This window comes from Polaromonas sp. JS666 (assembly GCF_900103405.1).
GTDB lineage: Bacteria > Pseudomonadota > Gammaproteobacteria > Burkholderiales > Burkholderiaceae_C > Polaromonas.
On the sequence record NZ_FNHX01000005.1, the window covers coordinates 59244 to 114930 of the forward strand.

Here is a 55687-nt window from a genome sequence, read left to right on the forward strand (position 1 = left end):
CCAAGTGTCGCGAAATAGAGGTTGTTGAATTCCGTCGAAATCTGACCCGGTTAAAGCAGTGATTTCCATCCAATCTTCACCCGCTTAGGCCCTAACTTGCTAGTTTTGAAAGCGGAGAAATCTAGGGGGCACCTACATCGTGACCAATGAGTCTGGGGGTCAAGGGTTGATAGAAAGATTGAATCAAACCTCAACGCAATTCAACATTGCGGGCGTATTCACATTGAGATGCTGGACAACCGGTTTATCAGCTACTCGCCGGATAACAAGATCTATAACAAAGTCCTGGATGCAATCCCTAATCCAGGGCCATTCAACGGCGATTGAATGTGCAATGCGGTACCTGCGGACCGAGGGCGCGCGGGAATTTGTGACATTAGGTTAGCGCGCCACTTCCAGGCGATGCGCCGATTGAAATTCTTCAATGTGGCTGTGCCCTAAGCATAGACCCTGTTCAGGCCGGCATACGTCGCACAAGGGCCGCTTCATGATGGCCCTTACTCCTCTATTTGTAGGAGACACCCCAGCCCCTCGCCCACCTGACAAACGTCACAAACTGTTTAGTCAGGGCCGCGACCCCCAAAGACAGTATCAATCACCTTGTCAAAGCCATTAGCGAGGCGTATCTTGCAAAGCAAACAAGCACCGCAGGGGGACATCGGTGATCAAGATACCGAGCTTTCACGCCAGGTCGATTCGCGCCCACCTGTTCTGGACCTATGCCGCGCTGGTGACGGTGCTGGTCGTCGCGCTGATGGCGCTGGCGGAGCTGGCGGCCAGCCGCATCGTGTTTGACGGCGCGCAGCGCGAGCTCGAGCAGCTGGGCCGGCGCACGCAGGAGCAGCTGCTGCGTTTCCAGGAGCCGGCGCGCGCCTGGCTGGAGGCGACTGCCAACGACCCGCATGCGGGGCTGGAAGGCGACAACGACATTTCGGTGCTGCGCATGCAGATGTCCATGCAGCAGCGCTATCCGCAGATAGGCTCGCTGGTGTTCGGCTACCCGGACGGCAGCTTCCAGCAGAACATGGTGCTGCGCAGCGCGCGCGACCGGGCCTGGGCCAAGTCGCTGCCGGAGGCGCGTTACGCGCAGCAGATCATCCGGGTGGACGAGCGGCAAAAGCGCACCGAGGAATGGGTGTTTTACGACCAGCAGATGACGGCGATCGCGAGCCAGCGGCGGCCCTGGGGCGAGCGCTATGACCCGCGCGACCGCCCCTGGTACCAGGGCGCGAGCGACCTGAACCTGGGCACCTTCCAGGCGACCGATCCTTTTGTGCTGAAGGTGCCGGAGGAGTTCGGCATGGCGCTGTCGCGTCCGCTGAGCGGCGCCCGGGGCGGGGTCGCGGCGGCGATGTTCACGGTAGGCGGCCTGTCGGATTTTCTGCATGCGCGCGGCGAGGAAAGCCGGGCCGAGCTGATCCTGTTCGACGCGCAGGGCCGGGTCTGGGGATGGTCGCAGGCGGACAGGCTGCGCCGCCTGCTGGGTTCGGGCACGCCGCTGAGCCTTTCTTCCTTGAGCGATCCGCTGTACGGCTCGCTGCACAAGCTGGTGGAGCAGGGGGCGGCGCAGGACACGCCCATCCATTCGCTCGAAGGCGCGGGAGGCCAGCGCTTCGCGGCGGTGGTGATGCCCATGGAGGGGGTGTTCAGCCACAAGGCTTATGTGGCGCTGGTGTCGGACCAGAACCTGTTGCTGGCGCAGGTGCGGCGCATGCGCTGGATGCTGCTGGGGGTGGGCGTGGCCGGGCTGCTGATGCTGCTGCCCATGCTGTTCTGGATGGCCAACCGGTTGGCGACGCCTTTGAAGAACCTGGTGCGTTCGGCCAAGCACATCCGCGAGTTCGAGTTCGACAGCGACATTCCGCAGGACAGCGATATTTCGGAAGTGCGGCGCCTGCAGGAGTCGTTGGCGCTGGCGCGTATCGCGCTGCAGGGTTTTTCGCGTTATGTGCCGCGGCCGCTGGTGAAACATTTCATCGCCAACCGGTTGACGCCGCAGGCCGGCGTGGAGCAGCGCGAGCTGGCGGTGCTGTGCGCCGCGCTGGACGAGCAGCACGCCACGGCAGTGACCTGGTCGCCGCATGCCGAACATTATTTGCAGATCCTGGCGGTGGAGGTGGCGCAGGGCAAGGGCATGATGGACCGCTATGAGAGCTGTACGGCGGTGGCGCTGTGGAACACGCCGCTGAATGTCTCCAACCCCGCGGGCTATGCCTGCGAGGCGGCGCTGCGCGCGGTGGATGCGATGCGGGCGCTGGCCGAAGGGCTGAACACGACGGTGAAGCCGCCGTGTTTCGGGCTGGATTTCGGCGGCGCCACGGTGGGCAACTTCGGCACCTGGGACCACCTGACTTTCACCGCGGTGGGCGCTCCGCTGGACACTGCACGCGCGCTGGCGCGGCAGGCCAACGCGCTGGGGCTGAACGTCGCAGCCAGCCGCGCGGTGGCACTGGCGGCGGCGCGCTACTTCCGCTTCCGGCTGGCGGCCACGGTGCCGCTGGGCCCGCGCGGCGAGCTGCATGAGGTGTATGAACTGGTGGAGCGGATCGTGCATGAAGCCGATGCGAAACACGTCCGGGTGAGCGAGCCGGCGGCGGTGGCCTAGGCTTCACGGCGGGTCTCCACCAGGCTGAAAGAGAGGTTGCCATGAACAGCGTACCGATGTTGACACGCAGGCGCTGGCTGCGCCGGGGCGCGGGCCTGGCCGCCTCGCTCGGGGTCGCCGGGTTGGCGCGCGCCCAGGCCGGCAGGCCCTTCACCATGTCCTACGGCTGGGTTCCGTGGGCGGCGGGCAATTCGCCGGTCACGCAACACATGATCAGCAAGCGGCTGATTGAAAAGCACGCGGCGGAGTTCGGCTACGACCTGACCATGGATTACCGGACCTACCCCGCGGCCGCGCCGCAGGTGGAGGCCCTGGCCGCGGGCCAGCTCGACATGGCGATGTGGGGCAACACGCCGACGATACGCGCCATCGTGGCGCAGCATCCTTTCAGCCTGGTGTCGGTGGCGGAGGGGCGGCTGAGGTTTTTGCTGTGCACGCGCAAGGATTCGACTATCCGCAATGTGCAGGACCTCAAGGGCAAGACCGTGGGCACGCTGATGGGCGCGGACCCGTACAACGCGTTCACGCAAATCCTGCGCTATGAGTTGGGCAACCCGGACCCGGCCGCCCACGGCATACGCATGGTGCACCTGCCGACCCTGCCCGAGGCGGCGCAGGTGCCGGCCGGCATGGATGCGACGCTGGCCGTCTACCCGGCCTTCCTGAAGGCGCAGGCGACGGGCACGGTGGCCATCATGAATTCCTACGGTTATACGGAGGGCCATTACGACGGGCCGGAAGGCAAGGGCGCGGGCATCCTGCTGCCCTCGGTGAAGAACTCGCCTTTTTATCCGGACGGCTACTACCTGCACCGGTCCTTTCGCATCGTGCACAACAGCCTGGTGGAAAAGCATCCCAACCTGGTGCTGGCCTTTCTGCTGGCGCAGCAGGAAGCCGTGGCCGTGCTCAGCGAGTCGGACCCCGGCGTGGTGTCGCAGCTGGTCAAGTCCTATTGGGGCCTGTCACCGGCGGAGGGCGCCAAGGTGGTTCGCGATGAGGTGGTTTTTCGCCGCGGCTGGGCCTGGTCGACCGAAGGCGACGCGCTGTCCCTGCTCGCGACCTCCAAAATGATTGCCGGCGCAAAGATCATCCCCGAGCCGCTTAACTGGGCCCAGGTTAAAAGTGTGTTTGTCAAGACCGCCCCCGTGGTCAAGCTGGCCTATGACCGGCTGGGCGCGAAACCGGCGCTCGCGGAATTCCAGAGCGCCCGGGTCGGCGACCTGCGCGGCCTGCCCTCCTGGGAAATGCAGCGCTGGAAGGACCGGGCCTAGCCGGGACGCGGTTCGGCCGTCTGTTCGTTCAATTGGCCCAAAAAAAAAGCCCCTGCAGTAGAGGTCACTGCAGGGGGCTTGAACTGCTTGACAGCAGCCTTGTCTGGGATGAGAACAAGGAACGCCGGAGCGTCTCGGTCATTGTAAAAATCGTGTCGGCGCGGGCAAGCCGACAATGTTTTTCTGCGGACATTTGCTGTTGATCAGCGGAAATTCTTGCGGACGCCCGGCGCCCGAAAGCTGGCAGGGTATACATAAATAGTTGTGTTTTCCGGCAAGCATTGCCCGCGCGTAGACAAAGTCCCCTGTACATCCCGGCGTTCTCGCAGACACTGCGGCGACGCCGACCGGGTGCTGCCGCTCATACCCTCTTAGTAAATCCGCACCAGGCCTCGGCGAAGCAGGGGATAACTATGAGTGCCAGAGACTCTTTTGAATTCAATACCTTGCACAAAGGAATTGGTGTTCGCGTGCTGCTCGTGGAGTTTCACGAACTCGCCGTCGAGGATTTTCACAGCCGGCTGCAGATGCTATCCGCCTCGAGGCTGATCACGCGCATAGACGCCACGCCGCTGACGGGTGCGCCATGGATGTTCGAGACCTTCCGGCATTGTGTGGTTTTTGTGCGCCTGCGCGAGCAGCACATGAGCGGCAACCGAAGCACGGCGATGGAAGCCTTTCTGGCGCAGCTGGCGGCGTCCCGCGCCGTCACCGTCATACCCATCACCTGCCAGCGCGCGGTCATCGGCCATTTCCACAGCCAGCTCTCCCGCGTCAGCCCGATGTACCTGGGCACTTCTTTTATGCAGGAGGACCTCCTGCATATTCTGGGCGCCTGTGCTTTTTCCAGGCCCCTGCGGCGCAAGACCTCCAGGACGGACGCTCCCCGGGAATTGAGTCTCGCCACGCTCTGAGGCCAGGGGCAGCCGCACCGCCGTTCCACCCGCTCACCCGCCGGACGTTCCGGCGGTTTTCCCCAATTCACCCTCCCAAGCGCAAAAAAGGCGGCTTGGCAAGCTGCTTGATACCCTGTAAAGTCAATTTTAATATCTCATTAATATATTAAATATGATTAAATTTAATTCCTTTGTTTTAGGATTTTCTGCTGATTCATTCTTGCGCCCGGGGTTTTGCCGAGCCGTCGTCCACCCGGCTCCAGGCCTGCTGCAAGGTTTCCAGTGCCGGGGCTTTGCACGGCTGAAGAAGTAAGCTCATCACCGAACCAACCCGCGGACTTGCAACATGAAACGAATCAAGGTTATTGACTCCCATACCGGCGGCGAACCGACGCGCCTTGTGATTGATGGTTTTCCCGATCTGGGCCATGGCAGCATGGCCGAGCGCCGCGCGCTGCTGGCGCAGCGGCACGACGATTGGCGGGCCGCTGCCGTGCTGGAGCCGCGCGGCAGCGATGTGGTGGTGGGCGCCTTGCTGTGCAAGCCGGTGGATCCGGCCAGCGCCGCGGGCGTGATTTTTTTCAACAACACCGGCTATCTGGGCATGTGCGGCCACGGCACCATAGGGCTGGTGGCCTCGCTGGCTTATATGGGTTTGATCAGGCCCGGCGAGCACCGCATCGAAACACCGGTGGGCACCGTGACCGCCACGCTTCATGGCGACGGTTCGGTGAGCGTGCGTAATGTGCCCGCCTGGCGGCACCTACACCAGGTCGCCGTCGAGGTGCCGGGCCACGGCACGGTGCGTGGCGACGTGGCCTGGGGCGGCAACTGGTTTTTCCTGGCGAGCGAACACGGCCAGCGCGTGGCCAGCGACAAGCTGGAGGCCCTCACCGCGTACAGCGTGGCGCTGCGTGAAGCACTGGCGGCCCAGGGCATCACGGGCGCTGGCGGCGCGGAGATAGACCATATCGAGCTCTTCGCGGACGACGACGGTGGCGCCGACAGCCGCAACTTCGTCCTGTGCCCCGGCAAGGCCTACGACCGCTCGCCTTGCGGCACCGGCACCAGTGCCAAGATCGCCTGCCTGGCCGCCGACGGCAAGCTTGCGCCCGGCCAGATTTGGCACCAGGCGAGCATCATCGGCAGCCGCTTCGAGGCCAGTTACGCCGTGGAGGAAGGCCAGGTCATCCCGACCCTGCGCGGGCGCGCCCACATGAGCGCCGAGGCCACTTTGCTGATCGAAGAGGGTGATCCCTTCGCCTGGGGCATACGCCTGTGAATGCCGATGTGATCGTGATAGGCGCCGGCATCGTGGGCGCGGCCTGCGCGCATGAACTCGCGCGCGCGGGACTCGGCGTGCTGGTGCTGGACGCCGGCCTTGGCGGCGCCACGCAGGCCGGCATGGGCCACCTGGTGGTGATGGACGACAACCCGGCGGAGCTGACGCTCAGTCATGAGTCGCTGAAGCTCTGGCATGACTGGGCGCCGCGCATGAATGCCGACTGCGCTTTCGCCGCCTGCGGCACATTGTGGCTGGCCGCCAACGACGCCGAAATGGCTGTCGCCGAAGACAAGCGGCGCCGCCTGCAGGCCCATGGCGTTGCCTGCGAACTGCTGGGCTCTGCCGCGCTGGCCGCAGCGGAGCCTGTCCTGCGCCCAGGCCTGGCGGGGGCGCTCAAGGTTGGCGGCGACAGTGTGGTGTATGCGCCCAATGCCGCGCGATGGCTGCTTGCGCAAGCAACGCGCGCCATCACTTTTGAACAGGCGCAGGTTACCGCCGTCGAAGGATCCCGCGTGCGCCTGGCGGACGGCAGCTGGCGCAGCGCCGGCGCCGTGCTGCTGGCCGCGGGCATAGAGGCAAGCCGTCTTTGTCCCGACTTGCCGATACGTCCCAAGAAAGGCCACCTCGCGATCACCGACCGCTATCCGGGCACGGTGCACCACCAGCTGGTCGAGCTTGGCTACATCAGCAGCGCGCACCACAGCGACGGCGCATCGGTGGCCTTCAATGTGCAGCCGCGTCCGACCGGCCAGCTGCTGATAGGCTCCTCGCGCCAGTTCGACACCACCGACGCGGCAGTGGAGGCGCCCATGCTTGCACGCATGCTGGGCCGCGCGCTGGACTACCTGCCGGCGCTGGCCGGCCTCAACACCGTGCGCACCTGGACGGGATTTCGCGCCGCCACGCCGGATGGCCTGCCCATCATCGGCCGCCATCCTCGCCGGCCAGGCCTGTGGCTGGCCGTGGGCCATGAAGGCCTGGGCGTTACCACGGCCCCTGCCACGGCGCGCCTGCTGGCAGCACAGCTCACCGGCGCGGCGCTTCCCTTTGAAGCTACGCCTTACGACATGCAGCGCTTTTTGGCGGCCGCGTGAGTGATGCTGCGGTCGCCGGGTTCTGTTCAAAGGCATCGGCAATGCCTTTGGCGGCACATCAATTTTCAAAAAAGTACCGAGATTGCCTTCGTGCGGACAATGTTGCGCCCAATTGTTCTTGAGCGGCCTATGCTTGGTTCATCGCTTCCCGGCGACTGCCATCGATGCCCATCGATGGCGGGACATGAACCTGCTCAGCCATTCAAGGGGACAACCATCATGATGTACTTTATCGAACTCAGTCAGTTCCTGGCGGAGGACGAAGCGGTGCTCCAGGCACTCAGGGCGCAGATGGGGCGCGACAAAGGCAAGGCCGTGCATTGGGCCGAATGGCGGGCCGATGGCTCCAATGGCCGGTCCTGCCCCGATGTCACGCTCATCAACGCGGCGCGCCTGGACTGGAGGCAGCTGAAGTCCCTGGTCGATGGATGCGGCGCCGAAACCGTTGTGCTCACGGGGCGGCGCGACTCGGTGCTTTGCTTGCCGGTGCTGCGTGATGCGGCCGCATTGAATGATCTGCTCCGCTTCATGCCCAGCCGGCCGCCGGGATCGCCGCTGAAAGACCGCAACTCCCAATACCGGCCAGGCGTGTGGATCGACACGACACCCATGCCCTTCATGCCGGTCAAGGCGCTGTCCTGATTCGTGTTCCGTGTGAAATCAAAAAAAACGGAAGTGCTTGCCAGTGCTTTCCGGCGTTAAGGGGATAGGGATGTCTGGCGCATATATATATCAACTGTTAACGGGCTTGGGAATCGGCGAGCGCTCCGCGTTGCAAATGCTGTCCCGGGTGAAGATGACGGCCTTCGATGCCGGCGACGTCATCTGGCCCAAGGGCGGCCAGGTAGCCGCCTGGACCTATATCGTCTCCGGGCTGGTGGGCGCCAGCGTTCCGTTGCAGGAGGGCGGCTGCATCCAGGTCAACATTTACGGCCCCCGCACCTGGTTCGGCGAAGAGCCCTTGCTCAATCGTTATCCCTCGTGCCTGGACTATGTATGCCTGGCCCCGGTGCGCGCGGTGTGCGTGCCGGCAACCGACACGCTGGCAGCATTCCAGGACGAGCCGGAATTTTCCCGCTACATCGCCCTGCTGATGGCCTGGCGCAGCCGGCAGCATTCGGAAATGATTGTGCTCATGAAGCAAGGCAGCCCGCCACTGCGGGTGGTCATGGGCCTGGCGCTGTTCGCCGAAGCGCTGTACTACAACTCGTCGCGCCCGCCCACGCACGGGTTGGAAGGTACGTCCGTGGAGATTCCTGTCAAGCAGACCGTCATCGCATCTGTCTGCGGGGTGTCACGCAGCGTTTTTTCCGAAGCCGTGCATCACCTTGTTGCGGCCGGATGGTTGCGCGTGAACTACGGCATGCTGGAGTTGCGCTCGCTGGAAACCTGGCTGCGCTTTTCCCGCAAACATCGGCAAGCCCGCATGAACATCACCAAGCCCACGCTGGAAGAACTCATTGTGCTGATGCAAGAGGCTGCGGTGCCTTGACACCGGCCCCGGGGCGGTGTCCCGATAAATCGCCCACATATTGTCTGCACAAAGACAATGTTCTCCGCCGCACCCCGTTCGGAAACCTATGCTCGATCCCCATGTCGTGTACTGCCAAAGTGGTAACGCATAAAAAGCGCCTTATCGGTTTTCCGTAGACAACACACGGCACGCTCGTAAGGCAGGAGCGCTGCATGCAGGCATGCCGGCGCGTTCGCCGCCGCGGACCTGCATGAAGCAGGCGGCGCAAGGGGAGGGGGTAACGGATGGTCATGAACACAGTGGTGCCGGTTTTGCCGCAGGACAATTCGCGCGCGCAATCGTCGGCTACACAGCCGGCGCCCGCCGCGGCGGCAGACAGCGGGCTTGCCTGTCTTGTAATGCTCTCCCAGTTTCACGCGGTTGCCGCGGATCCTGAAAAGCTGCGGCACGAATTCAGCCGCGACGGCCAGGCCATGGATGTCGTCGACATCCTCAACGCCGCCAAAAGCCTGGGACTTGTCGCCGCGCGCAGGCGCCCATCGCGTGTGCGGCTGGCGCTGGCGGCGCTGCCGGCTATCGCCCTTGCCAATGACGGCGGGTTTTTTATCCTTGCGCGGGTCGACCAGGACAAGGCTCTGATCCAGGAGCCGGGCGCATCGGGCCCGCAGGTGCTGGAGCTGTCGGCGCTTCACGAGCGCTGGTCGGGTGAGCTGATCCAGATCACCTCGCGCGCATCGCTGGCGGGGGAAATGGCCAAGTTTGACTTCAGCTGGTTTATCCCCGCGGTCGTCAAGTACCGCCGGCCTCTGGTCGAGGTATTGCTGGTGTCCTTCGTGCTCCAGTTCTTCATGCTGGTCACGCCGCTGTTCCTCCAGGTGGTGATGGACAAGGTGCTGGTGCACAACGGCCTCACCACACTGCACGTCGTCTGCATAGGCCTGCTGGTCATCTCGGTGTTCGACGTGGTGCTCACCGGCCTGCGCAGCTACGTCTTTGCCCACACTTCCAGCCGCATCGACGTGGAGCTGGGCGCGCGGCTTTTTCGCCATCTGCTCAGCCTTCCCATGGGCAAAGTGGACAGCGAGGACAGCTGGCTTCTTTTTGTGGTCATGGTGGCGCTGGCTGCCTTTGTCGCCTGGAAATTTTCGACCTATCTTGGCCTGGACATGGCCACGGGTGGGCAGGTGCTGGCGCGCCTGGCCGTGCTGGTGGTGCTCACCGGGCTTTCATGGAAGCTGAGGGATGACTTTCCCCGGCTGGGCCCGCGGGCGGTCTGGCCCCTGCTGTTGTCGCTGCTGTGGCTGTGCTGGTGGCCGGCGCTGGATTTCTGGGCCGCCAAAAACCTGCCGGCTTCCCTGCTTCACGAGGAGACGCTGCCCTGGTGGGCCGCCTGGTATACCAAATGGGGTGTCTTGCTGGGCATTGCCGCTCTCGGCCACCTAGGCAAGAAGGTGTTTCGCCGCAGCTGAGGCCCCCGGGGTGACGGCCGGTATGGGCTTGAGCCCGGGCTACCGTTTGAGAAACATCTCGTCAAACCTTTTTTTATGCAGGGCCCGTTGCTCCCGCTGCCAGCGCAGGCGGAATTTCTCGGCCTGAATCTCGAACTCGACAGCCCGCAGGCGGTGGGACCTGGCGAGGCTGTCCAGCTTGATGTAGCAGGCTTGCCAGTAAACGGCTCTCTGGGTCCTGCACTTGCGCTGCCATTTCATCAGCCGCCAGCCGATGACGGCAATAACGACATACAGCGCCAGAGGCAGATAGATTGACATTGCATGGCTTGCATTGACGGCTTCCATGTCATTCATCCTGTTGTGGTTTCCCCCGGCGCCATCACTGCCGGCGGCGGGAATTGACTTTCGCTTGGCTTGTGTCTCGAAGCGGGTCGCGGCGATACACATAGGGTCCGCATGGTTTGGGACGCCGCAAGAGGCCCATGCGCCACGGGTTTTGCCCTCGATTTCGCGCGCATGGCCTTGGCTTGCTGTAACTTGAATGATCTCGCAATGTCGCCAGAAAGACATTGTTTTAGCCATGCTTTTTTTGCATCGCTTGTTTTATTGCTTGCATTGCCCCGCAGAGGGGGGCCCGGACATAGCCGCGTCACAAAGCCCGGCGAAGCTGGTTTTCTCCTCCTATTGGAGGATTGATCAGGCCAATCCGGCTGCGCACAATGCCTGCTGGCCTGAGCCTCACCACACGGAGGAATTCCATGGATATCCTGAGCAGCCAGAACAGCTACACCAGCCTTTCCGTGCGCGACTTGCTGGACGCGCGCAACCAGTTCCACGTGCACATGCTCAACAAGCGCAATGTGGTGGGCACAGCGGTGGGCTTGTACCTGATACGGCGCAGCGACCCCTGGCCCGACGCAAAAAACCCGGTCAAAAAATCCGCGGGCAAAAAAAAGGTGGAACGCACCTTCGCCAACTCCGAGGTGCGGCCCTATTCCTGGCCCTGCATGCTGGTGATGGTCGATGAATGGGTGGAGGAAAAAGCTTTTTCCAGCAGCAAACTGCACCCGCAGGACATGGTGCCCAAGATGCTTTATCTGCCCGACGGCCGTGTCGTGCCGGTTTGTGTCGTCAAGGTCGAGCCGCAGGCCCCGGCCCGCAAGCCGCTGCCCTCCTGGATCTGGCCCGAGGCGGCCATAGGCGGCGGCTTTCCGCTGCTGATCCGCAACCAGGGCCTGCTGCGCAGCGCCAGCGCCGGCTGCCTGGTCAGCGACGGCCACACGATTTACGCGCTGACCAACCGCCATGTCTGCGGCGAGCCCGGTGAGCCTGTCCATGCGCGGCTGCGCGGCGAGGAGGTCGAGGTCGGCCATGCTTCCGAGCGCCAGCTCACGCGCTTGCCTTTTACCGAGGTCTATCCCTCTTTCGCGGGCAAGCAGACCTATTTGAACCTGGACGTCGGCCTGGTCGAGGTCGACGACGCCCGGGACTGGACCAGCAGCGTCTACGGCATAGGCGAGGTGGGCGCGCTGGCCGACCTTAACGAGCAAAACCTGGGGCTGCAACTGATAGACCATCCGGTGTCCGCCTTCGGCGCAGCATCGGGCCACCTGGAGGGGCGCATCAAGGCGCTGTTTTACCGCTACAAATCCGTGGGTGGCTATGACTACGTGGCCGATTTGCTGATCGCGCCGCAGGACCCGGCCCACCAGACCCAGCCCGGCGACTCCGGCACGGTCTGGCACCTCAAGGTCGAAGAGGGCAAAGAAAGCAAGGACGCCAAGGAGAAAAACGGTAAGCCCAGCTACCGCCCGCTCGCGGTGGAATGGGGCGCTCAGACTTTCAGTGTTGACGGCGGTGCCTACAACTTCGCGCTGGCGACCAACCTCAGCAATGTTTGCAAGCTGCTGGACGTGGAGCTGGTGTCGGCCCACAACACGGCAGCCCAGCCCTATTGGGGCGCGACCGGCCACTACAGCATAGGCAATGTCGCGGTCGGCCAGGTCAAGGACAAAAAACTCGCCAAGCTGCTGGCTGCCAATGCGCTGCGCATCAGTTTTGACCGCGCCGACATCGCGCCCGGCAAGATCAACGAGGCGCTCAAGGACACGACGGGTTTTATCGCCCTGGCCGACGTGCCAGACGTCATCTGGAAAAAGCAGCCCGGCAAGGTCAAGGGCGGGCGCGACACCGGCTTCAACAGCGGGCCCGAACACCCCACGCACTACGCCGACATCGATGTGCCCGGCCCCGGCGACGGGCCCAGCCTGCGTGAGCTGTGCATGGAGGACACGGACAGGGTGGCGGTGGAATATTGGCAGGGCTTTTACGACAGCGTGGGTTCCACCGCCTCCAAGTCGCGCGGCTGCCTGCCGTTTCGCGTCTGGCAGTTCTACGACGCCATGGTCGCTTATGTCGAGAAGAAGGACTATGCGAGTTATGTGGCCGCGGCGGGGCTGCTGGCGCACTATGTGGGCGACGCCTGCCAGCCGCTGCACGGCTCCTTCCTGGCCGACGGCTACCAGGACCAGGTCACGGAGGGCGTCACCAGCACCGGCAAGCCGAAGAAAGACTGGCCGGCCAAGGGCGTGCATTCCATCTACGAAACCAAGATGATCGACGCCAAGGCCGAAGAGCTGTTCGAGGCCATCGACAAGCTGCTGGCCAAGCCGGCCGCCGCGCTGGCCAGGATTGACGAAGGCCGCAAGGCCGCGGTCGCCACCGTCAAGCTCATGGACGACGTGGCCCGGCTGATCCCGCCCGCGGAAATCTGCGACGCCTACATCGAGCTCGGCGAGGGCGCCTCACGCGCGGTGATAGACGGCCTGTGGGAGCAGTTCGGCAACAACACCGCCAAGGTCATGGCCCTGGGCATACGCAACCTGGCCCACATCTGGGAAAGCGCCTGGATCGCCGGCGGCGGCGGCAGCGCCAAAAGCGCGGACATGGTGGAGTTCTCCGAAGCCGAAATCCGCAAGCGCTATGTCAACCCCAAGTTTGTTCCCTCGCTGGACCTGGACCAGCTGGCCGCGGTGCTTTAGCTGTCAAGCAGCCGAAAGGCGCGGCTCCTGCGTCAGGCTGTAGCAGGTGAACACGCGGTTCAGCGCCGGCAGCGGCGCGACTTCCATCTCGCCGGCGGCGGGCTCCATGATGACCATGGCCACCGAGGCCGAGAGGTTGTCATGGCTGCCCAGGCGCGGCGGGCGGCAGACGGAATAAGGCAGGCCGAAGTCGTCAAAAAAAGCGTTTTTCAAATCCTGGCGGCTGAGTTTGTCCTTGGCATTGAGCAGCTTGCGCACGCGCCAGTCGCGGTAGTGGCTGTCCGGCGACTGGGAAATGCCCATATCCACGAGTTTGCTGAGCGCCACCGGGCTCATCCAGTGGTTGGCGTGCACGATCAGGTTGTCGGCGCCGGGGTAAATCGGGAAGGACTCATTGGTCGTGCATTCGAAGTCGATGCCGAAACCCTGTGCCATGCCCAGCATGATGTTGTTGGAGCAGGACTTGGGCGTGGCCGCGACGGCCTTCATCGCCAGCGAAAAAATCTCCTGCTCCAGCACCTTGCGGCGTATCAGCGAGAGCGGCACGCCCAGCTGCTTGAAGTCGCGGTCCGATTCCAGGTAGTTGGCGGTAATCGATACACCTGCGCTGTTGAAGCCGCTGCGGGCCAGCCCGCCGGCCTCGACAAAAGTCAGGAAGTCGGGGCCGTTGTCGTTGCGCACGCGCAGCACGACGGCGGTTTCGACGCATTCAGCGCGCCAGTCCCAGTTCTGGCCGTGCAGGAGGTTGCCGCTGGCCGAACGCTCGGGCAGTATCAGCGCGCCGGTGCAGCCGTCGCCGGGCTCTTTGTCGGCCTGCTGGACTTTTTCGGCGCGCGCCTTGGCCAGCACCTCGGTGCGGGCATTGATCATCACGATGTCCTGGAAGTCCACGCCCGCGCCCTCGGCAATGCCGCGCATTTCGTCGATGTAGTGCGGCGCGAAGTCGCCGATCTCCTTGGCGAAGAAGTCGATCAGGCGCGCGCGCGCCTGATCGCTGTAGCCCAGGTTGACCAGGGTCTGGCCGTAGAGGCGCGCGCTGCCGCGCACCCGGCTGGCGGCCTGGCGGCCGTACTGCAGGCCGCGCTCGCGTGGGCTGCCGGAAACCGAGATAAAGGGAAATTGTTCGATGTTTGCCATGCTGTGCTGCCGTAAAAATTGCTGGAGAAAGTAGCGTGAAGAGGCGCAAGGGGCCGCCGCAAGGCGTGCCTGTCCCTGCCTTGCGCGCGCTGCGCATCAAGGCGAGTGAAAGAGGATGCTGAAAATTACTTGCCGGCCAGCTTGGTGTTCCAGAGCAGCGGTTTGCCTTCCCACACCGTGAAGCCGGAGACGCGCTTGCGCACGGCCCAGGAGTCGGTCACGTTGTAGAGGATGACCAGCGGCGTCTTGGCGAGCATCATGGTGTGCAGCTGGTCGAACAAGGCCTGGCGCTTTTTCGGGTCGGCTTCGGCAAAGCTCTGGTCGATCAGCTTTTGCGCGGCCGGGTCGTCCCAGACCTTGCGCGGCTGCTTGGCCTTGTTGCCAGAGAACTGCTCATAGCTCAGGGCCGGGTCCAGGCGCGAGGAGTAGGTGAAGGAGCTCAGCTGGTAGTTGCCGCTGTTGTAACGATCCAGCTGCGTTGCCCATTCGAGCACCTCGATCTGCGCATTGATGCCCACGGCCTGCATCATGGCCTGGCTCATCACCGCCACCGAGAAACTGGGCACGTGGGCGCGTTTGTTGGCCTGGATCACGATGGGCTGGCCTTTGTAGCCGGCTTCCTTCAGCAGTTGTTTGGCCTTGGCCGGGTCGTAGCGGTAGCCTTTTTTCTGGGCCGCGCTGTAGAAGGCCGAGGTCTGCTGGATGGCGGAGTTGTTGACTTTGGCCAGGCCTTCGGACGAAGCCGCGACCAGCTGGTTCATATCCAGCGACAGCGCGATGGCCTGGCGGATTCTTTCGTCCTTGAGCAGCGGGTCGTTGGTCTGCATCAGCAGCGTGTTCTTGCCGGCATCGACGGCGCCAACCACCGTGAGGTTTTTGTTCGCCTTGAGTTCCTGCACGTCGGAAGAGGTGATCTGGCCCGCGTCTATGGCGCCGGACTGCAGGCCGGCCTTGGAGGTCGACATGTCGGGAACGGTCAGGAACTTGACCTGCTCGACCAGCGGCTTTTTGAGGCCCAGGTAGCCGTCAGGTTTGCTGCCGGGGGGCGACTGGTAGTCGGCAAAGGCACTCAGGGTCACGTACTCGCCGCGCTTCCATTCCTCGAACTTGAAGGGGCCGGTGCCTATGGGCTTGTCCCAGCTGCCGTCTTCCTTGACGGATTTTTTGTTCAGCACGGCCGTCATGCCGCAGTCGGTGCGCGCCAGGTTGTCGAGGAAAACCGCCGAGGGGCGGTCCAGCTGCATGACCACGGTCTGCGCGTCGGGCGCGGTGACCGAGGTCACCTTGACACCGGAGCGGCCGTCGAACTCGCTGAGGCAGCGCCAGTCGGTTTTGGGGTCCATGTAGCGCTTCCAGCTCCACAGCACGTCGGCCGAGCTCATGGGCTCGCCGTTGTGGAACTTCACGTTGGTGCGCAGCTTGAAGATATAGGTCAGGCCGTCGGGACTGGTGACGATGGAGCGCGCCAGCAGCGGGCCTATGGTGCCGTTCTCGTGGTGGGCGACCAGGCCCTCGACGATGTTGAGCACCACGCCGTCGGTGGTGTTGTCGCGGTTCACGCCGGGGTTGGTCGAGCGTATGTCGGCCGGCTGCGCGACCACGATTTGCGCGGGCGCCTGGGCCTGGGCCTGGGTCGCGGCGCAGGCCGCCAGCACGGCGGCACCCAGAAAATTCAATCGCAGGGAAAGCATAAAAAGCTCCTTAAAAATCAGGCTGGAAAGGGGGGCATGGCGGTGGGCACGTCGGCGTCGTCAAAACGCCACCTGAGCTGCATGCCGCCCTGGCCGGTGGGCGTCAGCGCGGGAATCGCGGAAAGCAGCTTGCGGGTGTAGGCATGCTGCGGATGGTCGAAGACCTCGTCGCGGCTGCCTTGTTCAATGATGCGGCCGGCCTGCATCACGACCACGCGGTCGGCCACCTGTTCGACCACACCCAGGTCATGGCTGATAAACAGGCAGGCAAAGCCGTGGCGCTCCTGCAGCTCGGCCAGCAGCGCCAGCACCTGGGCACGCACCGTGACGTCCAGGGCCGACACCGGCTCATCGGCAATCACAAAAGCCGGCTCGCGTATCAGCGCGCGGGCAATCGCCACACGCTGGCGCTGGCCGCCCGAGAGCTCATGCGCATAGCGCGCCGCATGCTGCGGCTGCAAGCCGACTTCATCGAGCATCTTTGCGACGCGTGCCTGCTTCTCGGCTGTAGACAGGCCGGGCACCAGGCGCAGGCCTTCGCCGATCAGCTGGCCTATGTTCATGCGCGGGTTGAGGGACGAATACGGGTCCTGGAACACCATCTGGCAATTGAGCCGGTAGTCCAGCCAGCCCGCGTCGCTGCGCGCAATCGAGCGGCCGCGAAAACGGATGTCGCCTTCGGTGGGTTTGATCAGGCCGGCAATCGCGCGGCCCAGCGTGGTCTTGCCCGAGCCCGAGCCGCCCACTACCGCGACGATCTCGCGCGGGCGCACGACCAGGTCTATGCCGTGCAGCACGCGCTTGGCGGTGGACTTGGAAAACAGCTTGCGCTTGCCTGGGTAATCGATGACCAGGTTGCGCACTTCGATCACGGGCTGTTCGTCGGCAATTGTGCGGGCGGCCTGCCGGCGCGGGATGGCTTCGAGCAGCTTGCGCGTGTAGTCCTGCTGCGGGCCGGCCAGCATGGCCGCGGTGTCGCCGGCTTCGACGACTTCGCCCTGCTGCATGACGATCATGCGCTGGGTGTAGCGCGCGACCATGGGCAGGTCGTGGCTGATCAGCAGCACGGCGGTATTGTGTTCGCGCGTGAGCCCGACCATGAGTTCCAGCACGTCGCGTTGCACCAGCGCGTCCAGGGCCGTGGTCGGCTCGTCGGCGATCAGCAGCGCGGGCTCCAGCAGCATGACCGAGGCCAGCATCATGCGCTGGCGCATGCCGCCCGAAAACTCATGCGGCCAGGCGCTGAGTGCGGCCCGCGGGTCGCTGATGCCGACGCGCGCGAGCATGGCCAGGGCTTTTTCGCGGCGCGCGGCCGGCGACAACTCGGGCCGGTGCAGGGCCAGGCCTTCGTCGAGCTGCCGGCCTATGGTCATCGAAGGGTTCAGCGAAGTCATGGGCTCCTGGAACACCATGCCTATGCGCGCGCCGCGCAGCTTGCGCAAACGCGCGTCGCCCACCGTCGCCATGTCTTCGCCTTCAAACAGGATGCGGCCTGCGCTGCGCACCAGCGGCGGCGGCGTCAGGCCCATGATGGCGCGCGCCGCCTGGGTCTTGCCGCTGCCCGATTCGCCGACGATGCCGACGATTTCGCCAGGCGCGACGGTGAATGACACATTGCGCACGATTTCGCGGCCGCCCTTGCCCACGGACAAGCTCAGGCCGGAGACATCCACCAGCTGCGTCATTCGATGCCCCTCATGCGCGGGTCCAGCAGGTCGCGCACCGCGTCACCCAGGAAGTTGATGCCCAGCAGCGTGAGCGCGATGCACAGGCCCGGGAAGATGGAAAGGTAAGCCGCCTGCGCCATGAAGGGTCGGGCCGCGGCCAGCATATTGCCCCAGGTCGGCGCCGGCGGCGGCACGCCCAGGCCCAGGAAGGACAGCGCGCTTTCCGCGAGGATGACCCAGCCGAACATCGAGGTGGCCAGCACCGTGAGCGGTGCCACGCAGTTGGGCAGCACGTGGCGGAACATGGTGTAGAGCTCCGAATTGCCGAGTACGCGCGAGGATTCGATGAACTCCTTTTCGCGCAGCGACATCACCGTGCCGCGCACGATGCGCGTAACGGAGGGTGTGTAGGCCAGGCCCAGCGCCAGGATGATGCCGTACTTGTTGGCGCCGAAGACCGCCAGCAGCGCCAGTGCCAGCAGCAGGCCGGGGAAGGCCAACAGGGCGTTGATGAAGGCCATGATGATGCGGTCGGTCCAGCCGCGCACAAAGCCGGTCAAAACGCCTATGGCCGTTCCCGTGGTGATGGAAAACAGCACCGTGAGGAAGCTGATCCACATGCTGTTGGAGGCGCCCGCCATCAGGCGCGAGAGCTCGTCGCGGCCGAATTCGTCGGTACCCAGCCAGTAAGTGGCGCTAGGCGGCTTCAGGCGCGCCATGAAGTTGATCTTGAGCGGCTCGTGCGGCGTCCAGAAAAAGGCCAGGACGGCCGCTGCGAGGATGATGCCCACGATGGCCAGGCCTATCAGGGCTTGCGGGCTTAAAAACTTTTTCATTCCGCGAGCACCCTGGGGTCGAAAATCGGATAGCAGAGGTCAATCACCAGGTTGGTGACCACATAGATCACGGCGACCAGCAACAGGCAGCCCTGGATCACCGGGTAGTCGCGCGCGAAGATGGCATCGACCAGCAGGCGGCCCAGGCCGGGAATCGTGAACACGGTTTCGACCACGGCCACGCCACCCAGCAGGTTGCCGAGCACCAGGCCAATCAAGGTCCAGGTCGGGCCGAAGGAGTTGCGAAAGGCGTGGTGCACCAGCACGGCGCGCTCGGACAGGCCCTTGGCGCGCGCATGGGTGATGTAGTCCAGCCGCAGCACCTCCAGCGTGCTGGCCCTGGCCATGCGTATCAGTACGCCGATTTCATGCAGGAACAGGGTCAGTATCGGCATCAAGAGGTAAAGCAGGCCGGACTTCCAGTCGTTCATGACCGAGACATAACCGACCACCGGCAGCCATTCGAGCTTGAGGCCGAAAAACAGCAGCAACAACAGGCCCAGCCAGAAGGTGGGAATGGACACCAGCAAGGTGGCCGCACCGACCAGCATCAGGTCGGGCAGGCGGTTTTGTTTCCAGGCGGCGATCATGCCGGCGGGCACCGCGACCAGGGTGGCGAAAAACACCGCCACCAGCACGATTTGCGCGCTGACCACAAAGCGGCTCATCACGAGTTGCAGCACCGGCTCGCCGGTGGTGATGGACACGCCCAGGTCGCCGCCCAGCACATGGCGGCCCCAGATGCCGAACTGCACCGGCCAGCTTTTATCGAGGCCGAGCTGGGCGCGCAGGTCGGCCAGGCGCACCGGGTCGGCCAGGTCGCCCAGCAGCAGCTGGGCCGGGTCGCCGGGAATCAGCCGTATCAGCACAAACACCGCGACCGCCACGATCAGCAGGGTCGGTATCGCCATCACCAGGCGGGCCAGCGCGAAACGTAGCATGGTCAGGCTTTCAGCTCGGGGAGGTGGATGGCGCGCGGGGCATCCATGGCATTACTGGGCTTTACCCGTTGCGTTATCCGGCGCTTGCTTGCGCATGCTGCCCAGCACGGTGGCAAAGAAGTCCTGCACCGTGTCCACGCAGGCCAGGCCGTCGTGGGGAACGTTGTCGACCAGGTCCAGGGTGACCTGGACGCCGGCCTTGGCAAAGGACTTTCGCAGGGTTTCCAGCCGCTCGGGCCGGGTGTGCCCCGCGTCGTTGGCGCCGGGCATGAAGAACTTGCCGCCTTCGCGGTGGGTGATCTCCCAGGTCTCCATGTCGGCCTTGCCGACCACCATGTGCACCGGCAATGCCTTGAGCGCGGCCAGGTTCAGGGCTTTGCCGAAGCGTTTTTCAAAGTCGCGCACGCCCACCCACCAGTCCTGGTCAGGGTCAATCAGCGTGACCGAGCCCGGCGCGCCTATGGACAGGGCCCAGAGGCGTTCGGGATGCAGCAGGCCGAAGCGGTTGACGAACTGGCCGCCCCCGGAATAACCGAAGAGCGCGAATTTGGAGAAATCGCAGCCGAACTTGATGGCCACCTCGTCAACCATGCTCAGCAGGATCTGGTCGTAGCGGATGTCGGCCTCGCGCAGGTGCTTGAAGCCGTCGCGGTTGCCGTCGCCCTGCGGGCCGGCCGGGAACAGCGGGCACAGCACGATGCAGTCGTTCCACTTGGCGAATGCGGCAAAGGCGTCGCGGTACTCGGTGAAAGCGCGGCCCGTGCCGTGCACCACGACCACCAGCTGCATGGGCTGTCTGGCCTGGTGCAAATGTGGCGGCGCGTAGGTGCAATAGGAAAAGCGTGGGTCGGTGCGCGACGCAAAAATCGTGCTGTGGCCCAGGTCGTAAATCGCCGTCGCCCGTTTTTCGCCGAAAGACAGGGTTGAAGCCGTTGCGGCATTCGCTGGGAGCACTTCAGGCATACACATCATCACCCACAAATAAGACTCGAAAGCGGCCGGTTCCGGGCCGCGCTGCAAGCATGGGTGGGTAAGACATCTGTACGTCACACAAGCCTGTTAAGGCGGATTGTTCTCCATCCAGTTTAAAAAATATATCTATATTATGTTTTGAGATGATAAAGTTATTCTTTTGTATTGAGGCCTGTTCTTCTTGAGCACCATACGTTTCCTGAGGACCTTTCTGGTCGTTGCGCACGGCGGCTCTTTCGCCGCGGCGGCCGACCGGGTCGCGCTGACGCAGGCGGCGGTCGGGGTGCAGATGCGCGCGCTGGAGACCGAGCTCAAGACCGTGCTGTTCGAGCGTTCCGGGCGTGGCGTGGTGCTTTCGGACGCCGGCCGCGCGCTGGTCGCGCATGCCGAAAAAATCATCGGCTACTACGACCAGATGCGCGAGGGCCTGGAAGGCGAGGGCGAGATCGCCGGCACCGTGACGGTGGGCTCCATCGTCACGGCCATGGGGTTGCTCTCCAACACCGTGGTGCGCATGAAGCCGCTCTACCCGCGCCTCAATGTGCGCCTGGTCATGCAGGAATCCAGCGGTCTGGCGCGCAGCGTGCAAAGCGGCGAGCTTGACGCCGCCATCTTTGTCGACGACTCGCCGCTGGAGCGCAAGGGCATGCGCTGGACGCCGCTGTACACCGAGCCGCTGACGGTGGTCGCGAGTTCTCAGGTGGCGCCGCCGGGCAGCGACTTCAAGAAGCTGCTGCGCGAACAGCCCTTTTTGCGCTTTGACAGGCGCACGCCCAGCGGCATACGCATAGAGCAGACCTTGCGCAAGCTGGGCCTGGCCCCGCAGGACTTCCTGGAGCTCAGTTCGCTGTCGGCCATCATCGAGCTGGTGCGCCAGAACGTGGGCGTCACCATCGTGCCGCATGTCAAGAACGCCGACTGGGCCAATGACGCGCTGCTGCGCGTGCTGCCGCTGCCGGGCCGGCCCCCGACGCGGCTGATCGGCATGCTGGAGCAGGGCAAGCGCGAGCACATCACCTCGGTGATACGCCAGCACCTGGTGCAGCTGCTGGCCGAAAAAAGCGTGGCGCCGGCTGCACGCTGAGGCGGCCGAAGGCAACTTGTTGCCCGCGTCCACTGAACTTTTTCACCGCGCCCCCGTCACACATCCTTTTAACGGAGGATTCCCATGGCGTTTGCCAACAACAACCCACAACTCACGTCGCGCGCGCTGTCGGTGCTTCGCATTGTTTCGGCTTATTTGCTTATTCAACATGGCACGGCCAAGCTGCTGGGCTTTCCCCACGTGGCCTATTTCGACGGGCTACAGGTACTGTCGCTGATCGGCTTTGCCGGCATCCTGGAACTCTTTGGCGGCGCTTTGCTGCTGGTCGGCCTGTTCACGCGGCCCGTGTCCTTTGTGTTGTCGGGCCTCCTGGCGTTTGCTTATTTCATCGGCCACGCGTCCAAAGGTTTTGTGCTGTCACCCATGCTCAACGGCGGCGAGTCGGCCGTGCTGTTCTGCTTTGTCTTCCTGTTCATGGCTGCCGCGGGCGGCGGCGCCTGGGGCATTGACGCGCTGCGCGCTTCGCGCCAGTAAGTCTAGGCCAGCGCTTCAGGCCCGAAAGCCAGGCCGTCGAGCTTGTCGGGGTTGCGCATGATGTAGATGTTGGTGGCCTTGCCTTCTTCGTTGTAGGCGAAGGTGATGGCCGCGGCGATTTCACCGTTGTTCGCGCGCAGCTGGATGGCATGGCCGCCGTTGATCTCGCAGGGCAGCCATTCGTAGGCGGCCCAGTAGCGCGCCAGCTGGGTGCTGATGAGGGTGAGCACGCTGCCCTTGCCCTGAAAAACGCCTTCGATGGAGCTGACCTTGCCGCCGCTGTCGGCGCAGACGGCGATGTCGTCCGAGAGCAGGCTGGCGAGCGCCTCGGTGCTGCCCGCGGTGATGGCTTCGCGAAAAGCGTTGAGCAGGCCGTCCTGCACCTGGGGCGGCGTCACGTGCCGCACCTTGCCCTGGGCGATGTTGACGCTGGCGCGCGAGACCAGCTTGCGGCAGGCGGCCTCTTCCATGTCCAGCATCTCGGCGATCTGCGGGTAGGGGGTGTCAAAAATCTCGTAGAGCAGGTAGGCGGCGCGCTCCTTGGGCGTGAGCCGCTCCAGCAGCAGCAAAAAAGCCATGCTCAGGGAGGAAGCCAGCAGCGCATGCGTTTCCGGCGTTTCGTCGGTGCTGGTTTGGATCGGTTCGGGTAGCCAGGTGCCGACATAGTCGACCCGGCTGCGCTGGGCGTCGCGCAGCATGTCTATGCAATGCCGCGTGCAGAGGGTGGTGAGCCAGGCGGCCGGTGTCTCTATGCTGGCATGGTCGGCCGCCAGCCACTTGATGAAGACGTCCTGCACGGCGTCTTCGGCATCGGCCCGCGAACCGAGGATGCGGTAGGCCAGGCCGAACAAATGCCTGCGCCTTTCTTCAAACACGGCGGTCGGGTCGATGTTTGCCATGATGGACCTTAGTGAGCCGAAACCTGGATGCGGTTCCAGAGGTTGATCATGCCAATGGTAGCGGTCAGCGCGCCGATTTCCTTGTCGCTGAAGGAGGCGCGCAGGCGGCCGCGCAGGCTGGCGTAGTCGGTCTTGTGGTCGAGCTCGGTCAGCGCTTCGGTCCAGGCCAGCGCGGCTTTTTCGGCTTCGCTGAAGTCGTTCACATGGGCCCAGACGATGAGGCGGTCCAGCCTGTCCTGGGTTTCACCGTCTTCACGGGCTTCGCGCAGGTGCATCTTCACGCAGAAAGCGCAGCCGTTGATCTGCGAGGCGCGCAGGTGGATCAGGTGGTGCAGCTTTTTGTCCAGGCCCAGGCTGCCTATGGTTTCACTGGCCTTGAGCAGGGCGGGGAAAACCTCGGGAATGGCGAGGTCGATACGGACGGGGGCGGTGTTGGCGGAGGTAGCGGTAGCAGTCATGGTGTGTTCCTTTCAAGACGGTTAAAAATTGGGTGTCACACCGTATTGACGATCCTGCCTTGCTGTTTGTGACGCCTGCCTCCAAAAAAAGAGAAATAAATGAAAAATCGCCTGAACCCAGGCGGATTCAGGCGATGGCGGGAATGCGGTCGCTGGAATCAGCGGTCAGTCGCCAGCAGGGCGTTCATCGCCGAATAGTCAAGCTTGGGGCCCAGCAGCGGCGACAGGTCTTGTTGGAGCAAGGCCTCGACGCTGGTTTTGGCATGTTCATACGCCACCTGGAAGGGGCCCGGCCCTACGCTGAGGCGCCGCACGCCGGCCGCCTGCAGCGCGGCAATCGCCGGCAGGCCGGGCATGGCCATCACATTCAGCGGCATGCTGACGGCCGCGCTGATTTCCTGCACCTCGGGCAGGGCGGTGAGGCCGGGCACAAAAGCGCCGTCGGCGCCGGCCGCCTGGTAAAGCTTGAGGCGCTCCACACTGGCCTGGGCCGGGCTGCCCTCGACCTTGAGCCGGCGCAGGTAGACGTCGGTGCGCGCATTGATGAACAGCGGCTTGCCTTTGAGCGCGGCGCGTATGGCGCCTATCTTGCCCGCCAGCAGCGCGGGTGCATCGCTGCCGTCTTCGATGTTGATGCCCACGGCGCCTTTGCCCGCAAGTTCGGCGGCCAGCCGGCCCACTTCAGCCGGGTCGGCGCTGTAGCCGTCTTCCATGTCCACCGTGAGCGGCACTTTCAGCACGCGCGTGATGTTGCCGACGGCATGCAGCAATTCTTCAGTCGGCAGCGCGCCGCCGTCGGCATAACCGCAAGCCCAGGCCAGCGAGGCGCTGCTGGTCGCGACGGCGCTGGCGCCGGAGGCCTCAAAAATCTTCGCGCTGGCGGCATCCCAGGCATTGGGCAATAGCAGCAGGCTGCCGGCCTGGTGGAGTTGGAGGAATTGCTGGTGGTGCAGGGCTTGCATAGGGCGTTCTCCGCTGGAAAAGAGTAAATCGCCAGCTTAGCAAGGCGCGGCGTCTAGGCCGGCCATTTCCGGCCCTATATATCCAGCACCTTGGGGAAAGTGCTTAGCCCCTGCGGAATTCCAGCTCAAAACGGGCCAGGCCCGCGTAGTCAAATTTCAGGGGCTGGCCGGCCGGTACCGTGAGCACGCCGGCATAGGAACCGGTGATGACGGCCTGGCCGGCCTTCAGGCCCAGGCCGCGCTCGCGCAGAAAATTCGCCAGCCAGTAGAGCGGCGCGCGCGGGTCGCCGTTGGGGTGCCGGGCCTGGGTTATTTGCCGGGGCTCATCGCCGGCCTGCCAGTGCAGCTCAAAGGCCGCGGCCTCGGGCGCGGCCAGTTCAGGTCCCAGCCACAGGCCGTTGTTGACCAGGCCGTCGGCCAGCATTTCAGGAAAGGGCAAGCCCGTGGGGTCGGCATAGCGGCTGGCGCAGATTTCCAGGGCCGCATGCACGCTGCCTAAAGCCGCGGCAATCTCGGCCTCGGTGTAGGGCCGCTCGCGCGCGGGCAAATCCTTCGCCAGCACAAAGGCCAGTTCAGGTTCGACCTTCACGCTGTCCAGTTCCCTGTTCGCCGGAAACGCCACGCTGCATACTGCGGCGCGGCTGATGGCGGGCTGGTAAATCGGCGCGACCACCAGCTTGCCGGGGCTGGGCGGCGAGGCCTTCCAGCCGCCCACGGCCTGGCCCAGGCTGCGCGTGAGGGCAAGCTGCACCTGCCAGGCGTCTTCGAGCTCCAGCGGGCGGCAGCTCTCGGGCAGGCGGACGCCGGGTTTTCCGCTGTTGCGCCGGTCGGCCAGTTCCGTGGCGGCTTGTGTGATCTGTTCAGGGGTGAGGGGCATGGCGGTCGGGTAGAGGAGAGGGGTGGGCGGCCTGCGGCGCGCGGGCATTTCAGTGTAGCGGCGGCGCCACCCGGCCTTTCCCCTGCAGTCCCTGTAGTATTGGCGGCTTCAGCCCGGTTTTTGGGCGCATTCCTTCTTTTGACCACCATGAAAAACTCCCTGAGCCTTGCTTCCGCCCTGCCTGTTGATGCCGCTGACGCCCTGCTGGTCGGGCGCGTGTGGGTGGAGGGCACGGGGCCGGTGCTGGCACTGGTCACGCCCGAGTCCGTGTTCGACCTGTCCAGCGTGGCGCCGACGGCCAGCCAGTTGCTGGAGCTGCCCGGCGTGGCCAAGGCTGTGCGCGCGGCCGTGCCCTCGCTGCCGCGCCTGGCGGGTACGGCCGAGGTGCTGGCCAATTCCGCGGCCGATGCGCGCAAGCCCGCGCTGCCCTGGTTGCTGGCGCCCTGCGACCTGCAGGCGCTCAAGGCGGCCGGCGTGACCTTCGTGGCCTCCATGCTGGAGCGCGTGATCGAGGAGCAGGCGCGCGGCGACGCCAGCAAGGCCGAAGCGGTGCGCAAGGCGGTGGTCGGCGTGATCGGCGACAATCTCAGCAGCATCAAGCCCGGCTCGCCCGAGGCCGACAAGCTCAAGGAAGTGCTGATCGCCCAGGGCGTGTGGTCGCAGTACCTGGAAGTGGGCATAGGCCCCGATGCCGAGATCTTCACCAAGAGCCAGCCGCTGAGCGCGGTGGGCACGGGCGCGGAAGTGGGCATACACCCGCACAGCCACTGGAACAACCCCGAACCCGAGATCGTGCTGGCCGTCAATTCGCGCGGCGAGACGGTGGGCGCGGCGCTGGGCAACGACGTCAACCTGCGCGACTTCGAAGGCCGCAGCGCGCTGCTGCTGGGCAAGGCCAAGGACAACAATGCCTCCTGCGCCATAGGCCCCTTCATCCGCCTGTTCGACGACAAATTCAACATCGAGCACGTGCGCCGCAGCGACCTGAACATGACGGTCACCGGTACCGAGGGTTTTGAAATGAAAGGCGGCAGCTCGCTGAGCAAGATCAGCCGCGACCCGCTGGACCTGGTGGCCCAAGCCATAGGCGCCAACCACCAGTACCCCGACGGCTTCATGCTCTTTTTGGGCACCATGTTCGCGCCCACGCAGGACCGCCACGGCCCCGGCCAGGGTTTTACCCATGTGGTGGGCGACGTGGTGACGGTGGCCACGCCGCAGCTGGGCTGCCTGGTCAACCGCGTGACCACCTCCGACAAGGCCGCACCCTGGACCTTCGGCATCTCGGCGCTGATGCAAAGCCTGGCGAAGCGAAAACTGATCTAAGCGCGGCAAGGAGGCGATCGGCATGCATACATCGGCACTCGTTTTATTCTCGGGCGGGCAGGATTCCACCACCTGCCTGGCCCTGGCGCTGTCCAAATACGAACGCGTCGAAACCGTGGCCTTTGACTACGGCCAGCGCCACAAGGTGGAGCTGGAGGCGCGCCTGAACGTGCTGCGTGAGATCAAGCAACAGTTTCCGCAGTGGGCCCACAAGCTTGGCGAAGACCATTTGCTAGACCTGGCGGTGCTGGGCCAGGTCAGCGACACCTCGCTGACCCGCGACGTGGCCTTCAAGATGGAAAGCTCGGGCCTGCCCAACACCTTTGTGCCGGGGCGCAACCTGCTGTTCCTGACGCTGGCGGCGGCGCTGGCCTACCGGCGCGACCTGCAGGTGCTTGTCACCGGCGTCTGCGAAACCGATTTTTCGGGCTACCCCGATTGCCGCGACGACACCATCAAGGCCATGCAGCTGGCACTGTCGCTGGGCATGGACAAGCGCTTCCTGATCGAAACCCCGCTGATGTGGATAGACAAGGCCGACACCTGGCGGCTCGCGCACGAGATCGGCGAAAAATCGGGCCAGCCGCAAGGCGGCGAAGCGCTGGTGAAGCTGATCGTGGAGCACACCCACACCTGCTACCTGGGCGACCGGGTGCACCGGCATGCCTGGGGTTATGGTTGCGGGACTTGCCCGGCCTGCGAGTTGCGCGCCCGAGGCTTCGAACGCTACGCAGCGGCTGGCTGAACTGTTTGTTCCTTCCCCCAGCGGGGAAGGAGCCAGATCTTCACAGGCTGTCTATCACGCAGCGCGTTACGAGGGGCGGCTCCTCGCCGATATGAAAAGCCAGTTTGCGCTCCCGCAGCACCACGTCGCTCGCGGTGACACGGTCGAAGCGGCGCAGGTGCTCGGTCCAAGATTCGTCGACGATCTGCTCGACAAAACGCCCGGGCTTGTTCACATCGCGCAGCAATTCCCATTCGAGCGCACCCTGGCGCAAACGGCTGCGCCGGCTTTCCTGCATCAGCGCACGGAAGTCGTCGGCGCGCGCCGGGTCTATCAGGTATTCAATCGTCACCACCACATTGCCCACACCGGGCGGCTCTTCGGCCACGGGCGCCTTGAACTGGCGCGAAGGCGTCATGTCCTCCTCGATGCTGAGGTCGGACACCAGGCGCTGGGCCACCAGCATCACCACCGTGCCGCTGGCGGCGGCCACCAGCAGGCCGGTGGAGACGCTGCTCAGGGTGGACACATGGCCCCACAGCGCGGCGCCGGCGGCGCTGGCGCCCATGATGGCCATCTGGTACATGGACATGCCGCGGGCGCGCACCCAGTCGGGCAGGGCCAGCTGGGCCGACACGCTGAGCGAGTTGGCGCAGGTGATCCAGGCCATGCCGTTGAGCACCATGGCCGGCACCGCCACCCAGGCATTGGGCGCAAACGCCATGGCGGCCATGGAGACCGACTGCAGCAGCGTGGCGCGCATCACCAGCACGTCGCGCGGCATCATCTGGCGCAGCCGCGGCAGGTTGAGCGCGGCCACGATGGCGCCCGCGCCCATGGAGGCCAGCAGCAAGGTGAAGGTGCCGGCATCGCCGCCGTGCAGGCCGCGCGCCACCAGCGGCAGCAGCGCCAAGAGGGCGGTGGAATGGAAAAAGAAGATGGCGATGCGCAGCAGCACCGAGCGCAGGCGCGCCGACTGGCCGACGAACTGCAGGCCCACGCGCATGGCGCTGACCAGGCGTTCGCGCCCCAGCGGGCTGGGCGCGTGGTCGCGCCGCCAGCGCATGATGACAAAACCCGAGATCACGGACAGCACGGCGTTGAGCACAAAGACGTATTCGGTGCCGGCGCCGGCGATCAGCGCGCCAGCCACCAGCGGGCCGACGATGCGCGAGGCGTTCATGGACACGCCGTTGAGCGCCAGCGCGGCGGGCAGCTGCACGCGCGGCACGAGTTCGGGCACGATGGCGGCGAACACCGGCCAGCGCATCGCCAGGCCCACGCCGTTGGCAAAAGTCAGCGCCAACAGCAGCGGCGGCGTCATCACGCCCGAGATCACGGTGATGGACAGCAGCGTGGCCACCACCGCCACCCAGAACTGCGTCATGATGAAGTAGCGCCGCCTGTCCAGGATGTCGGCCAGCGCGCCGCTGGGCAGGCCCAGCAGGAACACCGGCAAGGTGGAGGCCGACTGCACCAGTGCCACCCAGATCGGCGAGGTGGTCATGGAGGTCATCATCCAGGCGGCCGCCACGTCGTTCATCCACATGCAGATGTTGGCGACCAGCCAGGTGCTCCACAGCATGCGGAACACCGGGCGCCTGATGGGCGCCCAGGCGGAGAGGTCGGCGGGCTCCGGCGCGGGCGGCCTGGACATTTCTTCAGGCATGCGCGGCGCCTCCCTGGGGGAGCTGGCTGGCCGTCAGGCTGTACAGGGCATTTGAGCCCGCTGGTTGTTTCTCCAGCGTCCACTGCCTGTCGTGGAAGGCCGCCACGTTGGGCCGGTGGGCAATGGAGATGATGGCGCCGCCCGACGCTTTCACGAGCGCGAGCAAGCGTTCATACAGCGTCTTTTCGGCGGTTTCGTCGAGTGCGCTGGTGGCTTCATCGGCGAAGATCCACATGGGCTTCTTCAGCAGCACACGCGCGATCGCCAGGCGCTGCTGCTCGCCGCCCGAAAGCTTCTGGCTCCAGGCGTCTTCCTGGTCAAGCCGTGCCGCCAGGTCGGGCAGCAGGGCCTCCTCAAGCGCCTGCCTGAGGGCGTCGTCGCTGTAGGCCGAGGCGGGTTCCGGATAAGCCAGTGCATCGCGCAGCGAGCCATTGGGGAAATAGGGGCGCTGCGGAATGAACATCGCATTGCCGGGTTTGGCGATGCTGCCGCTGGCAAAAGGCCAGATGCCGGCGAAGGCGCGGAACAAGGTGGACTTGCCGCTGCCCGAGGGGCCCTTCAGAAGGATGTGGTCGCCGGTGTGCGCCTTCAGCGAGGTATCGGCCAGCAGCACGGCACCCGTGGGCAGTGCCAGCTTGAGGCCCGTGGATTCCAGCGCGTTGGACGGCGTGGTGACAAGGCTTTCATTGTCCTGGGTCTGCGCGACCATGCTGTCTTCAAAGCTGGTCAGGCGGTCCGTCGTCGCGCGCCAGCTGGCGAGCGTGTCGTAGTTGTCCACAAACCAGCTCAGTGAGTCCTGCACCTTGCCGAAGGCCTGCGATATCTGGATCAGTTCGCCGAGCTGGATGGCGCCGCTGAAGAACCGCGGGGCCGCCACAAGGAAAGGGAAGATCACGGCGGCCTGGCCGAAGAAACTCTGGAACCAGATAAGTTTTTTGTTGGCGCGTATCAGATTCAGGTAGTTGGCGAGCACCGTCGTGAAGCGTCCGTCGAGCTGGCCGCGTTCCACTGTTTCGCCGTTGTCCAATGCGATGGATTCGCTGTATTCGCGCACCCGTACCATATGGTGGCGAAAATTGGCCTCGTAGCGCTGCTGCAAGAAATTGAGCTTGATCAGCGGCCTGCCGATGTAGTGCGCCAGCATGCTGCCGACCACGCAATAGGCCAGCGCGGCCCAGACCATAAAACCTGGAATGGCATAGCTGCTGCCGCCCAGGGTGAATCCGAAGGAGCCTGAAAGCGCCCAGAGAATGCCGACAAAGCTGACCAGCGTCACGGCGGCGTTGAGCAACCCCATGCTCAGTGAAATCGTGGCCGTGGTGAAGGAATGCACGTCTTCCTGGATGCGCTGGTCGGGGTTGTCCGGACTTTCGTTGGCATTGGCCGCGGCGGTATAGCGGCCAAGCTCCATTTTGTAGAAGGCGCGATGCGACAGCCAGCGGCGCAGGTAGTCGCGTGTCATCCAGGCGCGCCAGCGCATTTGCAGCAGCTGGGTCAGGTAGAACTTGTAGACGGCGATGATGATCGCCCCAAAGGCGAGGTAGCTGAACCGGCCCATCTGCTGCCAGAACACCGTTTGGTCCTTGTTCTGAAGCGCGTCGTAAAACACGCGGTACCAGTCGTTGAACTGCACCGCCATATAAACCGTGCCCAGGTTGAGCAGCACGATGGCTATTAGCAGCAGGCGCGCCTTCCATTTTTCTTCCGACCGGAAGTAGGGCGCTGAAAGCGCCCAGACCCTTGCGCAGAATTGACTGAAAGCGCTGAACTTGGCGAGCGGGCCGGAAGGGGGCGTCTGGTTCATGGCGGGCGTTCTTTGTTGTTCGAAGTTCAGGAAAGCTGGTTGGACACACCGCTGGCCACATGGCCCGAGGGCACGTGCTGGGCGGCGGAATTCACGTGGCCGGTCTGGTCGTCAAAAAAGAAGTCGGGTTCGAATTCGCGCAGGAATTCGCCCTTGGCAAGGCCGCCCAGGAACATGGCCTCATCGACCTCGATGTTCCATTCCATCAGCGTGCGTATGGCGCGCTCGTGCGCCGGGGCGCTGCGCGCGGTGACCAGCGCGGTGCGTATACGCATGTGCGAGGTGCCGACCTGCTGCAGCCGGTGCAGCGCTTCAAGCAGGGGCTTGAAGGGGCCGGCCAGCAAGGGCTGCGAGGCCTTGTCGCGCTCGTGCTGCTGGAAGGCGGACAGGCCCTGGGCCTGGAACACGCGCTCGGCCTCGTCCGAGAACAGCACCGCGTCGCCGTCGAAGGCGATGCGCACCTCGTTGGGATGGGCATCGCTGGCGCGCACCGAATGCGGGTAGACCTGCGCGGCCGGCACGCCCGCGGCCAGCGCGTCGCGCACGTCGCTCAGGTGGGCCGACAAAAACAGGTTGGCGTGCAGCGGCTTGAGGTAGCGCCAGGGCGCCTCGCCGCGGTTGAAGGTGCCGCGCTCAATCTTGAGGCCGTAGTGCTGGGCCGAACGGAACACGCGCATGCCGGATACCGGGTCGTTGCGCGAGAGGATCACGACTTCCACGCGCTGCGCGGGCGCCGCCGGGCTGGCGGCCTCGCCGGCGCTTTCGGGCGCGTCGTTAAAGGCCAGCAGCTTTTTGACCAGCGAGAAGGCCACGCCGGGCTTGGCCGGGACATCCAGGCGTTCGAGCTGCAGCTTCATATAGGCCGCGTCTTTTTTGACGCCGGGCGGCGGCGCGGCCGTCATGCCGCTTTCAAAGACCTGGTTTTCTTCCTCAAAATCAAACAGCGCGCGTGACGAAATCGCCACCACGAGCTGACCATCCAGGGTTGCTGCCATTTTTTGTGCCTTGTCGGTTTCGTCAGGAGGGTGTTTTCAGTTCGAGTGTGCACCATTGGCCGTAGGCTGGTGCGTTTCTGGGCCAGTCGCCGGCCTGGCTGATCTGACGCACACCACGCGCAATCAGTTCCGCGGCGCGTATGACACCGGCATGGGTGATCCACAGCGTGTCGGGCCGGCCTTGCAATTCGTCAAAGGCCGCAGCCACGCGCGCCATGACCTGGCTGGTGCTTTCGCCGCTGCCGCCCGCGGCGTATCCGGCGAAGCCGTCTGTCCAGGCCTGCAGTTCGGCGGGGGCGATGTCTTGCCAGGCACGGCCTTCCCAGGCGCCGAAGTCCATCTCCTGCAGCCGTGGGTCGCTGGTGAAAGCCAGGTCGGGCCGCAGTTCGGACAAGGCTTGCGCCAGTTGCGCGCATCGGCTGAGCGGGGAATGGCTGACGCGGATGCCGGCGGGGAGCCACTGTGCCAGCGCCTGTGCGCATTCGGCGGTCGCCGCGGCGTCGGCCGCCACGTCCCGCCTGCCGTAGCAGATGCCGGCGTCAACCAGCGGCGTTGCGTGGCGGGCCAGCCAGAGTTTCATGGCTGGCTAGCTGCCTTGATCGTGGAGGGAAGGGATGCGGTGGTCATGGAAAGGGGCTGCTGCTATGGCTGGGGCGTGAGGCAGTGCGTGCCTTGCGGCAGGGGCCCGCCATGCCCCATGGCCTATTCTAGAGTGGCGCTGGCACGGCAAGCCCCGCGCCGCTGCGGGGCCAGCTCTGGAACTGCTGGCGGGAGCCCGCCATCCGGCATCCCTTGCCGAACCTGCCGTGCTGTTTAAGCGCTAGGCCGCGTGCTGCAGCATCAGGTCAAGGTTTTGCACGGCCGCACCCGAGGCGCCTTTGCCCAGGTTGTCGAACACGGCGGCCAGCAGCACCTGGCCATGCTGCGGGTTGGCGAACACGGCCAGCCGCAGCTGGTTGGTGCCGTTGAGTGCCTGCGGGTCCAGGTGCTGCGTGGCCTGAACGTCTTTTTGCGCCATCACCTCCACGTGCGCGGCGCCTTCGTAGTACTGCTGCAGGCAGGCTTGCAGCTGGTCGGCGGTGACGCCCACTGGCAACTGCCGCAGCAGCAAGGGGATGGTGAGCACGATGCCCTGGCGGAAGGAGCCGTAAGCCGGCAGGAAGAAAGGCCGCTGCGCCAGGCCTGCATGTTGCTGGATCTCGGGGACGTGCTTATGGGCCAGCTCCAGGCCGTAGACCTGGAACATAGCTGCATGCGCTGCACCCGCGCCTTCATGCGCATCCACCCGCGCGCGGCCGCCGCCGGAATAGCCCGACACCGCGTGGATGGCCAGCGGATGGTCGGCGGGCACGAGGCCGGCCTTCACCAGCGGCAGCAGCAGGGCGATGGCGCCCGTGGGGTAGCAGCCGGGGTTGCTGACGCGCCGCGCGCTGGCGATGCGCTGGGACTGCTCCGCGCTCATCTCCGGGAATCCGTAGACCCACTGCGGGTCGGTGCGGTGCGCGGAACTGGCATCGATCACGCGCACGGCCGGGTTCACGATGGAGGCCGCCGCATCGCGCGCAGGCCCGTCCGGCAGGCACAGCAGCGCGATGTCGCAGGCATTGATGGCCTCCGAACGGCGCGCCGGGTCCTTGCGCTCCTGCTCGGGCAGCGTGAGCAGGCGCAGGTCGTTTCGGCCCTGCAGGCGTTCGTGGATCTGCAGGCCGGTGGTGCCCTGGTCGCCATCGATGAAAACAAGGGGTGCGCTCATGCGGTGCTCCTGGTGGGGTGGATGGCTCAAGCCAAAGAAAGAAGGCGAATCTTCCGTGACGCCGTAGAATTTGAAAAGTTGAATTTCATAAACACCAACATCAGATTTACTGAACGTCATGCGCGAACTCAACCTGGACCGGCTGCGCACGCTGGTCACCATCGCAGAACTGGGCTCGTTCGCCGAAGCCGCGCGCGTGCTGCACCTGGCGGCGCCCACGGTGAGCCTGCACATCGCCGACCTGGAGGCGCTGTGCGGCGCCCCCCTGCTGGTGCGCAAGCGCGGCGAAGTGCGGCCCTCGGGCGTGGGCGAGGCGCTGGTCGAGCGGGCGCGGCGCCTGCTGGCCGATGCGGACGAGGCCATGGAGGTCGTGCAGCGGCAGGTACAGGGGCTGGCGGGCCGGGTGCGGCTGGGCGCCTCCACGGGCGCGATTGCCCACTTGCTGCCGCAGGCCCTGGAGGTGTTGGGCCGAAACCATCCCGGCATCGACGTGCAGGTGGCCGTGCTCACTTCGCAGGACACCATGGCGCGCCTGGCCAACGGGTCGCTCGACCTGGGCCTTGTGGCGCTGCCGCAGGCGGCGGTGCAAGGGGTGAAGGTAGAGCCCTGGCGGCGGGACCCGGTGATGGCCTTCGTTCCATCGTCCTGGGCGGCACCCCAGCGTGTGACGCCGAAGTGGCTGGCGGCCCAGCCCCTGATCCTCAATGATGTGGGCACCAGCCTGTCGCGGCTGAGCGCTGAGTGGTTCGCGCTGGCGGGGGAACACCCCAAGGCGCGCATCCAGCTCAACTACAACGACGCGATCAAGAGCCTGGTGGCCGCCGGCTACGGCGCCACGCTGCTGCCGCACGAGGCCTCGTCCACCACGCCGCTGGACCCGCGCATCCGCATGCTGCCCTTGCGCCCCGCGCTGTGGCGGTCGCTGGGCATTGCGCACCGGGCGGGCCCGGTGGAACGCGCGACGCAGCATGTGCTGGACGTGCTGTGGCAGCAGCGCCAGTCAGAGTTATAGGCTGATGGCCAGGCCGAAGTAAAAAGCGATTTCGCAGACCTGCTGGGTAGCGCCCAGGCAGTCGCCGGTAAAACCCTGCAGCCTGCGCTTGAACATCCGCCCCATCCACAGCAGGGCCAGGAGAGCAAAGCTGCAGGCGACGATGAGGTTCAGGGCGTCCAGCGCCAGGGCGGCCAGGGCCAGCGCCACAAAACACCAGGCAAAGCCGATCAGCAGGGCGCCCGGCGCAATCTGGTCGGCCAGCGGCTTGGATTTGGAGGCGGCCGTGTCGCCCACATGCGGCAGCAGGTAAATCAGCAGCAGCGGCAGGCCGCGCGAGACGACGTGGCCCGTCCACAGCGCGGCGCAGATGTACCAGCCGGCAAAGGGCGCTTCCTCCCAACCGGTGGGCGCGCCTTCGACCGAGCCGAGTATGGCCAGCAGGGACACCTTGGCGAGCACGGTCAGCACCAGCGCCATGGCGCCGAAAGCGCCCACGCGCGAGTCTTTCATGATCTGCAGCGCATGCTCCCTGTCGTGGCCGCCGCCCAGGCCGTCGGCCGTGTCGGCCAGGCCGTCCTCATGAAAACCCCCGGTCAGCAGTACGGTGGCGGCGGTGGACAGCACCGCGGCCACCAGCGGCGTGAAGGTGGTGTCGGGCAACAGGGCCTGCACCAGGGCGTACATGGCGGCGGCGAAGGCGCCGGCCAGGATGCCTATGCCCGGGAAATGCCCCGCGCTGGCGCGCAGCATCTCGGGGCTGTAGCCCACCCATTCGGCCAGCCGCCCGGTGATGGGGATGCGGGTGAAGAACTGCACGGCGAGCAAATACTCGCGCACGAACTGGGCGATGGCGGTCATACGGCGCCCATGGCGGTTTACGCGCCTTCCTTGCCGCTCACGCCGGCCGACTCAAAGCTGGCCATCTCGCCCAGGAAATTGGCCGCCGACTGCAGAAGCGGCCAGGCCAACAACGCGCCCGTGCCTTCGCCCAGGCGCAGGCCCAGGTCTAGCAGCGGGCTGGCTTTCAGGTGGGACAGCAGCAGGTGGTGGCCGTGTTCATCGCCGCGATGGCCGAACACCATGTAGTCCTGTGCGGCGGGGGCCAGGGCCCGGGCCACCAGCGCGGCGGCGCTGGCGATAAAACCGTCGACCAGCACCACGCGGCGCTCGCTCGCGGCCTTCAGCATGGCACCGGCCATCATGGCGATTTCAAAGCCGCCCAGGGCGGCCAGCGCGGCAAGAGGATCGGTGGCGCCGGCATGGCAAGCCAGGGCATCCGTCAGCACCTGGCGTTTGTGCGCGAGCTGGGCATCGTCAAGCCCGGTGCCGCGGCCCGTGGCGTCATTAATGCCGACGCCCGCCAGGCGCGCGAACAGCAGGGCGGCGGCCGAAGTGTTGGCAATGCCCATTTCACCGAAGGCGACGACATTGCCGGGCAGCTGGCCCACGATGTCCATGCCGGCCTGCAAGGCGGCGCGCGCCTGCGCGGCCGTCATGGCGGCTTCGTGGCGGCTGTTGCGGGTGCCGTGCGCGATTTTGCGCGGCAGCAGCTGCGGGTGCGGCGCAAGCTCGGCCGCGACGCCGGCGTCCACCACCCGCAGGGCAAAACCGTGTTGGCGCGCGAAGACATTGACAGCGGCGCCGCCGGCCAGCATATTGCCGACCATCTGCACGGTGACGGCCTGCGGGTAGGCCGAAACGCCTTCGGCGGCGATGCCGTGGTCGGCCGCGAATACCACCATTTGCGGCTCGCGCAGCGTGATGGTGTCGCTTTGCTGGACCAGGCCCAGCTGCAGCGCCAGGCCTTCAAGCCGGCCGAGCGCGCCCAGCGGCTTGGTCTTGTGGGCGATCTTGTGCCGCAGCCTGGCCTCGAGCGAGGCATCGGCGGTGGGTTCAATCGCGGGCAGGAGCAGAGGTGGAAAGTCGGGTGCGTTCATCGGTGATCAGCTTGAGGCAGGCGGGGCAATAGCAGGACGGCGCGCTGGCTTCCGTGCGCGCGGGACGTTCACCAGGGACAGGCATGACGTGCGGCAGTTGCACGCACCAGCATTCGGCATCGCCCGCCACCATGCCGCAGCGCAGGCCGGCGCCGCAGCGCGGGCACACCGAGGTGTTGGCCGATGCGGGCCTTGCCGATGGTGCGCCTTGCGGGTTCATGGCGGCGTGCCCTAGCTTTGCAGGAAGAGCCGGTAAACCGGGTTGGCGGTTTCTTCGACATGGGGGTAGCCCAGCGTGTCGAGGAACTCCTTGAAGGCCTTGTTGTCGGCCTTGGGCACCTGCAGGCCCACCAGGATGCGGCCGTAGTCGGCGCCCTGGTTGCGGTAGTGGAACAGGCTGATGTTCCAGCCCGGCCGCATGCTGGAGAGAAACTTCATCAGCGCGCCGGGGCGCTCGGGAAAGATGAAGCGCAACAGACGCTCGTCCTTGGAGAGGGCGCTGTGCCCGCCCACCATGTGGCGTATGTGTTCCTTGGCGAGGTCGTCGTGCGTGAGGTCCAGGGTCTTGAAGCCGTGGCGCGAGAAATTGGCGGCGATCTTGCCGCTCTCGCCCTTGGCCGAGGTGGTCAGGCCCACGAAGACATGGGCCTTGGCGTCGTCGCTGATGCGGTAGTTGAACTCGGTCACGCTGCGCGGCCCGCCGGGCAGCTCGCCTATGACTTCACAAAAGCGCCGGAAGCTGCCGCGCTCTTCGGGAATGGTCACGGCGAACAGGGCTTCGCGTTCTTCGCCGACCTCGGCGCGCTCGGCGACAAAGCGCAGGCGGTCGAAGTTCATGTTGGCGCCGCTCAAAATCGCGGCGTAGGTCTCGCCCTTGGTCTTGTGGGTGGCCACGTACTGCTTGACGGCGGCCACGGCCATCGCGCCCGAGGGCTCGACGATGCTGCGCGTGTCGACAAACACGTCCTTGATGGCGGCGCAGACCGCGTCGGTGTCGACGGTGATGAATTCATCGACGAGTTCGCGGCTGATGCGGAAGGTTTCCTCGCCCACCAGCTTGACGGCCGTGCCGTCGGCGAACAGGCCCACGTCGCTCAGGGTGACGCGTTTTTGGGCATCGACGGACTGCAGCATGGCATCGGAGTCGTTCATCTGCACGCCTATGACCTTGATCTCGGGCCGCACGGCCTTGATGTAGTTGGCCACGCCGGAGATCAGCCCGCCGCCGCCTATGGCCACGAACACGGCGTCCAGCCGGCTGGAGCCCAGGCTTTGCAACTGCATGAGGATTTCCATCGCGATCGTGCCTTGCCCGGCGATGATGTCCGGGTCGTCGAATGGGTGCACAAAGGTCAGGCCATGTTTTTTCTCGAGCACTACGGCGTGAGCATAGGCATCGAAGTAGCTTTCCCCGTGCAGCACGACATTTCCGCCCCAGGCCCTGACGGCGTCGACCTTGAGCTGCGGCGTGGTGATGGGCATCACTATCACGGCACTGGTGCCGAGCTTTTGCGCACTGAGTGCAACGCCCTGCGCGTGGTTGCCGGCCGAGGCGCAGATCACGCCTTTCTTGAGTTGCGCCGGACTCAAATGGGCCATCTTGTTGTAAGCGCCGCGCAGCTTGAAGCTGAACACCGGCTGCTGGTCCTCGCGCTTGAGCAGCACGGTGTTTTTCAGGCGCAGGCCCAGGTTCCTGGCGGGCTCAAGATTCGATTCCACGGCCACGTCGTAGACACGCGCCGTGAGAATTTTTTTCAGGTAGTCGGCGGGGCTGAGCGGCTTGCCGGGCTTGGCAGACGGGGCGGTTTTGGGGCGGGATGAGGCGGGTTTGGTCGGGGTGGGCATGTTTTTCTCGCAGCCTGACATCATAGTGGGGCGAGAAACAAGCGAAGAAGCGCCGCAAGAAGTCGTGCCGGCAAGAAAAAAGGCCCAGACCTTGCGGTCTGGGCCTGTAAATCCACCCTTAGAGGAGGTGGAGGAGACAACCAGTGCACAAAATACCTTGGGATGCCGGGGGCATCGGTATTGGTGCGATGATTTCAGTATAGCGGAGCAATGTTGCGCTGCACAATCTCTTGTGGCACAAACTCCACATTTTTCACGGTTTCAGTTATAAATCTTATGCATAAGGAGCGGAGTTTATGGAATGCACGGTGAGCTGGACGGGCAACAGCACTATCACAGGGTCTCGCTCCAACATGAGCTTTCTCGCCGAAACCGGCAGCGGCCATACCCTGGTGATGGATGGCGCACCCGACGCGGACAAGCCCGAAAACGGCGGCGCCAACCTGGCGCCCCGGCCCATGGAGACCGTGCTGGCGGGCACTGGCGGCTGCACGGCCTATGACGTGGTGCTGATCCTCAAGCGCGGCCGCCAGGACGTGCGTGGCTGCTCGGTCAAGCTGAGCGCCGAAAGGGCGCCGGTGGACCCCAAGGTGTTCACCAAGATCCACATGCACTTCGTGGTGACGGGCAAGGGACTTGCCGCCAGCGCCGTGGAGCGCGCCGTGGCCATGAGCCACGACAAATACTGCTCGGCCACCATCATGCTGGCGAAAACCGCGGAGATCACCACCAGCTTCGAGGTGCTGGAGGTTTAAGCCATCCGGACGGGGCGCCGCCGCTTCAGAGGTAGTGCGCCGTCGTCGTCATGACGCGCGCCGCCGAGCGCATCAGCGCCTTGACCGGCTCGGGCAGCTGCAGGGCGCCGGCCTGCTCGGCCTCGCGCGCATGCAGGGCTTCGTCATCTTTCATCTGCGCCACGATGGCGCGTGACTCGTGGTCGCCCTGCGGCAGGCGCTCCAGGTGGCCGGCCAGATGGGCTTCGACCTGGCGTTCGGTCTCGACGACAAAGCCCAGGCTCAGGCGGTCACCCAACCGGCTGGCGACCAGCCCGAGGCCGAAGGCGCCGGCATACCAGAGCGGGTTGAGCAGCGAAGGGCGGGCGCCCAGTTCGTCCAAGCGAGCCTTGGTCCAGGCCAGGTGGTCGCCTTCTTCGCGGCTGGCCTGCAGAAAATGCTCGCGCAGCGCCGGGTCGCGCGTGCCCAGCGCCTGCGCCGCGTACAGGGCCTGCGCGCAGACCTCTCCCACATGGTTGACCCGCATCAGCGCGCCGGACAAGGCCTTGTCCTGCAGCGCCAGCTCGGTTTTTTCACCGGGCACGGTGGGACAGGCGCGGCTGGCGCGGGGGGCGGCGAAGAGGGTGCGCAATGCGCCGTCGGCGGCATTCAGCGCGGTGTCGAGTGCGGTGGTCATGGTGCCATGTTAGCGCCAGGCTTGGGCCATGAGAACACCCATGAAAAAAGCCCCCGTGAGGAGGCTTTTTTGCGTAACCGGCCCGGTTTGAGTCCGGGCAGCGGGGTTCCGGTTTAGAACGTGTGGCGGATGCCCAGGGCGATGTTGGTGGAGCCAACGCCGGCCGACGCGGTCACGCCGCCGAGGAAACCGTTGCCGCCTGGGGCAACCTGGCCTTGGCCCTTGTTGTTGAAGCGGGTCAGGACGGCATTCAGGTTGGTGCGCTTGGACAGCGCGTAGGTGTAAGTGAAACCGTAGGAATCGGTATCGGCGTTCACCGTGCGTTTGTCGTCCAGGCGGTTAAAGGCCACCACCCAGGTGTGTGGGCCGGTGGTGAGGCGGTAGCCGATGTGCATCAGGCGGGCGTCCTGGCGGAAGGCTGCGTTGTAGGCGTTTTGGAACGCCGCGCCGACGGCCGCGCTGCCCGTGGAGGTGGTGACCGAAGTGCCGATCGAGGAGATGCCGCTTGGATTGTCGTCCTTGATGGTGGCGTACTGGCCGTACAGGGTGCCGGGGCCGACGTCGACCGTGGCGCCGATGAGGTCGTTGGTCAGGGATTTCTGGCCCAGCTCGTTGTTCTTGCCGTTGTGGCCATAACCCACCGAGAAGCCGTCGCCCTTGTAGGTGGCCATGCCGCCCCAGAACCTGCTTGCGGAGCTGCTGCCCGCAACTTCACCCGCGCCGTACATCAGCAATGCCGTGACGCCGCCGGTCTGGATCGCGTACTGCAGGGTGTTGCTCAGGCGGATGTCGAAGGCGGCGGGCAGGCTAGCGACCTGGCCGGCGGCCAGGCTGGACTGGGTCTGCGAAGCGTCAAACTGCGCGGCCACCAGGTAGCCGGGCGTGTACTGGCGGCCCAGCGTGAAGGCGCCGATGGGGGTCACCATGCCGACATAGGCCTGGCGGTCAAACAGGTTGCCGGCCAGGTTCACGCCGAATGCGCCGGTCGCGAGCGTGGTGTTCACGCTGGTGATGATCGCGTCGCGGGTTGCGACAGGAATCGGAAGGCCCGCGACACCGGCGGCCACCGAGGTGGCGACGCGGTCAGGCATCTGGGTGCCGGAGTTCGGGCGGTTCGTCACGGAACCGGTGTCCAGTTCCAGGCGGTTTTCGAGGGTGAAGATGGCCTTGTAGCCGCCACCGATGTCTTCCGAGCCGCGAAGGCCGAAGCGCGAACCTTCCATGATGCCGCTGGCAATCGTGCTGACGGAGCCTTGGCGCAGGCCGCTGACGTGGTTATAGCCTGCGTCAAGAATGCCGTAGACGGTCACGGTGCTTTGCGCCATGGCGGCCGAGGTGGACAAAAGTCCCATGATCGCAGTTGCAACGAGGGTCAGTTTTTTCATGGAGTCTCCAGGAGTTTTATTGATAAAAAATCGGTGAATGGCGGGAAAATCTTGACGCCCGTCCTTACCCTGCAGGCCGTCTTTGTGAAGGAAAGATTAATGGCGATGGGGTGAACCGTAAAGAGTGCCACTACGGGGGGTATCACTTTCGCGACAGGGGAAAACCCGAGGTTTTTGCCGCCCCGGCAAGGCCCGGAAAAACGCCGGGCAAGTCCATCATTTCCCGCGCATTCCCTCTGTGGCGGCGGATCCCGGGTCCGGCCGGGGGCTGGTCTGGCGCCTCTTCGGTGGATGCCTCAACGTGGCTTAGGGCGGGGGCTCTATTTTGGACGGCCCGTGGTAAGTGAGCCACATTCTGGCGAATCATCACGGCAATGCGGCGAGAAACCGGGTGTCGCTTTGTCTCGGGATTTGCCCTGGGAGACCGGGCTGCCGGCGCGATTTCACCAAAACGATGCATCGCGCGAAAAAAGCGCCATTTTGGTGTGTTCGTGCGATATCGAGAGGCATGTCTGGCCAAAGTGATGCCCTGCTGCAAGGCGCAGTACCCGATGTGTCGCGAGGGGCCAACAATCGGGCGTGAAAGTTGCTAATGGAACGGCAAGGGCTTTGTGCGATTTATGACAGATCGATTGAAATCGACCTGGGGTTAGTCAGAAAGCCCTTTAAATGTTCGCAATTTTTATGTGTTCATGTGTTCCCCACCTTTTTGGAGATTTTTAATGATGAAGAAAAGCCTAGTCGCCCTGGCAGTGCTGGCCGTTTCCGGCGTGGCATCCGCCCAGTCCACCGTGACCATCTACGGCCTCGTGGATGCATGGATCGGTACCGTGAAGGACAACAACCTCAGCCAGTCCGGCGTGAACGTCCCACATCCTTTCTCCGGCAGCGGCGGTGGTCTGCAGACCAGCCGTTTCGGCCTGAAAGGTTCTGAAGACCTCGGCGGCGGCCTGAAAGCCAACTTCCTGCTGGAAGCCGGCTTTGATCCCAGCACCGGTGTTGCCAACGGCTATACCAACCCCTATGGTGCACCGGGTAATTCATCCACCGCGGTCTTCGGCCGTCAGGCATGGGTTGGCGTTTCCGGCGGCTTCGGTGAACTGAAGTTCGGCAAGATGTGGACCCCGTACGACATGGTCAAGGGTTCCGGTGCCGCTGGCTTTGACTCGCTGCTGTTTGCGCCTTCCACCAGCGTGTGGGCCAGCAACAGCTACTCGGACCGCCCAGGTAACTCGATCTATTACGAAACTCCGAATATCAGCGGTTTCTCCGCTGCTGGTATGTACAGCTTCGGTGAGAACAAGACCGCTGCTGTCGGCGCCGGCAAAATCATCAGCGTGAACGTTGCTTACGCAAACGGCCCCATCGGCGCTTCGCTGGCTTATCAGAGCGAAAAAACCACGGCCGCCGCCACCGCCGTCAAGTACACGCAGTTGAACGGCTCCTACGACTTCGGCGTGGTCAAGCTGCTCGGCGCTTACGGCAACGTGAAGAACGGCACCACCCCCATCACCGGCGTTGCGGCGGACAAGACGAAGGAATACCAGATCGGTCTGGACTTCCCTGTCTCCAGCGCGCTGACGCTGTCCGGCGGCTATGCCCGCTCCAAGAGCACCCTGCTGGGCGGAGTTCCCGATCTGAAGCGTACCGGCTACGGCGTGGCTGCCCTCTATGCGCTGTCCAAGCGTTCGAACCTGTACGCTGGCGTTCAGACTGGCAAGGAAACTGGCGGCGCGGCCGAGCGCAAGACCACCACCTACGGCGTTGGCATTCGCCACACGTTCTGATCCAGAGTTGATCTAAAACTCCCTAAAGCCGCTTCTTGAAGCGGCTTTTTCATGGAGTCGGCTGAAATCAGGCCAGAAACCGGATTCTGGCCAGCCGGAGCCCGGCTTTTGCGGGCGTTGTTTCTTTTCCACGCATCGCTGTTCTTTTGTGGTTTGAGCACAACGGGTTGGCTGTTTTTTCAGGCATTCCTTTGCGAATTGGAGCCCAGTCTGGTGCAATAGACCCAACTTCCCGAAAGGGGGTTGGCCCGGGTCTCTGGTGGAGCCACGAAGACGCAAGTCCAAAATGGTCCCCGTGCCGGAGCCCTATGTTTAACCTTGGAGAAACTCTCAATGAAAAAGACCCTTATCGCTTTGGCCGCACTCGGCGCGATGGCTGGTGCAGCTCAAGCTCAGTCGACCGTGACCATCTATGGTTTGCTCGACGCCAACGTTCAAAGCTTCAAAACCAACGTCGCAGCCGGCGCTGGCGCAACTGCAACGCTGCAAAGCCTGACCCAGACCAAGATTGACTCCGGCGGCCTGAACGGTTCGCGTTGGGGCATTCGCGTTAGCGAAGACATCGGCGGCGGCATGGCTGTCATCGGTAACCTCGAAAGCGGCTTCAACATCGACACCGGCGCTTCCGCTCAAGGCGGCCTGCTGTTCGGCCGTCGCGCCAACGTGGGTATCACCAGCGGCTTCGGTACCGTGACCATCGGTCGCAACTCCAGCTCGTACGACGACGTTGCCGGCGACCACGCCATGATGGGCGCTACCATTTTCGATCCTTCGAATACCAACAACGGTAACAGCATCACCACGCTGACCGCTCTGAACACCGCTGCTGCTGCTGCCGCTGCCGCTCCTACCCCCGCTAACGCTGCTGCTCTCCGCGGCGCGCTCGTGAACGTTGGTGCAGCTTTCCTGAGCCGCAACACGACCTGGGTTGGTTACAACACGCGTTTCAACAACAGCGTCAAGTACGTTTCCCCTAACTTCAGCGGCTTCTCCGGTTCGGTGATGTACGCTCTGGGTGAAGACAAGACCGCAGGCGTGGGCGCTACTCCTGGCACGAACGCAAGCAAGACCGTTTCTGCTTACCTGAAGTACGCAAACGGCCCACTGCTGGTGTCCGGCGGCTACCAGTCTGAAGGCTTCAGCCGCGCTGGCGGTGGCACCCCAGCACTGGAAAACTCCCTGATCAGCGTTGCATATGACTTCGGCGTTGCCAAAGTTGGCGCAGGCTTCAACCGTGCAAAATACAAGGACGTGGCTCCTGGCTCTTCTACCGCTGCACAAAAGGAATGGAACCTGAGCGTTGCAGTGCCCCTGGGTGCTACGACTCTGAGCGCAGGTTACGCACAGTCCAAGGGTGATGACCTGGGCAAGGCTACCGGCTACGGTATCCAGGCTCTGTACTCTCTGAGCAAGCGTACGACCCTGTACGCAGGCGCACAGAGCACCAAGACCTATGACAACCTGGTCAACACGATCAACCTGTTCAATGCTGCAACGCCAGCAACGGCCAGCAACATCGGCCGCGTGACCACCTACGGCGCTGGTATTCGCCACACGTTCTAATTTGAAGCTGGCGTAAGCCAGTTTCTTATGAGAATCCAAAAGCCGCTTCGGGGAAACCCGAGGCGGCTTTTTTTATGGAAAAAGCCGTGCGGTTTTTTGAAACTTTTCCGCGCGCGCCGCGTTGAGTTGTCTGGTTCTTTGTTTTTCTACGTGCATCAAGGCCGCAAGCCTGGCAGCCTCCCCGATTGCCCGCCATTTTTTTCATGACCACATCGCCGCCTTTTTTCTCCTTGAGCGCGCTGCGCACCCTTATGGTCATCAGTTGCCTGTCTTTGCTGGCCGCCTGCGCGGGAATAGAAACAAGCGCGCCCGCAGCCAGCCAGGATGTGCAGTGGACGTCGGCGTCGCCCTTGAATTCCAATGCAAGCCCTGTTTCAAGCCCCGAGACGGTGAAGTGGCAGCACTGCGCATTTCCGGGTAAAAAATCCACGCGTTACCGGGCGGTTCGCCTGGACGGACGCAATGCCGTCCTCGGTGAGTCCGACAGCGCCGCCAGCATGCTGCGGCAACATCTGCGTGTCGAGCCTTCGGAACTGGGCAAACTGGGTTTTTCCTGGAAGGTGCCCATGATGATTTCCGGCGCCGACATGACCCAGCGCGACAGCGATGACTCTCCGGTACGCGTGCTGCTGGCTTTCGAAGGCGACCGCTCCAAGTTTTCCGCCAAAAACGCCATGCTGTCGGAGTTGGCGTTGGCCCTGACGGGCGAGCCCATGCCCTATGCGACCCTCATGTATGTGTGGGGCACCCACAGCGCGCCGGAAAGCGTGGTGATCAACCCCCGCACCGACCGCATCCGCAAGCTGGTGCTTGAGTCCGGCCCCGCGCGGCTGGGCCGCTGGCTCGACTACGAGCGCGACATTCGCGCCGATTATGAAAAAGCGTTCGGCGAAGCGCCGGGCGCGCTGGTCGGCATTGCCATCATGACGGACAGCGACAACACACGGCAAAAAGCCTCGGCATGGTACGGCCCTGTCAGCTTGATCAACAAGACCTTGAACGCCTCAGCCGCCCCCGGCATGACCGCCGCATCGGCCAGGGTTTCACAAAGCCCCGTGTTTGCACCGCCATCCCTTCAAGACTAGTATTCAAACTGCTGAACTCGGACCTCACTGACATGCGCGCTCCGGCCACCCTTCCAAGCCTTCCAGCTGCCTCCTCCCTCCCATCCACCGCGGCAGACAGTCCCGACAACGCCGATGACCGGCCACTCCAGCTGCGCGCCAGCGGCCGTGCTTTCGCGCAGATCGTGCAGTACCACCCCGAGCTGACGGCCTTCCGGCGCGACCTGCATGCCCATCCCGAACTCGGCTTCGAAGAGGTCTATACCTCGAGCCGCGTTGTGCATGCGCTCAAACTGTGCGGGGTTGACGAGGTGCACACCGGCATCGGCAAGACCGGTGTGGTGGCCGTCATCAAGGGCCAGCAGCCCGCCAAGGCCGGCGCAAGGCCCATGGTGGGCCTGCGCGCCGACATGGACGCCTTGCCCATGACCGAGCACAACGAGTTCGGCTGGAAGTCTTCCAAGGCCGGCCTGATGCACGGCTGCGGCCACGACGGCCACACCACCATGCTGGTGGGCGCCGCCCGCTACCTGGCCGAGACGCGCAACTTCGCCGGCGACGCCGTGCTGGTGTTCCAGCCCGCGGAAGAGGGGCGCGGCGGGGCCGACGCGATGATCAAGGACGGCCTGTTCGAGCGTTTCCCGGTGCAGGCGATCTACGCCATGCATAACTGGCCCGCGATGCGGCCCGGCACCATAGGCATCAACCCCGGCCCCATGATGGCCGCGGCCGACCGCATCACCATCGAGGTGACCGGCAAGGGCGGCCACGGCGCACACGCTTACCTGACGGTGGATCCCGTGCTGGTGGCCGCTCACATCATTACCGCGGTGCAAAGCATTGTGTCGCGCAACGTCAAGGCCATGGACAACGCCGTGATCAGCATTTGCGCCGTCCAGGCGGGTGACCTGGGCGCCATGAGCGTGGTGCCCGAAACAGCCGTGCTGGTGGGCACCGTGCGCACCTTCAAGCCCGAGGTGCAGAACCAGGTCGAACGCCGCCTCAAGGAATTGTGCGCGGCCGTGGCCCAGGGTTTCGGCGCCACCGCCACCGTGAAGTACGAACGCATCTACCCGGCCACCATCAACTCGCCGGCCGAATACGCGCTGGCCACCGCGGTGGCGGACCAGCTTGTGGGCGCGGAAAACGTGGTGAGCAATCTTGAACCCAGCATGGGCTCGGAAGATTTTTCCTTCATGCTGCGCGTCAAGCCCGGCGCCTACCTGCGCCTGGGCCAGGGCGAACAGCTGCCAGACGGCAAGGGCGGCACCACCGGTGGCGTGGGCAGCCGTTTTCTGCACAACAGCTGCTACGACTTCAACGACAGCGTGCTGCCGCTGGGCTCGGCGCTGTTCGCGGGCATTGTGGAGCGCTCGCTGCCGCTGGCCTGAATTCAGGCGTAGCGCTTGTTGCGCAGGTTGTTCTTCATTTCCTTGAGCAACGGTTGCAGCTTGCTGCCTATGCGCAGCGCCACGCAGGTCGCCAGGATGTCCACGATCATCAGGTGCATCAGGCGCGACACCATGGGACTGTAGCGGTCATAACCCTCGGGGTGGTCGGCCGCCAGGTGGATGTTGCCGGCCGCGGCCAGCGGTGAACCGGTGACGGTGATGACGATGGTGGTGGCGCCGTTTTTCCGGGCGATGTCGCAGGCATCCATCAGGTCGCGCGTGCGTCCCGAATTGGAAATCACCACCACGCAGTCGCCCGGGCCCAGCAGCGAGGCGCTCATGACCTGCATATGGCCGTCGCTGTAGGCAATGCTGGTGATGCCCAGCCGAAAGAACTTGTGCTGCGCGTCTTGCGCCACGATGCCCGAATTGCCCACGCCGAAAAACTCGATGCGTTTGCCGGTGTTGTAGGTCGCCAGCAGCGCGTCGGCGGCCCTTTCCACGGCCACCGAACTCGCATCGTTGCGGTACTTCAAAAACGCCGCCACGGTGTTGTCTATCACCTTGACCATCACATCGGCAGTCTTGTCGTCGGCGTCCACGCTGCGGTGGATAAAGGGTACGCCCTCACTCACACTGCCCGCCAGCTTGAGCTTGAAGTCCGACAGGCCGTCGTAACCCATGCTGCGGCAAAAGCGCACCACGGTGGGCTTGCTCACATGCGAGCGGCCGGCCAGCTCGGTGATCGGCAGGTTGGCAAAGGCCCGCGGGTCGGACAGCACAAGGCGGCCCACGCGTTGTTCGGCGGGGGCTAGGGAGGAAAGAGACGCCTTGATTCGGTCGAGCATGCTCAGCACTCCTCAGACCAGCAATATCCGTCCCTGGCGATCATCGCACTCGAGGCACTCGGCCCCCAGCTGCCGGCGGCATAGGGCCGAGGTGCGCCGGAATCGTTGCTCCAGCTGTCCAGGATGGGCTCCACCCAGCGCCAGGCTTCTTCCTGTTCGTCGCTGCGCACAAAGAGGTTGAGTCGTCCGTCGATCACGTCCAGCAGCAGTCGTTCATAGGCACCCACGCGTTCGGAGCCGAAACGTTTGTCGAAATCCAGGTCCAGTTGCACAGGCGCCAGCGAGGGCGTGCCGCGGCGCTGGTCTGCGCCCTGGGCCAGCAGGTGCAGCTCCAGGCCGTCCTTGGGCTGCAGGTTGATCACTAGCCGGTTGGCCACGTTGGAGCCGGAGGTGGAGGCCTTGAAAATCGCGTGCGGCGCCGGCCGGAAGTTGACCTCGATGTGCGCGTCGCGGCCGGCCAGGCGTTTGCCGGTGCGGATGTAAAAGGGCACGCCGGCCCAGCGCCAGTTGGCGATCTCGGTGCGCAGGGCGACAAAGGTTTCGGTCCGGCTGTCGGGGGGCACGCCTTTTTCGTCGCGGTAACCCGGCACGGCCTCGCCGTCGATGTTGCCGGCCGCGTACTGGCCGCGCACCACGTGCTGCCCCAGCGTTTCAGGCGTCCAGGGCTTGAGCGAGCGCAGCACCTTGAGCTTTTCGTCGCGTATAGCGTCGGCATGCGAGTTGATGGGCGGCTCCATGCCGATGGCGCACAACAGCTGGAGCGCGTGGTTCTGCACCATGTCGCGCAGCGCGCCCGTGCTGTCGTAGAACGCCCCGCGTTTCTCCACGCCCAGGTCCTCGGCGATCGTGATCTGGATGTTGGCGATGGTTTCGCGGCGCCACAGCGGCTCGAACAGCGAATTGCCGAAGCGCAACGCGAACAGGTTTTGCACCGAGGGCTTGCCCAGGTAGTGGTCGATGCGAAAGATCTGCTGCTCGCTGAGCACGCTGCGCACCGTCTTGTTGATGGCGCGATTCGAGGCCAGGTCGTGGCCCAGCGGTTTTTCCAGCACCACGCGCGTCTGCGGGCCGTTCAGGCCTGCGGCGGCAATCTGCTCGCACACCGTGGTGAACAGGCTGGGCGCCGTCGCCACATACATCACGACCACATCGGCCGGCCGCTGCTGCAGCCTGGCGGCCAGCCCCGCGTAATCGGCCGGATTGGACAAATCCATGCGCAGGTAGCCCAGCAGCGCGGCAAAGCGCGAGAACTCCTCCTCGCTGGGGCGTTTGGCCAGCTCGACATTGTCGAAGCGGGACTTGATCAGGGCGCGGTACTGGTCGTCGGACAAATCGTCGCGCGCCACGCCCACAATGCGCCCGCCCGGCGGCAGTGAGCCATGGCGAAAGGCCTGGAACAGGGCCGGCATGATCTTGCGCCACACCAGGTCGCCGGTGCCGCCGAAGAGGATGAGGTCAAAACTCATGGTAAAAAAGTGTCTTGGTAATTAAGTTTCATATTCTATGGGCATAATGGTAACTCGACCCTGAACCCGCGCGATGCACGCCTCCAGGTGCTTCCGCGGTGTTTCATCCGGACCACTTTCGCGTTTTTGCCCAGCATCCTTGCCATGACCCAACTTGACGCCCTCAAACAGTTCACCACCGTGGTTGCCGACACCGGTGATTTCAAGCAGCTGGGGCAGTTCAAGCCGCAGGACGCAACCACCAACCCCTCGCTGATCCTCAAGGCGGTGCAAAAGGCCGACTACCAGCCTTTGCTCAAGGACACCGTGGCTCGCTTCAAGGGGCGCGCCCTTGACGAAACCATGGACCGCCTGCTGGTGCGCTTCGGCTGCGAAATCCTCTCCATCATCCCGGGCCGCGTTTCGACCGAAGTCGATGCGCGCCTGAGCTTTGACGCCAATGCCACCTATACGCGCGGCGAACGCATCGTCGAGCTCTACCAGGCCGAGGGCATACACATAGACCGCGTGCTGATCAAGGTCGCCGCCACCTGGGAGGGCATACAGGCGGCCGAAAGGCTCGAGCGGCGCGGCATCCATACCAACCTCACCCTGCTGTTCTCATTCGCCCAGGCGGTGGCCTGCGGCCAGGCCAAGGTGCAACTGATCTCGCCCTTCGTCGGCCGTATCTACGACTGGTACAAAAAGTTCGCCGGCGCGGCCTGGGATGAAGCCGCGATGGCCGGCGCCAATGACCCCGGTGTCAAGTCGGTGCGCGAGATCTACAACCATTACAAGCACTTCGGCATCGCCACCGAAGTAATGGGCGCGAGCTTTCGCAACGTGGGCCAGATCACCGCACTGGCCGGCTGCGACCTGCTGACCATCAGCCCCGAACTGCTGGCCCAATTGGCGGCTTCCGAGGCGCCGCTGTCGCGCGCACTCGACGCCAAGGCTGCGGCCGCGCTGGACTTGCCCGCCGTCAATTACGACGAAGCGGGTTTTCGCTACGCGCTCAATGAAGACGCCATGGCCACCGAAAAGCTGGCCGAGGGCATACGCGCCTTCGCGGCCGACGCCGTGAAGCTCGAACAACTGATGCTGGCAGCCTGAGGCATGGCCGTGCAGCCAAGACCCCGCTGCGACCGCACGCCGGCCTGGGCCGCGCTGCAGGCCTGCTTCGACGCCCAGGGAAAATCCTTTGACCTGCGCCAGGCCTTCGCGGCCGACGCCGGGCGCTTTGCGCATTTCAGCCAGGAAGCGCCGCATGTTTTTGCCGATCTCTCCAAAAACCTGATCGACACGACCAGCGAGTCATTGCTGCTTGAACTGGCCGCTCAATGCCGGCTCGAGCAGCACCGCGACGCGATGTTTGCCGGCGAGCTGATCAACCGCACCGAGCAGCGCGCCGTCATGCATTTTTTGCTGCGGAGCCCGGCGGTCCCCGGCATGAGCGGCGACTTCGCGCGCGTGCATGAAACCCTGGACGCCATGCTGGCCTATGCCGAGCAACTGCGCGCCGACGCGGCCATCACCGACATCGTCAACATCGGCATAGGCGGCTCCGACCTGGGCCCGCAGATGGCGGTGCTGGCGCTGGCTGAATTCGCCATCCCCGGCAAGCGTTTTCACTTTGTCTCCAACGTCGACGGCGGCGAGCTGGCCGGCGTGCTGCAAGGGCTCAAGCCGCAGAACACGCTGTTTCTGGTGGCCTCCAAAACCTTCACCACTACCGAGACCATGACCAATGCGCATTCGGCCAGGCGCTGGTTTGAATCGCAGGGCGGCATGGATATAGGCAGGCATTTCGCGGCGCTCACCACCAATGTCGCGGCGGCCAACGCTTTCGGCATCAAGACAACCTTCGGCTTCTGGGACTGGGTGGGCGGGCGCTATTCGCTCTGGTCGGCCATAGGCCTGCCGATCGCCATCGCCATAGGCGCGGCGGGCTTTTGCGAACTGCTGGCCGGCGCGCATGCGATGGACGAGCATTTCCGCACCGCGCCGCTGGCGCGCAACCTGCCGGTGCGCCTGGGCTTGCTCGACGTCTGGTACCGCAATTTTCACGGCTTCAGCAGCCGCAGCATCGCGCCTTACAGCAGCGCCTTGCGGCGCCTGCCGGCCTACCTGCAGCAGCTTGAGATGGAAAGCAACGGCAAGCGCGTCGACGCCGAGGGCCAAGCCCTGCCTTTCGCCACCTCGCCCGTACTGTGGGGCGAGCCCGGCACCAACGGCCAGCACGCCTATTTCCAGATGCTGCACCAGGGCAGCTCGGTGGTGCCGGTGGAGTTTGTCGCCGTCAAGCAGGCCGGCCACAGCCTGCCCGGGCACCACGCCACCTTGCTGGCCAATGTGCTGGCCCAGGCACAAGCGCTGATGCAGGGCAAGGACGATGTGGGCGGCCACAAACATTTCCCCGGCAACCGGCCCAGCACTTTTTTGCTGCTGGAGCGGCTCACGCCCGCCAGCCTGGGCGCGCTGGTCGCGCTGCAGGAGCACCGCGTGTTCGTCAGCGGCGCTGTCTGGGGCATCAACAGCTTCGACCAGTGGGGTGTCGAGCTCGGCAAGGTGCTGGCCAGGGACATCGAGCCGCGCCTGCAAAGCGGCGACCTGTCCGGCCTTGACGGCTCGACGGCCGGCCTGCTGCGCAAAATTGCCGGCTGATTTACGCAAAACTGTGCTTTTTTCCCTGACGGGAGTGCGCGGTTTCGTGGTCAACTTGCCGCTTCGCTGATTTTTCGATGACTTCGCATCATGTCCAGATCCGTTCCGTCCGGCCGAGCTTCCCTGCAGTTTTCCCAGCTCGCTGCGGCGCTGGCGCTCTTCGCGGCGGTTTTGGCCACCGGCTGCGCAACACGCGCGTCCGATGCTGAGGACTCCGACGTCGAGGAGCCCGTCAGCCAGGGCGGCACTGTGGGTGTGGCCGAAGGGGTGACCGGCACGGCCTGGGCCGAGATGTCGGCGCCGCCCAAAGCCGGCGAACTCAAGCCCGACGACCTCAAGTGGGAGATATTCCGCGTGCCCGGCAAGCAGCCGGCCAGCTACAGCTATGTGCGCCATGAGGGCCGCGACGCGGTGCTCGCCAAGGTCGAGGCTTCCGGCAGCATCTTGCGCCATCGCCACCGCATCGAACCGGACCAGCTCGGCCTGGTGCGCTTTTCCTGGAACGTGCCCAACGCGGGCTCGGGTGCCAACCTCACGCTGCCGCAGCTCGAGGATGTGCCGGTACGGGTGGTGCTCGCCTTCGAAGGCGACCGCTCGCGGCTGTCGATGAAAAATGCCATGCTGTCGGAGCTGAGCCGCTTGCTGACCGGCGAAGAGATGCCGTTCGCCACCCTGGTCTATTCGTGGTCGCGGGTCAAGCAGCCCGGCGAGGTCGTCGTCAACGACCGCACCGACCGCATCCGCAAGATCGTCGTCGACTCGGGCGACCATGGCTACAACGAATGGCGCAGCTACGAGCGCGACATCCGCGCCGACTACCGCAAGGCTTTTGGCGAAGACCCGGGCGCCTTGCTGAGCTTCGCGGTCTTTACCGAAGGTGAAAGAAACGAAGGCCAGCTGCAGGCCTTCTACGGGCCGCTCAAGCTCATACCGGCTTCGGCCTCGGCTGTCGCGAGCAAGTAGCGCCGCGTCAGGGCCCGCTCAAAATTTGTAGCCCAGCTGCAGGGTGAAGCAGTTCGGGTCCAGCACCACGTCAATCGTTTGGCCCGTACTCAGCGTGCCGCGGGTTTTCAGCAGGGTCTTGGTGTAGCTACCCTCCAAAAACCACTTGTCATTGAGGTTGTAGACGCCTCCGACCTGGAAGGACGGGGCCAGCTTGGATTTGAAGGACACGCCGGTGGGCGGGCCGCCGGGGTTGGTCAGCGCGGTCAGCAGGGCGCTGCCCTGCTCCTTGTAAAACCGCACATACGACAGGCCGGCGCCCAGGTAGGGCCGGAACCGTGCTTCGGCCTCGAAAAAGCGGTACTGGCCTATCAGCGTGACCGGAAGGGCCCGGGTGTCGGCCACCTTGCCGAAACCCGCGAGCGTGCCGTCGCCGGTGACGTCATGCCGGAAACCCAGGCCTAGCGGCAGGTGCAGGTTGAGGTGCTCGGTGGCCATGTAGTTGATCGCGCCCGTCACCCGGGTGTCGTTGCTGACGCCCACACGCACGTTGGGTATGTTGCCCGTCAGTGTGCCGCTGTCCACGGAGGGTTTGATGCGCGTGACGCCCGCCGACAAAGACCAGGTGCCGGCCTGTTGCGCGAAAGCGGGGAACGTGGACACGGCCATGATGGCCGCGGCAATCAGGTGTTGTCTGGAAAGGGGCATGGGGCGAGTCCGGTGATGTGGCTGGGTGACTGTTTTAAGGTGTTGGAGGTTCATCCAGGGAATCGGTGTCAATGGTCATGGTAGCGGCAAGCGCCGGTGCGCGCTGGCCTGCATAGGGGTTTTGTCCCGGCGATGAAGCGCAGACGCAACGGCTTTTGTCGATTGAAAACGTTCTTCGTACAAGGTTTATACGGATGCGTGCAATGTGGTTTTGGCCCGCCAAATCGACTGCCGCGCCGGCCCCTCGGCCGCCGCGGTAGCCCCGCGAGGCGCGCCGCATTATCATGCGGCAGGGAATTCACCCTGTTAACACCTTGTGAGGAGGATTACTGTCATGAATTTTGGCCAAGCCATTTCCACCTGCTTTTCCAAGTACGTCACGTTTACCGGACGGGCATCGCGTCCGGAATTCTGGTGGTTCTTCCTGTTCCAGATCATCGTCCTGATCGTCACCGGCATGATCAGCAACATCCTGTACGGCATTGCCGCGCTGGCGATGCTGTTGCCGGGAATCGCGGTGGGCGTTCGCCGCCTGCATGACATCGGCAAGACCGGTTGGCTGCTGCTGATCGGCCTGATCCCGGTGGTCGGCCTGCTGCTGCTGTACTGGTGCGTTCAGCCTTCGGAAGGCCCCAACCAGTATGACGAAGGCGCCGCACCGGGGGTGCCCGCCGGCCCAACGGGCGAGCAATAAAAAAAAGCACGCATAAAAAAAGGGCCGCGAAAGCGGCCCTTTTTGATGGAGCGAGAAGCTCAGGCGGGCATTACATGCCCATGTCGCCCATGCCGCCCATACCACCCATGCCGCCTGGCATGCCGCCGCCGGCGGGTGCTTCGTCCTTTGGAGACTCGGCCACCATGGCTTCGGTCGTCAGCATCAGCGATGCCACGGAAGCGGCGTTCTGCAGTGCGGTGCGGGTGACCTTGGTGGGATCCAGGATACCCATTTCGATCATGTCGCCGTAGGTGTCGTTGGCCGCATTGAAGCCGTAGTTGCCCTTGCCGCCGAGAACCGCGTTGACCACCACGGAGGCTTCGCCGCCTGCGTTGTAGACGATTTCGCGCAGGGGGGCTTCAATGGCGCGCAGCACCAGCTTGATACCGGCGTCCTGGTCGGCGTTGTCGCCCTTGATGGCGCCCGCAGCCTGCTTGGCGCGCAGCAGCGCGACGCCGCCGCCGGCCACAATGCCTTCTTCCACGGCTGCGCGGGTGGCGTGCAGCGCGTCTTCCACGCGGGCCTTCTTTTCCTTCATTTCGACTTCGGTGGCAGCGCCGACCTTGATCACGGCAACACCGCCGGCCAGCTTGGCCACGCGCTCTTGCAGTTTTTCACGGTCGTAGTCGCTGGTCGCTTCCTCGATCTGGACGCGCACTTGCTTGACGCGCGCTTCGATGTCGGCAGCGGCGCCGGCGCCGTCGATGATGATGGTGTTTTCCTTGCCCACTTCGATGCGCTTGGCCTGGCCGAGGTCGGCCAGCGTCACTTTTTCGAGCGACATGCCGACTTCTTCAGCGATGACCTTGCCGCCGGTCAGGACGGCGATGTCTTCCAGCATGGCCTTGCGGCGGTCGCCGAAGCCGGGAGCCTTCACGGCCACGACCTTCAGGATGCCGCGCAGGGTGTTCACCACCAGGGTTGCCAGGGCTTCGCCCTCGACTTCTTCGGCGATGATCAGCAGCGGACGGCCGGCCTTGGCCACTTGCTCCAGGGTGGGCAGCAGGTCGCGGATGTTGCTGATCTTCTTGTCGTAGAGCAGCACAAAGGGGTTGTCCAGCAGCGCGGACTGCTTTTCAGGGTTGTTGATGAAGTAAGGGGAGAGGTAGCCGCGGTCGAACTGCATGCCTTCGACGACGTCGAGTTCGTTTTGCAGGGACTTGCCGTCTTCCACGGTGATCACGCCTTCCTTACCAACCTTGTCCATCGCGTCGGCAATGATCTTGCCGATGGATTCGTCGGAGTTGGCGGAGATCGAGCCGACCTGGGCGATTTCCTTGGAGGTGGTGGTGGGCTTGGAAGCCTTCTTGAGCTCTTCGGTCAGGGCCAGCACGGCCTTGTCGATACCGCGCTTCAGGTCCATGGGGTTCATGCCGGCGGCCACGTACTTCATGCCTTCGCGGACGATGGCTTGTGCCAGAACGGTGGCGGTGGTGGTGCCGTCGCCGGCGTTGTCGGAGGTCTTGGAAGCGACTTCCTTGACCATCTGCGCGCCCATGTTCTGCAGCTTGTCCTTCAGTTCGATTTCCTTGGCGACGGACACGCCGTCCTTGGTCACCGTGGGGGCGCCGAACGAGCGCTC

At 64.4% G+C, this 55687-nt stretch carries 50 protein-coding genes (1 of these 50 running past the window's edge); 23 read left to right on the forward strand and 27 right to left on the reverse strand.

What is annotated here, in order from left to right; all coding sequences use genetic code 11:
* The first annotated feature begins 661 nt into the window (after window positions 1-661).
* The 8 genes from BLQ85_RS13800 to BLQ85_RS24810 all read left to right on the forward strand — a co-directional run bounded on the left by BLQ85_RS13800 (window position 662) and on the right by BLQ85_RS24810 (window position 10094).
* The gene (locus tag BLQ85_RS13800) at window positions 662-2605 is read left to right on the forward strand and encodes a HAMP domain-containing protein (RefSeq protein ID WP_074577834.1); all 1944 of its coding nucleotides are present in this window, start codon (window positions 662-664) and stop codon (window positions 2603-2605) included.
* Window positions 2606-2646: 41 nt separating this feature from the next.
* Window positions 2647-3876: an ABC transporter substrate-binding protein gene (locus tag BLQ85_RS13805; protein WP_074577835.1), complete on the forward strand. Its 1230-nt coding sequence runs from the start codon at window positions 2647-2649 to the stop codon at window positions 3874-3876.
* A 446-nt stretch (window positions 3877-4322) separates the two neighbouring features.
* Window positions 4323-4790: a hypothetical protein gene (locus BLQ85_RS13810; protein ID WP_139200986.1), complete on the forward strand. Its 468-nt coding sequence runs from the start codon at window positions 4323-4325 to the stop codon at window positions 4788-4790.
* A 328-nt stretch (window positions 4791-5118) separates the two neighbouring features.
* Window positions 5119-6054, forward strand: a complete 936-nt coding sequence (locus tag BLQ85_RS13815) for a 4-hydroxyproline epimerase (RefSeq protein ID WP_074577837.1) — start codon at window positions 5119-5121, stop codon at window positions 6052-6054.
* The gene (locus tag BLQ85_RS13820) at window positions 6051-7151 is read left to right on the forward strand and encodes an NAD(P)/FAD-dependent oxidoreductase (RefSeq protein WP_074577838.1); all 1101 of its coding nucleotides are present in this window, start codon (window positions 6051-6053) and stop codon (window positions 7149-7151) included. Before BLQ85_RS13815 ends, BLQ85_RS13820 begins: the two co-directional genes overlap by 4 nt.
* 219 nt (window positions 7152-7370) lie before the next feature.
* Window positions 7371-7793 (forward strand): hypothetical protein, encoded by a 423-nt coding sequence (locus tag BLQ85_RS13825; protein WP_074577839.1) that lies wholly within the window; start codon window positions 7371-7373, stop codon window positions 7791-7793.
* Window positions 7794-7929: 136 nt separating this feature from the next.
* Complete coding sequence (locus tag BLQ85_RS13830) at window positions 7930-8643, forward strand: Crp/Fnr family transcriptional regulator (protein WP_083336861.1); 714 nt, start codon at window positions 7930-7932, stop codon at window positions 8641-8643.
* 272 nt (window positions 8644-8915) lie between these two features.
* On the forward strand, window positions 8916-10094 hold the full coding sequence (locus tag BLQ85_RS24810; protein WP_256375445.1) for a cysteine peptidase family C39 domain-containing protein: 1179 nt from the start codon (window positions 8916-8918) through the stop codon (window positions 10092-10094).
* Window positions 10095-10133: 39 nt separating this feature from the next.
* Here BLQ85_RS24810 and BLQ85_RS13840 read toward each other — a convergent pair whose 3' ends face one another.
* Complete coding sequence (locus tag BLQ85_RS13840; RefSeq protein WP_139200988.1) at window positions 10134-10658, reverse strand: hypothetical protein; 525 nt, start codon at window positions 10656-10658, stop codon at window positions 10134-10136.
* A 176-nt stretch (window positions 10659-10834) separates the two neighbouring features.
* On the opposite strand from BLQ85_RS13840, the gene BLQ85_RS13845 reads away from it, so the two are divergent.
* Complete coding sequence (locus BLQ85_RS13845; RefSeq protein ID WP_074577842.1) at window positions 10835-13117, forward strand: Nal1-like putative serine protease; 2283 nt, start codon at window positions 10835-10837, stop codon at window positions 13115-13117.
* A gap of 3 nt (window positions 13118-13120) precedes the next feature.
* Here the strand turns inward: BLQ85_RS13845 and BLQ85_RS13850 are convergent, their stop codons facing one another.
* The 6 genes from BLQ85_RS13850 to BLQ85_RS13875 form a co-directional block, all read right to left on the reverse strand.
* A complete protein-coding gene (locus BLQ85_RS13850) occupies window positions 13121-14254 on the reverse strand; it encodes a C45 family autoproteolytic acyltransferase/hydolase (protein WP_074577843.1) in 1134 nt (377 codons plus the stop codon).
* 125 nt (window positions 14255-14379) lie between these two features.
* Entirely contained in the window at window positions 14380-15945 is a 1566-nt protein-coding gene (locus BLQ85_RS13855) for an ABC transporter substrate-binding protein (RefSeq protein WP_139200989.1), read from the reverse strand.
* A gap of 17 nt (window positions 15946-15962) precedes the next feature.
* A complete protein-coding gene (locus BLQ85_RS13860) occupies window positions 15963-17630 on the reverse strand; it encodes an ABC transporter ATP-binding protein (protein WP_074577844.1) in 1668 nt (555 codons plus the stop codon).
* Window positions 17627-18448 (reverse strand): ABC transporter permease, encoded by an 822-nt coding sequence (locus BLQ85_RS13865; protein WP_074577845.1) that lies wholly within the window; start codon window positions 18446-18448, stop codon window positions 17627-17629. The genes BLQ85_RS13860 and BLQ85_RS13865 overlap by 4 nt, the downstream gene beginning before the upstream one ends.
* Window positions 18445-19389 (reverse strand): ABC transporter permease, encoded by a 945-nt coding sequence (locus BLQ85_RS13870; protein WP_074577846.1) that lies wholly within the window; start codon window positions 19387-19389, stop codon window positions 18445-18447. Before BLQ85_RS13870 ends, BLQ85_RS13865 begins: the two co-directional genes overlap by 4 nt.
* A 51-nt stretch (window positions 19390-19440) precedes the next feature.
* Window positions 19441-20352 (reverse strand): alpha/beta hydrolase, encoded by a 912-nt coding sequence (locus tag BLQ85_RS13875; protein ID WP_074577847.1) that lies wholly within the window; start codon window positions 20350-20352, stop codon window positions 19441-19443.
* A gap of 190 nt (window positions 20353-20542) precedes the next feature.
* Here BLQ85_RS13875 and BLQ85_RS13880 point away from each other — a divergent pair, with 190 nt between their 5' ends.
* Window positions 20543-21445, forward strand: a complete 903-nt coding sequence (locus BLQ85_RS13880) for a LysR family transcriptional regulator (RefSeq protein ID WP_074577848.1) — start codon at window positions 20543-20545, stop codon at window positions 21443-21445.
* Between the two features lie 84 nt (window positions 21446-21529).
* The gene (locus tag BLQ85_RS13885) at window positions 21530-21940 is read left to right on the forward strand and encodes a DoxX family protein (protein ID WP_074577849.1); all 411 of its coding nucleotides are present in this window, start codon (window positions 21530-21532) and stop codon (window positions 21938-21940) included.
* A gap of 2 nt (window positions 21941-21942) precedes the next feature.
* Here BLQ85_RS13885 and BLQ85_RS13890 read toward each other — a convergent pair whose 3' ends face one another.
* The 4 genes from BLQ85_RS13890 to BLQ85_RS13905 form a co-directional block, all read right to left on the reverse strand.
* Window positions 21943-22839 carry a sigma-70 family RNA polymerase sigma factor gene (locus BLQ85_RS13890; protein WP_074577850.1) on the reverse strand — a complete coding sequence of 299 codons (897 nt, stop codon included), beginning with the start codon at window positions 22837-22839 and terminating at the stop codon, window positions 21943-21945.
* A gap of 8 nt (window positions 22840-22847) precedes the next feature.
* Window positions 22848-23297, reverse strand: coding sequence for a carboxymuconolactone decarboxylase family protein (locus BLQ85_RS13895; RefSeq protein WP_074577851.1), 450 nt, complete (start codon window positions 23295-23297; stop codon window positions 22848-22850).
* 158 nt (window positions 23298-23455) lie between these two features.
* Window positions 23456-24259, reverse strand: coding sequence for an isocitrate lyase/PEP mutase family protein (locus BLQ85_RS13900; RefSeq protein ID WP_074577852.1), 804 nt, complete (start codon window positions 24257-24259; stop codon window positions 23456-23458).
* A gap of 103 nt (window positions 24260-24362) precedes the next feature.
* On the reverse strand, window positions 24363-25136 hold the full coding sequence (locus tag BLQ85_RS13905) for a hypothetical protein (protein ID WP_074577853.1): 774 nt from the start codon (window positions 25134-25136) through the stop codon (window positions 24363-24365).
* A gap of 147 nt (window positions 25137-25283) precedes the next feature.
* Here BLQ85_RS13905 and BLQ85_RS13910 point away from each other — a divergent pair, with 147 nt between their 5' ends.
* Window positions 25284-26462 (forward strand): fumarylacetoacetate hydrolase family protein, encoded by a 1179-nt coding sequence (locus tag BLQ85_RS13910; RefSeq protein WP_074578206.1) that lies wholly within the window; start codon window positions 25284-25286, stop codon window positions 26460-26462.
* A gap of 22 nt (window positions 26463-26484) precedes the next feature.
* On the forward strand, window positions 26485-27207 hold the full coding sequence (queC, locus tag BLQ85_RS13915) for a 7-cyano-7-deazaguanine synthase QueC (protein ID WP_074577854.1): 723 nt from the start codon (window positions 26485-26487) through the stop codon (window positions 27205-27207).
* 40 nt (window positions 27208-27247) lie between these two features.
* On the opposite strand, the gene BLQ85_RS13920 is transcribed toward queC, so the two are convergent.
* From BLQ85_RS13920 to argC, 5 genes are all read right to left on the reverse strand, one after another.
* Window positions 27248-28855, reverse strand: a complete 1608-nt coding sequence (locus BLQ85_RS13920) for an MFS transporter (RefSeq protein ID WP_074577855.1) — start codon at window positions 28853-28855, stop codon at window positions 27248-27250.
* Entirely contained in the window at window positions 28848-30659 is a 1812-nt protein-coding gene (locus BLQ85_RS13925) for an ABC transporter ATP-binding protein/permease (RefSeq protein WP_074577856.1), read from the reverse strand. Before BLQ85_RS13925 ends, BLQ85_RS13920 begins: the two co-directional genes overlap by 8 nt.
* A 26-nt stretch (window positions 30660-30685) precedes the next feature.
* Window positions 30686-31654 carry a 5'-nucleotidase gene (locus BLQ85_RS13930; RefSeq protein WP_074577857.1) on the reverse strand — a complete coding sequence of 323 codons (969 nt, stop codon included), beginning with the start codon at window positions 31652-31654 and terminating at the stop codon, window positions 30686-30688.
* A gap of 22 nt (window positions 31655-31676) precedes the next feature.
* Window positions 31677-32234 (reverse strand): histidine phosphatase family protein, encoded by a 558-nt coding sequence (locus tag BLQ85_RS13935; RefSeq protein ID WP_074577858.1) that lies wholly within the window; start codon window positions 32232-32234, stop codon window positions 31677-31679.
* A 240-nt stretch (window positions 32235-32474) separates the two neighbouring features.
* Entirely contained in the window at window positions 32475-33407 is a 933-nt protein-coding gene (gene argC / locus BLQ85_RS13940) for an N-acetyl-gamma-glutamyl-phosphate reductase (RefSeq protein ID WP_074577859.1), read from the reverse strand.
* A gap of 118 nt (window positions 33408-33525) precedes the next feature.
* On the opposite strand from argC, the gene BLQ85_RS13945 reads away from it, so the two are divergent.
* The gene (locus BLQ85_RS13945; protein ID WP_074577860.1) at window positions 33526-34419 is read left to right on the forward strand and encodes a LysR family transcriptional regulator; all 894 of its coding nucleotides are present in this window, start codon (window positions 33526-33528) and stop codon (window positions 34417-34419) included.
* Here the strand turns inward: BLQ85_RS13945 and BLQ85_RS13950 are convergent.
* The 4 genes from BLQ85_RS13950 to ilvA are packed head-to-tail and all read right to left on the reverse strand — an operon-like array spanning window position 34414 to window position 38183.
* Window positions 34414-35259 carry an adenosylcobinamide-GDP ribazoletransferase gene (locus BLQ85_RS13950; protein ID WP_074577861.1) on the reverse strand — a complete coding sequence of 282 codons (846 nt, stop codon included), beginning with the start codon at window positions 35257-35259 and terminating at the stop codon, window positions 34414-34416. The two genes, BLQ85_RS13945 and BLQ85_RS13950, sit on opposite strands and share 6 nt — an antisense overlap.
* 17 nt (window positions 35260-35276) lie before the next feature.
* Window positions 35277-36338, reverse strand: a complete 1062-nt coding sequence (gene cobT, locus BLQ85_RS13955; protein ID WP_074577862.1) for a nicotinate-nucleotide--dimethylbenzimidazole phosphoribosyltransferase — start codon at window positions 36336-36338, stop codon at window positions 35277-35279.
* Complete coding sequence (locus BLQ85_RS13960) at window positions 36295-36558, reverse strand: cysteine-rich CWC family protein (RefSeq protein WP_074577863.1); 264 nt, start codon at window positions 36556-36558, stop codon at window positions 36295-36297. Before BLQ85_RS13960 ends, cobT begins: the two co-directional genes overlap by 44 nt.
* An 11-nt stretch (window positions 36559-36569) precedes the next feature.
* Window positions 36570-38183 carry a threonine ammonia-lyase, biosynthetic gene (gene ilvA / locus BLQ85_RS13965; protein ID WP_254806439.1) on the reverse strand — a complete coding sequence of 538 codons (1614 nt, stop codon included), beginning with the start codon at window positions 38181-38183 and terminating at the stop codon, window positions 36570-36572.
* A 296-nt stretch (window positions 38184-38479) separates the two neighbouring features.
* Between ilvA and BLQ85_RS13970 the strand changes: the two genes are divergently transcribed.
* Window positions 38480-38938, forward strand: a complete 459-nt coding sequence (locus tag BLQ85_RS13970) for an OsmC family protein (RefSeq protein ID WP_074577864.1) — start codon at window positions 38480-38482, stop codon at window positions 38936-38938.
* A 25-nt stretch (window positions 38939-38963) separates the two neighbouring features.
* Here the strand turns inward: BLQ85_RS13970 and coq7 are convergent, their stop codons facing one another.
* Window positions 38964-39593, reverse strand: coding sequence for a 2-polyprenyl-3-methyl-6-methoxy-1,4-benzoquinone monooxygenase (gene coq7, locus BLQ85_RS13975; protein WP_074577865.1), 630 nt, complete (start codon window positions 39591-39593; stop codon window positions 38964-38966).
* Between the two features lie 113 nt (window positions 39594-39706).
* Entirely contained in the window at window positions 39707-40978 is a 1272-nt protein-coding gene (locus tag BLQ85_RS13980) for a porin (RefSeq protein WP_074577866.1), read from the reverse strand.
* A 722-nt stretch (window positions 40979-41700) separates the two neighbouring features.
* Here BLQ85_RS13980 and BLQ85_RS13985 point away from each other — a divergent pair.
* Complete coding sequence (locus tag BLQ85_RS13985) at window positions 41701-42765, forward strand: porin (protein ID WP_074577867.1); 1065 nt, start codon at window positions 41701-41703, stop codon at window positions 42763-42765.
* Between the two features lie 333 nt (window positions 42766-43098).
* Complete coding sequence (locus tag BLQ85_RS13990) at window positions 43099-44328, forward strand: porin (protein ID WP_074577868.1); 1230 nt, start codon at window positions 43099-43101, stop codon at window positions 44326-44328.
* A gap of 25 nt (window positions 44329-44353) precedes the next feature.
* On the opposite strand, the gene BLQ85_RS24815 is transcribed toward BLQ85_RS13990, so the two are convergent.
* On the reverse strand, window positions 44354-44758 hold the full coding sequence (locus tag BLQ85_RS24815) for a hypothetical protein (protein ID WP_254806440.1): 405 nt from the start codon (window positions 44756-44758) through the stop codon (window positions 44354-44356).
* Here BLQ85_RS24815 and BLQ85_RS13995 point away from each other — a divergent pair.
* A complete protein-coding gene (locus tag BLQ85_RS13995) occupies window positions 44718-45413 on the forward strand; it encodes a DUF3047 domain-containing protein (protein WP_254806441.1) in 696 nt (231 codons plus the stop codon). The genes BLQ85_RS24815 and BLQ85_RS13995 overlap by 41 nt on opposite strands.
* A gap of 32 nt (window positions 45414-45445) precedes the next feature.
* A complete protein-coding gene (locus tag BLQ85_RS14000) occupies window positions 45446-46783 on the forward strand; it encodes a M20 aminoacylase family protein (protein ID WP_254806442.1) in 1338 nt (445 codons plus the stop codon).
* A gap of 2 nt (window positions 46784-46785) precedes the next feature.
* On the opposite strand, the gene BLQ85_RS14005 is transcribed toward BLQ85_RS14000, so the two are convergent.
* Entirely contained in the window at window positions 46786-47631 is an 846-nt protein-coding gene (locus BLQ85_RS14005; RefSeq protein WP_074577870.1) for a MurR/RpiR family transcriptional regulator, read from the reverse strand.
* A gap of 2 nt (window positions 47632-47633) precedes the next feature.
* Window positions 47634-49097: a glucose-6-phosphate dehydrogenase gene (gene zwf / locus BLQ85_RS14010; RefSeq protein WP_074577871.1), complete on the reverse strand. Its 1464-nt coding sequence runs from the start codon at window positions 49095-49097 to the stop codon at window positions 47634-47636.
* A gap of 144 nt (window positions 49098-49241) precedes the next feature.
* Between zwf and tal the strand changes: the two genes are divergently transcribed.
* The 3 genes from tal to BLQ85_RS14025 all read left to right on the forward strand — a co-directional run bounded on the left by tal (window position 49242) and on the right by BLQ85_RS14025 (window position 52703).
* Window positions 49242-50189, forward strand: coding sequence for a transaldolase (gene tal / locus BLQ85_RS14015; protein WP_074577872.1), 948 nt, complete (start codon window positions 49242-49244; stop codon window positions 50187-50189).
* Between the two features lie 3 nt (window positions 50190-50192).
* Window positions 50193-51740: a glucose-6-phosphate isomerase gene (gene pgi, locus BLQ85_RS14020; protein ID WP_074577873.1), complete on the forward strand. Its 1548-nt coding sequence runs from the start codon at window positions 50193-50195 to the stop codon at window positions 51738-51740.
* Window positions 51741-51830: 90 nt separating this feature from the next.
* The gene (locus BLQ85_RS14025; RefSeq protein WP_083336862.1) at window positions 51831-52703 is read left to right on the forward strand and encodes a DUF3047 domain-containing protein; all 873 of its coding nucleotides are present in this window, start codon (window positions 51831-51833) and stop codon (window positions 52701-52703) included.
* Between the two features lie 18 nt (window positions 52704-52721).
* On the opposite strand, the gene BLQ85_RS14030 is transcribed toward BLQ85_RS14025, so the two are convergent.
* A complete protein-coding gene (locus BLQ85_RS14030) occupies window positions 52722-53390 on the reverse strand; it encodes an OmpW/AlkL family protein (protein ID WP_074577874.1) in 669 nt (222 codons plus the stop codon).
* Between the two features lie 334 nt (window positions 53391-53724).
* Between BLQ85_RS14030 and BLQ85_RS14035 the strand changes: the two genes are divergently transcribed.
* Window positions 53725-54084, forward strand: a complete 360-nt coding sequence (locus BLQ85_RS14035; protein ID WP_074577875.1) for a DUF805 domain-containing protein — start codon at window positions 53725-53727, stop codon at window positions 54082-54084.
* 70 nt (window positions 54085-54154) lie between these two features.
* Here the strand turns inward: BLQ85_RS14035 and groL are convergent, their stop codons facing one another.
* Window positions 54155-55687: the 3' portion of a chaperonin GroEL gene (gene groL, locus BLQ85_RS14040; protein WP_074577876.1), read on the reverse strand. Its footprint extends 120 nt past the window's final position; 1533 of the gene's 1653 nt are visible here — the last part of the coding sequence; its start codon lies beyond the right edge, outside the window; its stop codon occupies window positions 54155-54157.

Excerpts from the sequence above, each read along its gene's own strand:
- BLQ85_RS13850 (WP_074577843.1), bottom strand. The coding sequence starts at position 14,254 with ATGGCAAACATCGAACAATTTCCCTTTATCTCGGTTTCCGGCAGCCCA.
- ilvA (WP_254806439.1), bottom strand. The coding sequence starts at position 38,183 with ATGCCCACCCCGACCAAACCCGCCTCATCCCGCCCCAAAACCGCCCCG.
- BLQ85_RS13865 (WP_074577845.1), bottom strand. The coding sequence starts at position 18,448 with ATGAAAAAGTTTTTAAGCCCGCAAGCCCTGATAGGCCTGGCCATCGTG.
- BLQ85_RS13875 (WP_074577847.1), bottom strand. The coding sequence starts at position 20,352 with ATGCCTGAAGTGCTCCCAGCGAATGCCGCAACGGCTTCAACCCTGTCT.
- BLQ85_RS13830 (WP_083336861.1), top strand. The coding sequence starts at position 7,930 with ATGCTGTCCCGGGTGAAGATGACGGCCTTCGATGCCGGCGACGTCATC.
- pgi (WP_074577873.1), top strand. The coding sequence starts at position 50,193 with ATGGCCGTGCAGCCAAGACCCCGCTGCGACCGCACGCCGGCCTGGGCC.
- BLQ85_RS13935 (WP_074577858.1), bottom strand. The coding sequence starts at position 32,234 with ATGAAACTCTGGCTGGCCCGCCACGCAACGCCGCTGGTTGACGCCGGC.
- BLQ85_RS13910 (WP_074578206.1), top strand. The coding sequence starts at position 25,284 with ATGAAAAACTCCCTGAGCCTTGCTTCCGCCCTGCCTGTTGATGCCGCT.
- BLQ85_RS13870 (WP_074577846.1), bottom strand. The coding sequence starts at position 19,389 with ATGCTACGTTTCGCGCTGGCCCGCCTGGTGATGGCGATACCGACCCTG.
- BLQ85_RS13840 (WP_139200988.1), bottom strand. The coding sequence starts at position 10,658 with ATGGCTAAAACAATGTCTTTCTGGCGACATTGCGAGATCATTCAAGTT.
- BLQ85_RS13905 (WP_074577853.1), bottom strand. The coding sequence starts at position 25,136 with ATGCCCCTCACCCCTGAACAGATCACACAAGCCGCCACGGAACTGGCC.
- BLQ85_RS14000 (WP_254806442.1), top strand. The coding sequence starts at position 45,446 with ATGCGCGCTCCGGCCACCCTTCCAAGCCTTCCAGCTGCCTCCTCCCTC.
- BLQ85_RS13970 (WP_074577864.1), top strand. The coding sequence starts at position 38,480 with ATGGAATGCACGGTGAGCTGGACGGGCAACAGCACTATCACAGGGTCT.
- BLQ85_RS13885 (WP_074577849.1), top strand. The coding sequence starts at position 21,530 with ATGGCGTTTGCCAACAACAACCCACAACTCACGTCGCGCGCGCTGTCG.
- BLQ85_RS13900 (WP_074577852.1), bottom strand. The coding sequence starts at position 24,259 with ATGCAAGCCCTGCACCACCAGCAATTCCTCCAACTCCACCAGGCCGGC.
- coq7 (WP_074577865.1), bottom strand. The coding sequence starts at position 39,593 with ATGACCACCGCACTCGACACCGCGCTGAATGCCGCCGACGGCGCATTG.
- BLQ85_RS24810 (WP_256375445.1), top strand. The coding sequence starts at position 8,916 with ATGAACACAGTGGTGCCGGTTTTGCCGCAGGACAATTCGCGCGCGCAA.
- BLQ85_RS14005 (WP_074577870.1), bottom strand. The coding sequence starts at position 47,631 with ATGCTCGACCGAATCAAGGCGTCTCTTTCCTCCCTAGCCCCCGCCGAA.
- tal (WP_074577872.1), top strand. The coding sequence starts at position 49,242 with ATGACCCAACTTGACGCCCTCAAACAGTTCACCACCGTGGTTGCCGAC.
- BLQ85_RS13825 (WP_074577839.1), top strand. The coding sequence starts at position 7,371 with ATGATGTACTTTATCGAACTCAGTCAGTTCCTGGCGGAGGACGAAGCG.
- BLQ85_RS13990 (WP_074577868.1), top strand. The coding sequence starts at position 43,099 with ATGAAAAAGACCCTTATCGCTTTGGCCGCACTCGGCGCGATGGCTGGT.
- BLQ85_RS13855 (WP_139200989.1), bottom strand. The coding sequence starts at position 15,945 with ATGCTTTCCCTGCGATTGAATTTTCTGGGTGCCGCCGTGCTGGCGGCC.
- BLQ85_RS13895 (WP_074577851.1), bottom strand. The coding sequence starts at position 23,297 with ATGACTGCTACCGCTACCTCCGCCAACACCGCCCCCGTCCGTATCGAC.
- BLQ85_RS14030 (WP_074577874.1), bottom strand. The coding sequence starts at position 53,390 with ATGCCCCTTTCCAGACAACACCTGATTGCCGCGGCCATCATGGCCGTG.
- BLQ85_RS13930 (WP_074577857.1), bottom strand. The coding sequence starts at position 31,654 with ATGGCAGCAACCCTGGATGGTCAGCTCGTGGTGGCGATTTCGTCACGC.
- BLQ85_RS13925 (WP_074577856.1), bottom strand. The coding sequence starts at position 30,659 with ATGAACCAGACGCCCCCTTCCGGCCCGCTCGCCAAGTTCAGCGCTTTC.
- BLQ85_RS13980 (WP_074577866.1), bottom strand. The coding sequence starts at position 40,978 with ATGAAAAAACTGACCCTCGTTGCAACTGCGATCATGGGACTTTTGTCC.
- BLQ85_RS13950 (WP_074577861.1), bottom strand. The coding sequence starts at position 35,259 with ATGACCGCCATCGCCCAGTTCGTGCGCGAGTATTTGCTCGCCGTGCAG.
- cobT (WP_074577862.1), bottom strand. The coding sequence starts at position 36,338 with ATGAACGCACCCGACTTTCCACCTCTGCTCCTGCCCGCGATTGAACCC.
- BLQ85_RS13890 (WP_074577850.1), bottom strand. The coding sequence starts at position 22,839 with ATGGCAAACATCGACCCGACCGCCGTGTTTGAAGAAAGGCGCAGGCAT.
- BLQ85_RS13960 (WP_074577863.1), bottom strand. The coding sequence starts at position 36,558 with ATGAACCCGCAAGGCGCACCATCGGCAAGGCCCGCATCGGCCAACACC.
- BLQ85_RS14035 (WP_074577875.1), top strand. The coding sequence starts at position 53,725 with ATGAATTTTGGCCAAGCCATTTCCACCTGCTTTTCCAAGTACGTCACG.
- BLQ85_RS13805 (WP_074577835.1), top strand. The coding sequence starts at position 2,647 with ATGAACAGCGTACCGATGTTGACACGCAGGCGCTGGCTGCGCCGGGGC.
- BLQ85_RS14025 (WP_083336862.1), top strand. The coding sequence starts at position 51,831 with ATGTCCAGATCCGTTCCGTCCGGCCGAGCTTCCCTGCAGTTTTCCCAG.
- BLQ85_RS13815 (WP_074577837.1), top strand. The coding sequence starts at position 5,119 with ATGAAACGAATCAAGGTTATTGACTCCCATACCGGCGGCGAACCGACG.
- BLQ85_RS13845 (WP_074577842.1), top strand. The coding sequence starts at position 10,835 with ATGGATATCCTGAGCAGCCAGAACAGCTACACCAGCCTTTCCGTGCGC.
- queC (WP_074577854.1), top strand. The coding sequence starts at position 26,485 with ATGCATACATCGGCACTCGTTTTATTCTCGGGCGGGCAGGATTCCACC.
- BLQ85_RS13945 (WP_074577860.1), top strand. The coding sequence starts at position 33,526 with ATGCGCGAACTCAACCTGGACCGGCTGCGCACGCTGGTCACCATCGCA.
- BLQ85_RS13985 (WP_074577867.1), top strand. The coding sequence starts at position 41,701 with ATGATGAAGAAAAGCCTAGTCGCCCTGGCAGTGCTGGCCGTTTCCGGC.
- BLQ85_RS13860 (WP_074577844.1), bottom strand. The coding sequence starts at position 17,630 with ATGACGCAGCTGGTGGATGTCTCCGGCCTGAGCTTGTCCGTGGGCAAG.
- zwf (WP_074577871.1), bottom strand. The coding sequence starts at position 49,097 with ATGAGTTTTGACCTCATCCTCTTCGGCGGCACCGGCGACCTGGTGTGG.
- argC (WP_074577859.1), bottom strand. The coding sequence starts at position 33,407 with ATGAGCGCACCCCTTGTTTTCATCGATGGCGACCAGGGCACCACCGGC.
- BLQ85_RS13920 (WP_074577855.1), bottom strand. The coding sequence starts at position 28,855 with ATGCCTGAAGAAATGTCCAGGCCGCCCGCGCCGGAGCCCGCCGACCTC.